Raw genomic sequence first — 49,290 nt, forward strand, 5'->3', positions numbered from 1 at the left:
CCCTCGACGATGAACAGCTCGCTGCGGTCGACGTCGTCACTGCGGCAGTCGACGAGCTTGGCCGGCAGCGCCGAGTTCTCCAGAGCACTCTTGCGGCGCTGGTTGTCACGATGCTCACGGGCCGCGATGCGCGCCTTCGCGGCGGTGACGATCTTCTCCAGTACGGCACGCAACTGCTGCTTGAAGCCGCGCGGCGGGTTGGCGAACAGCTCCTTCAGCTCGCGCGAGACGACGTGCGAGACGATGCGGGTGGCCGCCGAGGTGCCGAGCACCTCCTTGGTCTGCCCCTCGAACTGCGGCTCCGGCACGCGGACGGTCACGACGGCGGTCAGGCCCTCAAGGATGTCCTCCTTGCTGACCGGGTCGTCGCCGTTCTTGAGCAGGCGGGTCTCGCGCAACTGCTCGTTGAGGGTCTTGACCAGGCCGCGCTCGAACCCGGTCAGATGGGTGCCGCCCTTGGCGGTGGCGATCACGTTGACGAAGGAGCGCACGGCCGAGTCGTAGCCCTTGCCCCAGCGCACCGCCACGTCGACGGTCAGCTCGCGCTGCACCTCGGTGGGCGTCATGTGGCCCTGGTCGTCGAGGACGGGCACGGTCTCGTGGAAGTGGCCGACGCCCTGCAGCCGCAGCACCTCGCACACCGCCTCGTCGCGGGCGAGGAACTCGGTGAACTCGGAGATGCCGCCGTCGAAGTGGAACTCCTCCTCGGTGCGCTCCTCGCCCCTGCCGTCGATCACGGACAAGGTGAGGCCGGGCACGAGGAAGGCGGTCTGGCGCAGCCGGACGTGGATCTCGTCGAGGGAGACCTCGGCGTCCGGCAGGAAGATCTGCCGGTCGGCCCAGAACCTGACCCTGGTGCCGGTGACGCGCTGGTTCAGCTTGCCGCCGTCGCGCAGGCCGGACTTCTTCTTGAACTTGGCGGTGGGCCCGTCGCCGTCGAACACGCCGGGCACGCCGCGCCTGAAGCTGATCTCGTGGATCTTGCCATCGCGGTCGACCTCGACGTCGAGGCGCGCGGACAGGGCGTTGACCACGGAGGCGCCGACGCCGTGCAGGCCGCCCGAGGCGCCGTAGGAGCCGCCGCCGAACTTTCCGCCGGCGTGCAGCTTGGTGTAGACGAGCTCGACTCCGGCGAGGCCGCTCTTGGGCTCGACGTCGACCGGGATGCCGCGGCCGTTGTCGCGGACCTCGATCGAGCCGTCGGCGTACAGCTCGACGTCGATGCGGGTGCAGTGGCCCGCGAGCGCCTCGTCGACGCCGTTGTCCACGATCTCCCACAGGCAGTGCATGAGCCCGCGGCTGTCGGTGGATCCGATGTACATACCAGGGCGCTTGCGGACGGCCTCAAGGCCTTCAAGCACCGACAGGTGACGAGCCGTGTAACCCGCCTCCACTACCGTCACTCCCGCTCCCTGGGTCTATCGATCGAACACGTGTGCGCAGCCTACCGTTCTTCCCGCTGACGCGGGTACAAGCTTGCCAGCACGGCACGTTTGCCGTGACCAACGGCGTGTTCGGCGTTACCTCCGGACACATTCCGCTCTCGGCGTAGAGACCAGGTGATTGGGAACGTCCTCGTCCGGTTAGATGTTGTCCAAGTGACTGACGCCAGATCCTCGCTTCGGCGGGGGTGACCCGAAAGGCGATACGTGACTGGAGCTCTCGCCCCCGTTAAGCCGCTGACGGCCCTCGACCGCTGCGACCGTTGCGGCGCCCAGGCATACATTCGCGCGACCCTGCCGGTAGGCGGGGAGCTGCTGTTCTGCGCCCACCACGGGCGTCAGCACGTGGCCGCGTTGCGCGATAAGGGCGCCGACATCCTGGACGAGTCCGCCCGTCTCAGCGAAACTCCCTCATCCTCTAGATCAGAAGAACGCTAGATAATTCCATAGCACGACGAACGAACGCGGCGGCCGCCGTTCCCGGGGCCGTCGCGTTCGCTTTTCACTTGATTCTGTAGTGGTATCCACTGCTTTCGGTGAATCCTTCACCCCGGTAGAAGTCCACGGCGGCCGTGTTCTCCGCCATGACGACGAGGTACGCCGACCGGGCGCCCGCCCGCGCGCCCTGCCGTACCAGCGCGCGCAGCACACTGCGGGCCAGCCCGCGCCGCCGCACCCGCGGCAGCGTCGCCATGCAGTAGACACCCACGGTGTCCCCCTGGAGTACGGCCCGCCCGACCGCGACCGCCGTCCCGCCCTCCTCCACCGCGGCGTACCAGGCCGGTACCCCGCCGGCGATGCGCTCGGCCGTCTCGTATCCCTCGCCATAGCGCCCGTCGACCGACCACCACGACTCCAGCCAGCCCGCCCAGGTCCGCTCCTCGATCCGCACCTCGTGCGCGATCCCGGTGTCCGCGACCGGCCCGGTCATGCACAGCACCGGGTCGGCGAGCCGGTAGCCGCGCTCCTCCAGCACCCCGTCGAGCCCGGCCGGTGCCTGCCCGCCCAGCGTGAACAGTGTGGGCAGCCCGCGATCGGCGTAGTACTTCTCCGCCGCCTCGATCACCCCGTCCAGGTCCGCCGGCTCGCCGATCACCATGACGGAGTTGGCCCGCTTGGTCACACCTCCAGCGCTTCTGAACGTCCAGCCGTCCACGGTCTCCCGCTCCAGCGCGGGCCAGGCCTGATCAATCAACGCCTCAAAATCCATAGAAACGGACACGAACGGCACTCTAACCACAGAACTACCCCTGACGCCTGGCGAGGCGACTCCGCGCCTCACTCCACAAGATTCACCCCGCCCTTCGGGCGTGTCGGGCGTGTCGAAGAGAAGGTGTCCGCGGGCAGAGTGTGGCCGTACATGGGGGTATGGGCGGTTCGTGCCGCGGGTTCGGGTGGGACCGGGTCCCGGGGTGGAGGGTGAGACTAATAAGCTGCGGGATCGTGTTGATTCTGTTGCCGCCGTCGGAGGGCAAGGCGTCCCAGGGGAACGGTCCACCGCTGGGCGAGCTGTCCTTCCCCGCGCTCGCCAAGCCTCGCGAGCGGGTGCTCAAAACCCTCATGCGGGTGTCCAAGGGACGCGGCGCGCTGACCACGCTCGGGCTGACCGAGGGGCTCGCGCCTGAGCTGGCCAAGAATCTGGCCCTGCGCGAGGCGGCCACCCTCCCGGCGGCCGAGCTGTACACAGGGGTGCTGTACGACAACCTGGGGCTGGCGACCCTCTCCCCCGCCGCCCGGGCCAGGGCCGAGGAGTCCGTGCTGATCTTCTCCGGGCTGTGGGGCGTGCTCAGGATCAGCGATCGCGTGCCGCCGTACCGGCTGTCGATGGGGGTCGCGCTGCCGTCCGTCGGCGGGCTGGCCGCGTACTGGCGGCCGAAGCTGGCCAAGGAGCTCGATCGCCTGCCGGGGCTGGTCGTCGACATGCGTTCGGTCACGTACACCGCCGCCTGGCAGCCCGGCGGGCGGGCGGTGGCGGTGCGGGTCCTCAGGGACGGCAAGGTCGTCAGCCACATGGCCAAGGCCACCAGGGGCGAGATCGCCCGAGCCCTCCTGGAGTGCGGCGCGGCCCCGTCGACGCCGGACGAACTGGCCAAGATCCTCGACGACCTCGGCTACGCGGCCCGCCTGGGCGAAGCCCCCCGAGCCGGCAAACCGTGGACCCTCGACGTGGACGTCACCGACGAATCCACACCGAAGTGAACGCACAAAGGGGTACGGCTCGCGCGAGCCGTACCCCTTCGAGACGCGAGAACCTAGTCCAGGTAGTCGCGCAGAACCTGCGACCGGGACGGGTGACGCAGCTTGGACATCGTCTTCGACTCGATCTGGCGGATCCGCTCACGGGTCACGCCATAGACCTTGCCGATCTCGTCGAGTGTCTTGGGCTGGCCGTCGGTGAGACCGAACCGCATCGACACGACGCCCGCCTCGCGCTCCGACAGCGTGTCGAGAACGGAGTGCAGCTGCTCCTGCAGCAGCGTGAAGCTGACGGCGTCGGCCGGCACGATGGCCTCGGAGTCCTCGATGAGGTCTCCGAACTCGCTGTCACCCTCCTCACCGAGGGGGGTGTGCAGCGAGATGGGCTCGCGCCCGTACTTCTGGACCTCGACGACCTTCTCGGGCGTCATGTCCAGCTCGCGGGCGAGTTCCTCCGGCGTGGGCTCGCGGCCGAGGTCCTGCAGCATCTGCCGCTGCACCCTGGCCAGCTTGTTGATCACTTCGACCATGTGGACCGGGATGCGGATGGTCCGCGCCTGGTCGGCCATGGCCCTGGTGATCGCCTGCCGGATCCACCACGTGGCGTAGGTGGAGAACTTGTAACCCTTGGTGTAGTCGAACTTCTCCACGGCCCTGATCAGACCGAGGTTGCCCTCCTGGATCAGGTCGAGGAAGAGCATGCCACGCCCGGTGTAACGCTTGGCCAGCGAGACGACCAGGCGCAGGTTGGCCTCGAGCAGGTGGTTCTTGGCCCGGCGACCGTCTTCGGCGATCCATTCGAGTTCGGCTCGCACGTCGACGGGCAGCTTCTCGACCTCGCCGCCGAGCTGCTCCTCGGCGAACAGGCCCGCCTCGATGCGCTTGGCCAGCTCGACCTCCTGCTCGGCGTTGAGCAGGGGGACCTTGCCGATCTGCTTCAGGTAGTCCTTGACCGGGTCGGCGGTGGCTCCGGCGGCGGCGACCTGCGCCACGGGGGCGTCGTCGTCGTCGTCGGACAGGATGAGGACTTCTTCCTCGGCGACCTTGGCGACGGCCTCGGGCTTGGGCTCCTCGTCGGTGTCGTCGTCGGCCTCGGCCTCCACCTCGGAGTCCGATTCGGCGACGACCTCCTCCTCGACGTCGATGTCCTCGAGGTCTTCCAGCTCGACGTCGCCGTCGAGCTCGATGTCCTCGTCATCGTCGTCGGAGGACTTGGGCTTGGTATCGGCCGGGCCCGTTCCGTTCTCGGGCTTGGCCTTCTTGGCGGGAGCCGCCGCCTTCTTGGCCGCGGGAGCGGCCTTCTTGGCGGGTGCCGCCTTCTTGGCGGCGGGCTCGGCTTCGGCTGCGCCCACGACCGCGGTCACGGTCTCGGGCTGCTGCTCTTTGGCGGCCGCTGCGGCCTTCGTCTTGACGGGGGCAGCGGTGCGGCGCTTTGCTGGTCCACGAGACTTCTTCGGCGCCGCCGAGTCAGCGGCGGTGAGCCGGACGGTCACGCCCTCTTTGCTGAGGGTCCGCAGGACCCCCGCGGCTTGCGACATCGGGATGTCCGCCTCCTCGAAGGCCTGGCGGACATCCTCAGACTCGAGGAAACCCTGCGAGCGCCCACGCTCGAGCAGTCGCTGAATGACGGGCTCGTTCAGCTCAGATGGCTTCGAGCGAGTCGAACTTGCAGGCGACACGAACACCTCTCGAACGAACGCATGGCGACAATGGACCCAGATGCCCGCTGGGGGGCGATGCCTCTCTCGGAAGAGTTGGTGCGGCCGTGCGGATCGCGACGGACCTGCCCAGCATTCTGGCACGACCACGGACTCAACACGGCCACCTCCCGGCGGTTGACCTCCACCCTAGGCCGACCTGAACAGTAGTGCGTACCGGAAGCGGGCCACTGATACCCGAAAGCAACCCTTATGACTGTTTCATTCAGTCACTCTTCGTGGCAGCGGGAACGTGGATCGCGAGCGCGGTGACATCGTCATCCTGCTCATATCCGGACAGCATCCTGTCAACCAGGAAGTCCAGCAGCATATGCGGATTACTCACCACTTCAGGTGGCGCTTCGGTTACAACCGAGCAAAGCTCCGCGAGTCCCGTGTCCAGCCCTCGTTTGCGGTTCTCCACCATGCCGTCGGAGTACAGCACGGCGGTGTGGCCGGGCGGGACCACGAACCTGAACTGCCGACGCGAGGTGGGCCAGCCGAGCGGCGTGCCGGGCTGGGCGTCGCAGAGGACCGCGGTGCCCTGCGGGGAGACCAGCACGGGCGGCGGGTGACCGGCCAGCGCCAGCGTGCCCTCTCCGGTGCCGGGCTCGACGACCATGTACGCCAGGGTCGTGACCTGCTCTTCCTCCTCCGTCGCCTCGAAGACCCGGTCGAGACCCGTGAGCACCGCCGCGGGCGGCGGATTGGTCAGCGCCAGGGCGCGCATGGCGTTGCGGATGCGGCCCATGCCCGCCGCGGCCTTGACGCCCTTGCCCATGACGTCGCCCACCACCGCCGCGACCCGGCCGTCCTGCAGCACGAACGCGTCGTACCAGTCGCCGCCGACCTGCACATGGCGGCTGCCCGAGCGGAAGCGCTGGGCCAGCACGAGGCCCTTGACCACCGGCAGGCGGTCGGGCAGCAGGCTGCGCTGCAGCGTCTCGGCGGTGCGGTGCTCACGCTCGAACAGCGTGGCGCGCTCGACGGCCAGCGCGCACTGCCCGGCCAGCGCCTCCAGGAAGACGCCGTCCTCCTGGGAGATCTTCTGCGGCCTGGTGAAGGAGAAGCGCAGCGCCCCGAGGGCCCGGCCGGCCGCCAGCAGCGGCAGGCCCACCCAGGCCCGCTCGTCGCTCTGGGCCAGGTAGCCGGTCAGCACGTCCACCTCGCCGCCGGCGTCCAGGAGCTGCGCCTTCAGGCTCTCGGGCGACTCGGCGAAGACCGGCCTGCGGCTGTTGACCGCCATGGTCATCACGTTGGACTGGGAGAGCGGGATCTCCTCGCCCGACATGCCGGACACGTCGGAGCCGCCACCGCCGTTGATCACCTTGAGCGCGGCCCGGTCGGGGTCCAGCAGCGCGACCGCCGAGCGGTCCGCGGCCAGGGCCGTACGGCCGACGTCGATGATGACCTGGACGACCTGCTCCACGGTCAGCGCCTCGGCCAGTATGGCCGTGGCGCCCTGCAGCCTGGCGGTCCGCAGGGCAGCCGCGCCGAGCTGGTCGGTCAGCCTGCCGCGCATCTCCTCGGCCTCGCGCTGCGGGGTGACGTCGGTGTTGGCGCCGACCCACTCCACCACCCGGCCGTGCCTGATGATCGGCACGGCCCGCACCTCGAAGTAGCGGTAGCCGCTGGCCCTGGTGCGGACCCGGTAGTTCCACTCGAACATGGTCCGGCCGCGCAGGGCCTCGCGCCACACCTCCTCGGTGTGCTGGCGCTCGTCGGGGTGCACGGCCTCCAGCCAGCCGAGCGCGAGGTACTCCTCCAGGCCCTGGCCGGTGATGGCGCGCCACTGGGGCGCGTCCTCGATGACCGCGCCGGTGGGCGAGGTGATCCAGACGAGCTGGGACTGCGCTTCGACGAGCGAGCGGTAACGCTCCTCGCTCCGGCGCAGGTCCTCCTCGGTCTGGCGGCTCTCGGTCACGTCGGCCCCGACCAGCGCGACCGCGCGCAGCTCGCCCTGGTCGTCGTGCACAGGCGAGAACGACAGCGACCAGTGCCGCGTGTCGCCCTCGGCCGTCCGGACCCGCACACGGCCCTCGGTGACCGGGCCGTCACTCTCCAGGACACCCTGGACGGCGTGTGCGATGAGCTGGCTGAGATCGGCGGGCAGCGCCTCGGCCGGCAACTCGCCGGCCAGGCGGTCCACGGGCACGCCGACGATGTCGGTGAAGACGTCGTTGACCCGCTGGATGCGACCTTCGGGATCGAAGAAGGCGAAGGCGAACTCCGCCTCGGACATCAGGCCCCTGAACAGACCGGAGTCGGAGATGTCCACACCCGACTCCCGGGGACGGGGCACGGAGGTCTCGGCGCTCATGGTCGGCACCTCCATCGCGTGCCAGGGTCTCCCACGCGGCACATCTCCATAACTGTGTTTCGGCGTAGCGCATCTCCGGGCGACCGGATTCTGCTGTACATCATCGGCGATGGGCATGCGCGGACGGAAGCCCCGGGCGCCATACGGTCAACGCATCCTGTCAAAATCGCTCCACTGTGCGCAGCAAGATCAAGCTACTGGGCCTTGGCGGCCTTCTTCGCCTCCTGTTTGGCGGCGCGGACCCTGTCCAGACTCTCGGCGTCGACGACGTCGGCCACCGAGCGATGGGAGCCCTCCTCGCCGTAGGGTCCGGCGGCCTCGCGCCAGCCGGGCGGCCGGACGCCGAGCTGCTTGCCCAGCAGGGCCAGGAAGATCTGCGCCTTCTGCCTGCCGTACCCTGGAAGCTCCTGCAGCCTCCTGAGTAGTTCCCGGCCGTCCGTGACATCGGTCCAGATCCCCTCGGGAGCGCCGTCGTAGTGCTCGACGAGGTAGGCCGCGAGCGCCTGCACTCTGCCCGCCATCGAGGTCGGGTAACGATGAACGGCGGGTTTGCGCGCGAGCAGTGCCGCGAACGCCTCAGGATCATAGGACGCGATCTCCTCGGCCGTCAGGTCGTGCCCGAGCCGCTCGGAGATGGTGTAGGGGCCGGTGAAGGCCCACTCCATCGCCACCTGCTGGTCGAGCAACATGCCGACGAGCAGGGCGAGTGGACTGCGGCCGAGCAGTGCGTCGGCCTCAGTCCGCTGGGCGAGCTGGATGCGCATGGCAACAGCTTCGCACGAAAGGCTCGCCGAAGAAGCGAACACAGACCGCAGAGAGGGTTGACACTCGCCCGGGAACCTATGGAATGGGAACGCAAAGTCTCCCCTTGAGTCCGTTCCTAGGGGTTTGCCCTTGAGTGTCCCGAGGAATCTCACAGCTATGCTCGCTCTGGCCACACGCTTCATCAAGGAACCGGTGAGCCTCCGCCTGGCCTCCGAGTTCCTGACCGTGCCCGTGGACACGATCGACCGCTGCGTGGGTGACGTCCTCGCCTGCGCGGAGCACCTCGGGATCGAGGCGACGCCCGACATCGTCGAGCGCATCGCGAGGGAGCATCTGCTCGCGCTCGTCAACTCCGCACCTCCGCCGCGCCTCGCCCGATAACATCGGGGTCACCAGGCCGCGTTCTACGCACCGTTTGCGCCTGGAATGCGAGAGAGTGAGGGCGTGCGCCGACACCGACGAGACCCACGGGAGAGCACTCCGCCGGACGATGTCTTCGCCGAGATGGTTCAGGCGGCCCGCGAACTGCTCGCCGTACGCAGTCCTCTCGACGCGGAGCTGATGGTCTCCGACATGGTCGGCGCGTGGTGGGGCAGGCGGTTGCGCGGCGGCGACGTGGAGCAGGTCCTCGGTGAGGGGCTGGTCGACTACGCGGCCAAGGCCGGCACCCCGGCCTCGCTGACGCTGCTGATCTGCCTGGCCTACCTGGGTACGGCCCGCCAGGGCGCCAAGGCCGAGGGCGCGGCGCTGGCGATGATGGAGTCGGGCGTGGCCAGGCCCGGCTGGGCCGACCGGGTCGGCGCGGTCAAACCCACCGGCTGCTACGTCTCCCGCGACGCCTACGGCGACCAGGACACCGTGGTGTGCACCTTCGCCTACAGCGGCCAGGACAGGCACGCGCTGGTACTGGTCGTCGACTACAACATGTCGGGCATGGCGCGCGACGCCTGGGTCTCCTCGCAGGTCGACAAGCTCCTGGAGCAGGCCAGGGCGGAGGCCGAGGCCAACCCGATGCTGCTGTTCGAGGAGATCGAGCCGCAGCAGGCCAGGGCGCTGCTGGAGTCGGCGATGAAGGCGACGCGCGAGCCCAAGACCCCGCCCCCGGTCAGCGACAGCTACAGCGCCTACCACGCCTTCGCCCGCTCCCGCCTCAAGGCGCTGCCGCCCGGGCGCAAGCGGCCCGCGCCGCTGCACATCGAGGCGCCCTACAGCCGTGAGCGGCGGGCCATGCTGGCGGCCGAGTTCCTCGCCTCCGACGCCGCCGAGCACCTGTCGGACCCGTCGGCCGCCTCGCGCTGCGCCGACCACATCATCGACTACGGCTGCGAGCAGGACTTCAGCCGGCCGCTGCGGGTGAGCCCGACCAAGTGCGAGACGTTCCTGCTGGACTGGCTGCCGCGCAAGGTGATGCTCAGCCAGGCCGAGCAGGAGGCGATGCCGCACGTGCTGTCGGCGTGGGTGCGCTTCGCCGCCCGCCGTACCGGGCTGCCCGAGCAGGGGCTGAAGGCGACGCTGGACGCCGTCTGGGAGGCGACGGGCCGCTGGGGCGAGGTGTACAAGGACCCGACCTCCTTCGGGCTCGACCTGGCGCTGCTGGAGCGGCTGCTGCCGGACGGCGACCTGTCGGCGCTGGCCAGGCGGGTCTTCGCCTTCCCGTTCCTGCAGGGCGTGCACGGCGACGTCGACCTCGACCGGCTCAACCCGGCCGACGACGCCGACCGCAGGACCCTGCTGGAGATCGACCACGTCGTGGAGACCGGGCGGGACGACTACGAGGAGCATCTGGCCTGGCACGAGGAGATCGCCACCCGGCTCTGGGAGGGCGACCCGCCGCAGCTGTGGGAGGCCGCCCAGCGGCTGCTCGACCTCGGCCACGACCGCCACGACGTGCTGCACGTGCTGATCGAGATCGCCGAGCGGATGGGCGGCGACCCGGAGGAACTCGCCGCGGCGCTCGACGACATCGCCGACATCCCTGACGAGATATAGCGTGTTCATATGGTGATCGACCTCAACGCGGATCTCGGCGAGGGATTCGGCGTCTGGCGGCTCGGCGACGACCTCGCGCTGCTCGACATCGTCACGAGCGCCAATGTGGCCTGCGGTTTCCACGCGGGCGACCCCGTCACGATCAGGCGCACCTGCGCGGCGGCCGTCGACCGGGGGGTCTCCATCGGCGCCCAGGTGTCGTACCGCGACCTGGCCCACTTCGGCCGCAGGGAGATGGACGCCGAGCCCGAGGAGCTGTGCGCCGAGGTGCTCTACCAGCTCGCCGCCGTCGACGGCATCGCGCGGGCCATGGGCGGGCGGGTGTCGTACGTCAAGCCGCACGGCGCGCTCTACAACCGGATCGTGCGCGACCCCGTGCAGGCCGAGGCGGTCGTCTCGGCCGTGGCCGACTACGATCCGGCGCTGCCGGTGCTGACGCTGCCCGGCTCCGCGGTGCACGCCGTCGCGGCGGAGCTGGGCGTGCCGACGGTCACCGAGGCGTTCGCCGACCGCGCCTACACGCCCGAGGGGCGCCTGGTGTCCCGGCGGGAGCCGGGCGCGGTGCTCCACGATCCGGCCCAGGTCGCCGCCCGCGCGGTGCGGATGGCCGTGGAGGGGCTGGTGACCGCGGTCGACGGGTCGTCGGTGCGGGTGGACGCGCGTTCGATGTGCGTGCACGGCGACACCCCCGACGCGGTCCTGCTGGCGCGGGCCGTACGGGATGGCCTGCTGGGAGCAGGAGTGGTCGTTCAGGCGTTCGCGTGATCAGGACGGCCGGGGAGCACGGGCTGCTGGTGGAGACCGGTTCGCTGGCGCTGTCGCACGCCCTGGACGGTCTGCTGCGCGCCGAACCGCCCGCGGGGGTGGTGGAGATCGTGCCGGGCCCCGAGACCGTGCTGGTGGTGGCGCCGGGGGCCGATCCGGGTGCGACGCGGGCCAGGCTGGGCAGGCTGCTGGAGCGCGCGCGGGCGGCCGGTGGTGGCGGGGTGGGCGGTGGGGTCCGGGTGGTCACGGTTCCGGTGGTGTACGACGGGGCCGATCTGGAGGAGGTGGCGGCCGAGGCGGGCGTCGGGGTGGCCGAGGTGATCGCCAGGCACACCGGGGCGGAGCTGGTGGTGGGGTGGCTGGGGTTCGCGCCCGGGTTCGCCTATCTGACCGGGCTCGATCCCGTGCTGCACCTGCCGCGGCTGGCCACCCCGCGGACGTCGGTGCCGGCCGGGTCGGTGGCGATCGCCGGGCCGTACTCGGCGGTCTATCCCACGGCCTCGCCGGGCGGGTGGCGGCTGCTCGGGCGTACCGACCTGCGGGTGTGGGACGTCACGGCCGATCCGCCCGCGCTGTTCCGGCCTGGGACCCGCGTGCGGTTCGAGGCCACGTGATCGAGGTACTGGCGCCGGGGCCGTACGCCACGGTGCAGGATCTGGGCCGGCCCGGATACGCGCACCTGGGGGTGCCGCGGTCGGGGGCGGCGGACTCGGCCGCGCTGCGGCTGGCCAACCGGCTCGTCGGCAACGCCGAGGGGGCGGCGGGGATCGAGCTGACCTTCGGCGGGGCGCGGCTGCGCTTCCTGGAGGGCGCCTGGGTCGCGCTCACCGGCGCGCCCTGCCCGCTGGAGGCCTGGGCCGCGCACGGCATGGACGCGCCCTTCTGGCTGCCGCCGGGCGCCGAACTGCGGATCGGCGCGCCCTCCCGGGGCCTGCGCACCTACCTCGGGGTACGCGGCGGCATCGCGGTCGAGACCGTCCTCGGCAGCCGCGCCACCGACTCCCTGTCGGGTCTCGGCCCCGCGCCGCTGCGCAGGGGCACGACGCTGCCGATCGGGCCGGTGACCGGCCTGGACCCGATCGCGGTGGACGTCGCGCCGCCGCGCGCCGCCCCCTCCCCCGCGCTGCGGGTGCTGCGCGGCCCGCGCGACGACTGGTTCACCCACGAGTCACTCGCGGCTCTGTGCGCGCACCCCTACGCGGTCACCCAGGACAGCAACCGGGTCGGCGTACGGCTGCGCGGACGCGCCCTGGAACGGGCCAGGGAGGGCGAGCTGCCCAGCGAGGGCATGGTGGAGGGCGCGATCCAGGTGCCGCCGAGCGGCCAGCCGATCGTCTTCCTCGCCGACCACCCGCCGACCGGCGGCTACCCGGTGATCGGCGTGGTGGCCTCAGCCGACCTGCCGTCGGTCGCCCAGCTACGCCCCGGCGACGAGGTCCGCTTCACCTGGACGACACCGCGCGGATAGCCGCAGGTCAGGCGGCCAGCAGTGTCTCCATCCGCTGCACCGCGATAGCCAGCAGGTCCGCCGGGACCGGCTCGAACAGGTCGAGGGCGACAGTGCCTCCCTCGGGCTCCCAGACCCCCGCCACCCGCCCTTCGTGCACCACGACCGGCGAGATCCACCCCGCCGCCCGGCTGACCTTGGCCTTCACCCCGGCGGGGATGAGCGCCTCCAGGCCGCGCGGCGCGCCCAGGATGAACTGGTCGAAGCCCGGCAGCAGGTGCACCGCGTCGGAGGGCGGCTGCGCGGTGAGGTCGTCGAGGTGCTCGGTGAGCGCGAGCAGCGGCCGGCCCGCCACCTCAACCTCGGTGAGCTCGCCCGCCAGGTCGCGGAACCAGCCGCGCAGCACCGCCTTGCGGGCCACGCCGCCGAACAGCCAGGTGTCGAGCATCTCGGGCGTCGCGGGCCCGTGCGCGCCGAGGAAGGCCCGCGCCACCCGCACGCCCGCCTCCGCGGCGGTGGGCGGCATCCCGGGCCAGGAGGGCAGCCAGCCGCGCGGGGCGGTGAAGGTCACCCTGCCGTCGCGCGGCGGCCCGTAGCACAGCTCGCCGAGGCGGCTGAGCGGCTTGAGCAGGGCGCCCCAGCCGGAGGTGAGCGCCTGGCGCAGGTGGGCATCGCCGGTCACCTCGACGACGGCCTCGACCAGCTCCTCGCGGGTGAGGCAGGCGCCCTCCAGAACCTTGGGCACCGCCTCGATGATCGCCTCGATCTCGGCGGTGGTGACCCCGTGGCCGCGCTGCCAGGAGCCCTTCTCCCAGAAGCGCAGCGTGCCGAGCGCCGCGCAGTAGTCGGCCAGCTCCTCGGCGGGGAGCAGGTGCAGGGTGCCGCGCATGATCCATGTCTTGGTGAGGGTGCGGTCGTGCCACAGCGCCCGATCGACCGCGCCGGGGTCGGGGTCGGCGCTGCGCACCGCGACCGCGAGCCGGGCGGAGGAGGGGACCTGGGTCTGCACCCCGCACAGCCGCCGCGCGATCTCGACGACGCCGGGGCCGTCCGCTCCGGCGACGAACTGGCGGCGCAGGCGCCAGGCGAGGATCTGGGGCCAGGTGAGCGAAATCTTCACGGGTCCACTTTTATACCGTTCCACCGACAGAGTGACGACCCCCTGGAAGGGGGCCTCTTGACAGGCTTGTCAAGAGGCCCGCCCGCCAGGTCAGCCGGTGAACCCGATGTCCTGGTATCTGAGGTCGTAGAACCCGCGGGCCCCGATGTTGGCCAGGGTGTTCTTCACCGCGACGTTCTGCGGGTGCTGGTACAGCGGGATCACGTTGACCGCCTGCCAGATCAGCTTGTCGGCGGCGTTGGTCGCCGCGCGAGCGCTGACCGGGTCCAGCTCGGCGGTCGCCTTCTGCATCGCCTCGTCGATCTCCGGGGAGCCGATGCGGCCGAAGTTGGCGTTCCACTGCTTCTGGCCCTTGGAGTCGGTGGCGGCGTCGGCGTAGATGCCGTACCCGCTGGAGACCGGGAACGGGGTGCCGACATAGGAGAAGGCGGTGAAGTCGTAGTTGCCGGGGATGATGTACTTGGTGAAGAAGTCATCGCTCGGCACCGCCTGCAGGGTCACCTTGATCCCGAGCTGGCCGAGCATGTTCTGCAGCAGTTCGCCCTCGGACTTGGTGAGTTGCCGCCCCGACGGCATGACGAAGCGCAGCGCCAGCGGCTTGCCGTTCTTCATCCGGGTCTGGCCGTTGAGCTTCCAGCCGGCCGTGTCGAGGGCCAGCTTGGCCTTCTCCAGGTCGTAGACGCCGAGCGGGCCGGCGTTGTCCTGGTAGCCCTCCTGGGTGTTCATGAAGAAGTGGTTGTTCAGCGGCGTCACAGGCCAGTCGAGGCCCTGCAGGTCGGACTGGGTGATCGCGTCGCGGTTGATGCCCATCGCGAGGGCCTGGCGCACGCTGGTGTCGGAGAGCGCGGGGCTGGACCCGTTGACCGTGATATGCCGGAAGTCTGGCCCGGCCGCCTGCCGGACGATCGCGCCCTGGGCGCCCTTGGCCCTGGCGTAGTCGGGGGCGGAGGGACCGACGTCGAAGGTGTCGAGTTCGCCGTTGGTGAAGGCGCCGACCAGGGAGTCGCTCTCCATCGAGCGGAAGATGATCCGGTCGAGTTTGGCCCTGTCGCCCCACCATCGGTCGTCTCTGACGAGGGTGATGGTCTTGGCCGTCTGGTCGAAGTCCTTGAACGTGAAGGGTCCGGCGGTCACCGGGATCTTGTTCAGCCAGGTGGTGTTGAACGCCTCGGGCGTACCGTTGGTGGCCTTGGGGTAGAGCGGCGAGAACAGCGCCTGCCAGTCGCCGAAGTCGTTCTTGAAGGTGATGACGACCTCGTAGGCGTCCTTGCCTTTGGCGACGCGCTCGATGTCCTGGTAGCCGGTGGTGGAGGCGGTCCGGAAGTCGGCGTTCGCGCCGTTCATCGCCTTCCACTGGGCCTCGTAGTCGGCCCAGGTGATCGGCGTGCCGTTGGACCACTTGGCGCTGGGGTTGAGGTGCAGAGTGACGACCTGCTTGGGGTCGGTCCCGGTGACCTTCCCGTCGACGAGGTAGTCGGGGTTGACGAAGATCTCGGCCTTCTCGTTGGACTTGAACGGCATGGGCATGACCGCGTCGATCACCTTCTTCACCATCGCGGAGTTGCCGTCGACGTGGTTCATGTTCCACTGGGTGGGGAACTCGTTCAGCCCCCAGCGCAGCGTGCCGCCGTCCTTCACCGCGGCGCGCGGCCGGGGGTTCACATCGAAGGCCTTCATGGTCTGGGGCGGCCCGGCGGTCTCGCCGCCGCGCTCGTCGCCCGGGCCGCCGCCTCCGCAGCCCGCCAGAGCCAGCGAACCGGCCACGGCCAGAACCATGGCAAGCCGGGTAGATCTCAAAGTTCCTCCTAGACGACGTCGAGCTTCTCGGCGTAGTGGCATGCCGCGCCGTGATCGGGGCCGAGCCTGCGCACCTGCGGCTCGATCTCCACGCACACGGCGCGGTCGCTCTCGGTGAGGGTCCTGAACTTGGGGCAGCGGGTGCGGAACCGGCAGCCGGAGGGCGGGTTGGCCGGGCTGGGCAGGTCACCTTCGAGCAGGATGCGCCGCCGGGAGCGTTCGCGTACCGGGTCCGGCAGCGGGACGGCCGACAGCAACGCCTGCGTGTAGGGGTGCATGGGGGCGTCGTAGACCGCGTCGACCTGCCCGATCTCGGCGATCCTGCCGAGGTACATCACCGCGACCCGGTCGGCGATGTGCCTGACCACGGCCAGGTCGTGCCCGACGAACAGGTAGGACAGGCCCAGCCGCCGTTTCAGGTCCGCCAGCAGGTTGAGCACCCCGGCCTGGATCGACACGTCCAGCGCGGAGACCGGCTCGTCGAGCACCAGGAACCGGGGTTCGAGGGCCAGCGCCCTGGCGATGCCGACGCGCTGGCGCTGCCCGCCGGAGAAGTCCTGCGGGTAGCGGGCGGCGTGCGCGGTTTCGAGGCCGACCAGGGCGAGCAGTTCGCGCACGCGCGGCCCGACGTCGTTGCGGCCGTGGGTGCGCAGCGGCTCGGCGAGGATGTCGTAGACGGTCATCCTGGGGTCGAGCGAGGCCAGCGGGTCCTGGAAGACCACCTGCATGTCGCGCCGTACGGCCATGCGCTGCCGCCCGGTGAGCCGCCCGGCCTCCCGCCCGAGCACCTCGATCACGCCCGCCTGCGGCTTGGCCAGCTCCAGGATCTCCATCAGTGTGGTCGTCTTGCCGCACCCCGACTCCCCCACCAGCCCGAGCGTCTCGCCCTCGCGCACGTCGAAGTCGATCCCGTCGACGGCGAACACGGTGCCGACCCGGCGCCTGAACACCGCCCCCTTCATGAGCGGGTAGTGCTTGACCAGCCCGGTGACGGCCAGGATCCGCTCCCGCTCCTGCCGGGCCCGCCGCGCGACGGGCTCGGGCGCCGGGGGCGCGGCGGCGTGCCTGCCCTGGACCCCCTCCGTCACGTCGTACACCTCGGCGGGCGTCAGGTCCTCCCTGCTGATCTCCTCCGCGCGGATGCAGGCGGCCAGGTGCTCGACCCCGTCCACGGGGACCAGCGGCGGCTCGGCGTCAACGCACGCCTCGATCGCCATCGGGCACCGCGGCTCGAAGGGGCATCCGGGCGGCAGCGCCGCGGGCGACGGCGGCGTCCCCTCGATCGGCACCAACGACCGCCCACCCCCGGCGTCCAACCGGGGCACCGACCCGAGCAACCCCATCGTGTACGGCATGCGCGGGCGGTAGTAGATGTCGTCGACGTCCCCCACCTCGACCGGCCGCCCCGCGTACATCACCAGCACCCGGTCGACGAACCCGGCGACCACCCCCAGATCGTGGGTGATCATCACGATGGCCGCCCCGGTCTCCCGCTGCGCCTTCTTCAGCACGTCGAGGACCTGGGCCTGGATGGTGACGTCGAGCGCGGTCGTCGGCTCGTCGCAGATGATCACGTCGGGGTCGTTGGCGATGGCCATCGCGATCATCGCGCGCTGCCGCATGCCGCCGGAGAACTCGTGTGGAAAGGCCCTGGCGCGCTCGCCGGGATTGGGGATGCCCACCAGGTCGAGCAGTTCGACGGCCTTGATGTCGGCCCGCTCCTTGCTCAGCCTCTGGTGTACGCGGACCGCCTCGGCGATCTGGTCGCCGACCCGGTAGACGGGGGTCAGCGCGGACAGCGGGTCCTGGAACACCATCGAGATCGTCTTGCCGCGGACGGCGGTGAGCGTCCGCTCCGGCGCGCCGATCAGCTCGCGGCCGTGCAGGCGCACCGAGCCGGTGACGCGGGCGTGCGGGGGCAGCAGGCCCATCACGGCCTGGGCGGTGACCGACTTGCCGGAGCCGGACTCGCCCACGATGCCGAGCACCTCGCCCGCGGCCACCTCGTAGCCGACGCCGCGGACGGCGTGCACGTCTCCGAAGCGCACGTGGAGGTCGGTGACCCGCAGGACCGTCATGAGCTCCTCTTCGAGGCGGGGTCGAACGCGTCGCGCAGCGCGTCGCCGACCAGGTTGACCGCGAGCACGGTGACGATCAACAGCCCCGCACTGAACCAGAACGTCCAGGGCGCGTAGATCGCGGTCTTGGCGCCGTCGGCGATCAGGCTGCCGAGGGACACGTCGGGCGGCTGGATGCCGAACCCGAAGTAGGACAGCGAGGTCTCGGTGAGGATCGCGGCGCTGACGCTCAGCGTCGCGTCGACGACCAGCAGCGAGGACATGTTCGGGATGATGTGCCGAAAGATGATTTTCATGGGGGTGACCCCCATGAACCTGGCCGCGTGGACGAACTCCCGCTCCTTCAGCGAGATCGTCATGCTCCTGACCACCTTGGAGGTGACCATCCACAGGAACAGCGCGAGCATCAGCACGAACAGCAGCCACTGCCCCTCCGCGAACAGCGGCGACATGATCGCCAGGATGAGGAACGCCGGAAGCACCAGGAGCAGGTCGGTGACCCACATCAGGGTCCGGTCGGTCCAGCCGAGGAAGTAGCCGGCGAAGGCGCCGACGGTCGCGGCCAGCGTGGTGCCGATCAGCGCGGCCAGCAGGCCGACGATCAGCGACTTCTGCATGCCGCGCAGGGTGACGGCGTACACGTCGGCGCCGGTCTGCAGGGTGCCCCACCAGTGGGTGGCCGACGGCGGGCTCAGGAACGCGGTGAAGTCCTTGTCGGTGTAGGCCCAGGCGCCGAACAGCGGGCCGGCGAAGGCCAGCAGGAACATCAGCGCCAGCAGCGCGAAGCCGATCCGGCCCTGCGTGGAGCGGAAGAACCGTCCCGCGACGACCCGCATCCGGGAGGGCGCCTTGATCCTGCCGATGTCGTCGCGCTGCTCGGCGAACTCCTCCTCGGCGATGCTCACGCGGCCTCAGCCCATCCGGACGCGGGGGTCGAGCACGGCGTGCAGGACGTCGGAGGCGAGCGCGGCCAGCAGGACGGAGAAGGCGGCCAGGCAGCTGATCGCGGCGACCGTGTTCACGTCGTTGGTGAAGATGGAGTTCACCAGTTGCTCGCCCAGGCCGTGCCAGCCGAAGATCTTCTCGGTGAAGGTGGCCCCGGTGATCAGCGTGCCGAAGCTGAAGGCGAAGTAGGTGACGGCCGGGATGAGCGCGGTGCGCAACGCGTGCTTGACCAGCGCGGCCCGGCGGCTCAGCCCCTTGGCCATCGCGGTGCGGATGAAGTCGGCGCCGAGCACGTCGAGCATCATGTTGCGCTGGTAGCGGCTGTAGACGGCGATCAGCCCGAGCGACAGCGAGAGCGTGGGCAGCACGAGATGCTGGACCCGGTCGACGAACTGGGCGCCGAGGCCGCCCTGCAGGCCGTCGCTGTACTCCCCGCTGACCAGGAAGATCTTGGCGCCGACCAGGTCGTTGAACCAGACGGCGGCGATGATGAGCATGTTGGCCAGCACGACGGTCGGGATCGCCAGGACGACGAACGAGCCGATGGTCGACAGCCGGTCGAAGACTCCGTACTGCTTGACCGCGGCGTAGGCGCCGATCAGCACCCCGGTGACGCTGCCGAAGATCAGGCCGAGCGTGACCAGGCGCAGGCTCACCCCCGCCCGCCGCCTCAGGTCCTCGTTGACCGAGTCGCCGGTGACGGTCAGGCCGAAGTCGCCGTGCAGGACGCCGCGCGCCCAGGTCAGGTAGCGCTCGAACAGCGGCGTCTCGGTGTTGAGGTTGAGCTCGTCGAGCCGGGCGTCGATGACGGCGGGCGGCAGCGGCGGGTTGCGCCCCTCGTAGTTGGATCGGGGGTCGAGCGCGCTGGCGGCCAGCATGTAGGCCAGGCTGGTGGCGACGACGACGAGCACCAGGTAGTTGATCAGCCTGCGGACCAGGAACCCCGCCATCGTCCCCCTTTCCGGCGCCGCGCTGACTGTAGCCATATTGCTACACCATGTAACCGTCGTATCGCACGGAAGTGCCAAGAGGGGGGCGGAGTTGTCCCCGTTTTAGCGCCCGGAAAGCTCCTCGACGGCCGCCCTGACGTCGTCGCTGGTGATGGTGGTCAGCTCGGTGGAGCTGGCCGCGTTGCCCAGCGCGGCGAGCCGTACGTCGCGGCGCATGGCGGCGCGCTCGAACAGCGACCTGGCGAACCTGCCGTTGCCGAGGCCGTCGATCAGCCGCTCGGCGCAGACCCACTCGAAGACCTCGGCGAGGTCGCGGCGGGCGTCGTCGTCGAAGTGGTCGCCGGAGTTCTCGGCCAGCAGGACGGCGATCTCGGCCAGCTCGGCCGGGGAGTAGCTGGGGAACTTGACCCGCTGGTTGAACCGGCTGGCCAGCCCCGGGTTGGTGGCGAGGAACTGGTCCATCTCGCGCTCGTACCCGGCCAGTACGAGGACGAGCCGGTCGCGGTCGTCCTCGGCCCGCTTGAGCAGTGTCTGCACGGCCTCGGCGCCGAACGCGTCGCCGCCCTGGTATCCCGGGTTGGCCAGGCTGTAGGCCTCGTCGATGAACAGCACGCCGCCGAGCGCCCGGTCGACCAGCTCGTTGGTCTTGATCGCGGTCGCGCCCAGGTGCTGGCCGACCAGGTCGGCACGCTGGCCCTCGACCACGTCGGGCCTGGCCAGCAGGCCGAGCGCGGCGAAGATGCGGCCGAGGATCCTGGCCACGGTGGTCTTGCCCGTGCCCGGCGGCCCGGCGAAGACGAAGTGCCGCATCTGCGGCGGCGTCGGCAGCCCCCGCTCCTGGCGCATCCGGGCCACCTGGAGCTGCGCGGCGATCGCGTGCACCTGCCGTTTGACCGGTTCGAGCCCGGCCATGCGGTCCAGGTCGGCCAGCGCCTCCTCCAGCGTGGGCGTCGCCTGGTAGCCGCGGAAGCGGGCGGTCAGCTCGTTGAAGGCCTTGGTGACGTCCGCGGTCGTGGTGGTGACCAGGTCCTTGGTGGTGGGGGTGCCGCCCGCGCCGACCACGCGCACGTCGCGGGCCTGCGCGGCGGCCTCGACCAGGCTGCGCGCGAACCTGGCGTTGCCGAGCTCGTCGACCAGGGCGCGCCGCTGGACGTCCTCCAGCAGGCCGAGCAGCGCCGACCTGGTGTCGGCGGCCATCTGGTCGCCGCGGCGCTCCTGCAGCAGGTCGGTGATGTCGGCCAGTTCGGCGGGCGAGTAGCTGGGGAAGCGCACCCGGGTGGCGAACCTGCTGGACAGGCCGGGGTTCGAGGCGAGGAAGGAGGTCATCTCCTGCTCGTAGCCGGCCAGGATGATGATCAGCCGGTCGCGGTCGTCCTCGGCCCGCTTCAGCAGCGTCTGCACGGCCTCGGCGCCGAACCGGTCGGGCTGGCCGTCGCCGGAGTTGACCAGGCCGTAGGCCTCGTCGATGAACAGCACGCCGCCGAGCGCCCGGTCGACCAGCTCGTTGGTCTTGATCGCGGTCGCGCCGAGGAACTCCCCCACCAGGTCGGCGCGCTGCGCTTCGACGACGTAGGGGGTGTCAAGCAGCCCGAAGGCATAGAAGATCTTCGCGACGGTGCGCGCGACGCTGGTCTTGCCGGTGCCGGGCGGGCCGGTGAAGACGAAGTGCCTGGTGGGCCTGGCCGCGGTGTAGCCGGCCTCGGCGCGCAGCCGGGAGGCCTCGATGGAGGCGGCGATCGAGCGCACCTGCTCCTTGACCGGCGCCAGGCCGATCATGCTCTCCAGCTCGGCCAGCGCGTCCTCGACGGAGATCGGCGGCGGCGCGGTGGCCTTCTCGGGGGTGGCGGCGAGCGGGTGGCCCTCGCGCACCCTGACCCTGACCTGCTCCTCCTCCGACAGTCGGGCCCTGGCCCTGCGGGCCTGCACGAAGCGGTAGACGAGGACGGCGCCCGCGGTGCCGTACGCGGCCCAGACCGCGATGCCGCCGCCTACCGACGACAGGGCGGCCGCCAGGGCGCCGGCGGGGAGCAGGGCCATCAGGACCGTCAGCCACGGGGCGACCCAGCGGATCAGGTGCGCGGCGGCGGCGACGGGGAGGGCCAGCAGCATGAGCAGGGTGGGCGCGGTCGAGCCCGCCGGGAAGAGCCGGACGAAGGGGATCAGCGCCGCCGCCCACGCGGCCAGCACGAGCGCGGTCGCGGCGGCGCGTGGGAAGCGCAGGGCCAGCGCGGTGAAGCCGAGCAGGACGACGGTGATCAGGAACGTCTGGATCAGGTCCCAGCCGAGGGCCGCGCCCACGCCGACGGTGCCGACGAGGAGGACGACGTAGACCGCCTTGCGCACGGCGGGGTGCAGGTGGAAATAACGCAGTCGTACCTGTTCAAACAGATCCCGTGCCGCGGCCCGCCCCGCCGCCCGGGTCCTGTCGGAGTCCCGCATCACGCCTCCCCGGTTCGACCCCGGTTATACCGCACCGGGACGACGATTGGGCGTCCGTGACACGCCTACCGCCCCCGCGTGAATGCGGCGATGTGCCGGCCGAGTTCGTGGCCCGCGTCCTCCTGCAGGAAGTGGCCCGCGCCGCCGATCACCGGATGGGCCCGTCCGGCGGCGCCTTTCATGACCTTCATCAGCACCGGGGCCATGCCGCCGGTGATGGGGTCGCCGTCGGAGAAGGCGACGAGGAAGGGGCGGTCGAGCGTGGTCAGAACCTGCCAGGCCATGCGGTTGGCGGGCGCCGCCGGGTCCTCCGGGGTGGTCGGGACGAGGCCGGGCAGGGCACGCGGGCCCGCCTTGTGGTTCTCGCCGGGGAAGGGCGCGTCGTAGGCGGCCCGGACCGGCTCCGGCAGCGTGGTACGGCAGCCGGCCTGGACGAACCGGGCGATGTCCAGCTCGGGCGCCTTCTCGACGGATTCCCTGAACCGGTGCCACGGCTCGGGCAGGGGAATGTCACCCGTCGGCAATCCCGTGTTGGCGGCGACGATACGGGCGAACCGCTCGGGATGCTCGGCGGCGAGCCTGAGCCCGATGAGGCCGCCCCAGTCCTGGCCCACGACGGTGATCCGGTCCAGGCCGAGGGCGTCGAACGCCAGCGCGCGGGTCCACTCCACGTGCCGGGCGTAGGTGTGGTCGGCGACCAGTTCGGGCTTGTCGGAGCGCCCGAACCCGACCAGGTCCACGGCGATCGCCCGCAGCCCGGCGGCGGCGAGCTCCCTCATGACGTGGCGGTACAGGAAGGACCAGGTCGGCTCGCCGTGCAGCAGCAGCACGGGCTCCGCCGCCGGGTGCCCCGCCTCGACGTACGCCATGCGGAGCGTGCCGCCCTCGCCGTCCGGCACGTCGGCGTATCGCGGCTGGTAAGGGAAGTCGGGCAGGTCTGCGAAACGCTCTTCGGGAGTGCGGAGGGTGCGCATAGCACAGGAATCTACGTCGAGAACGCGCTCAGCGCCGCTGATGCCGGCCGGGGAACTCGCCGACCAGGATCTCCTTCGGGGTCACGCGCAGGACGTCGGAGTCCGGATCGGCCAGGGCGATACCGCGCACCTCCACCCAGAAGCGGCGTTGCAGCGGTTCGGTGGCGAAGACGGCGACTCTGGGCTCGCGTTCGGCGGCGTCCCACGCCTCGGCCTCGGCGATCAGCCGCAGTTCGCCCGCCGAGCTGACCGAGACCACCGCGCCGACCGCCATCGCCCTCGGCCCGAGCTCGTCGGCGCAGGACAGGACCACGCCGCGGGCGTAGGTGAAGGTCCGCCGCACCTCGCTGCTCAGCGTCACCGACTCGCGCGCGTCGCCGGGCAGGCGCCGGCCGCAGCCGTCGCACATGATCAGCGAGGCCCGCCAGGGTCCGGGCGCCCCCCGCCACCACGCCCGCCCGGCGCGCAGCAGGAACACCGGCACCACCCCCGCCAGCCCGCCGAACGCCACCCACCAGCCCCAGGCCGCCACCTCTCCCGCACCGGGAATCGCCCCCACCGCCCCCGCGCCCGCGGCGGCCACCCCCGCCGTCACGACCAGCACGAGCCCCGCCAGCAGCCACCGGTCCCCGCGCGCCGCCCCGCGCCCCCCGAGCCCGCCGCGCCGACGGGCGTGCATCAACAGGTACGGCACCGCCAGCGTCACCGCAGCCGTCCGCGGATCCACGACGATCACCACGACCACCAGTACGACCAGCGCCGACCACGCCCTGCCGAGAACCAGCCAGAGGGTGACCAGGATGTCCCGCCTGGCGGTCCGCTCGCCGTAGGCCCGGTTGAACTGCGCGAGCGCGGCCACCGGGCGCCCCCGCCAGGCGCCCGCGAGCGTCCGCACCACGATGAGCGCGGGCCCGTTGAGCAGCACGATCCCCGCGGGCCCCGCCCAGCGGGGATCGACCCCGTACGGCAGGCCGCCCGGCCCGGTCATCGGGATCGTCAGGCAGGCGGCGTAGGCGAGCACGGCGGTCGCCGCCGTGACCACCGAGACGCCGAACCACGGATCCCGCCTGAGCATGGCGGACGCGAGCCCCCAGTCCCCCACCCGCCGCCCCTGCGCGACCGTCAGCCCGGCGATCACCGCCAGCACCGCGCCGCCGCCCCACGGCAGCCACCCCGGCGCGCCTCCTCCGCTCCCGGCGATCAGCACGGCCAGGGCGGCGAGGACGGCCAGCGCCAGGACGATGCGGATCTGGCGGGACCAGACCTCCAGGGCGCGGCGGGCGCGGCCGGTCTCGCGGGGGTCCACCGGCCAGGCGGGGTCGTGGTGGGCGCGGGGGCGTTCCCAGCGCAGCAGGGTCAGGCCGAGGTTCACCCGGGCCGCCGGGTGGTCGTCCTCCCTGCGCAACGCGGTGCGGTAGGCGGTCTCGGCTCTGGCGTGCTCGCCGCGCAGCAGGGCGAGGTCGCCGGCCAGGACGTGCGGGTCGGCCTCCTCGGGGGCGTACCGTCCGGCGAGGGCGGCCTGGGCGGAGGCGTCGCGCCAGCGGCCGGGGACGCGTTTCAGGGCGCCGCCGAGGCGGAGGCGGGCGTGCCAGGAGCCGGGCGCCAGCCGTACCGCGGATTCGGCGGCGGTGACGGCGTCGGTGTCGCGGCCGAGGCGTTCGAGCGCCATGCTGAGCATGCGGTGCGCCCACTGGCTGGAGGGTTCCAGGTCGGCGGCGGCCTGGGCGGATTCGAGGGCGGCCTCGGGGTGGCCGCGGTTGAGCTGGGCGACGGCGAGGGCGCACCATTCCCGGTGGTCGCGGGGTTGTTCGCCCTCGTTGCCCACGCCTTCCTCCCCCGCCGGACAGCCGTGTTCTCCCTGCTCATGATCAGCGGATAGATGAAACTTGCATAGATCGGGACATAGGGCTGTATCTCTCTAGAGAGGTAGGGGGCGGATCGGGATCACCCGATACGGGTGTCCCACGTGCCGGACTTCGCCTAAGCTGCCACGCATGTTCGTGTGGGCTCGCGCCGGCGGTGTACGGCGAGGACACGGGAAGCGCGGCACGGCGCCGAAGTAGGAGGACCCGTGACCCTTCTCGACCTCGCGCCCGTGCTGCGGCGTGCCACGACGGAGCGCCGCGCCAGCCGGTGGTCCGTGCTCGTGCTGCTCTGCCTCAGCCTGCTGCTCATCACCGTCGACGCGACCGTCCTGCACGTCGCGGTGCCAGCGCTGACCGCGGCGCTGGAGCCGTCCGCCGTCGAGCTGCTCTGGATCATCGACGTCTACTCCCTGGTCGTGGCGCCGCTGCTGATCATGTTCGGCACGCTCGGCGACCGCTTCGGGCGTAAACGGCTGGTGCTGGCGGGGTTCGTCATCTTCGGGGTGGCCTCGGCCGGGGCCACCATGGCGCCGACGCCACTGACACTGATCATGGCCAGGGCGCTGCTCGGCGTCGGCGGCGCCATGATCATGCCGGCCACGCTCTCCATCCTCAGGCAGGTCTTCACCGACCGGCGCGAGCGGGCGATCGCCCTGGGCGTCTGGAGCGCCGTCGCGGCGGCCGGAGCCGCGGTGGGGCCGCTCGTCGGCGGGCTGCTCGTCGAGCACTTCTGGTGGGGCGCGGTCTTCCTGATCAACGTGCCGATCCTGATCGTGCTGCTGCCGCTCGCCGCGCGCCTGCTGCCCGAGTCGCGCGGGCTGCGGCGACCCTGGGACGCGCTGAGCGCGGCGCTGTCCGTGCTCGGCATCCTGGCGCTCGCCTTCGGCCTGAAGGAGGCCGGTTCGGGGCACATGCTCCCGCTGCCTGCGGCGGTGGGCGTGCTGCTGGCCGGGGCGGGGCTGCTGGTCTGGTTCGTGCGCAGGCAGCGGCGGCTGACCGCGCCGCTGCTCGACGTCGGGCTGTTCCGGAGCCGGGCGTTCTCCACCGGGGTGGCCGGGGTGCTGTTCGGCGTGTTCGCGCTGGTGGGCCTGCAGCTCATGCTCGCCCAGTATCTCCAGCTCGTGCTCGGCGACAGCCCGCTGCGCGCCGCGCTCCGGATGCTGCCGCTGGTGCTGTCGGCCATCGGCGGCGGGCTGGCGGCCGCGTACGTGCTCGGCAGGTTCGGCATGCGGGCGACGATGAGCGGCGGGCTCGCCCTGGTCGCGCTCTCGCTGACGCCGACGCTGGGCTGGGGCGTGGAGCGGCACCCCGTGATGCTGGCGGTCTGCTTCGTCGGCATCGGCTTCGGGCTCCAGGTGGCGCTGCTCGCCGCCTCCGACACGATCATGTCCTCGGTGCCCGAGTCGAGGGCGGGCGGCGCCGCCGCGATCGAGGAGACCGCCTACGAGCTGGGCGCCGGTCTCGGGGTCGCGGTCCTCGGCACGATCACCACCATCGTCTACGCCCCGTCGGTGGCCGCCGTGCCCGGCGTCCCCGCGGGGGCGATGGACCAGGCCAGGCAGTCGCTCGCGGCCGCCGCGCACGTCGCCGACCAGGTCGGCGGCCCGGCGGGCGCCACGCTGCTGCACACCGCCAGATGGGCCTTCGTGGACGCGCTGCACGTCACGATCATCGTGAGCGTGCTCCTGCTCGCCCTGACGGCCACGGCCGTCGCCCTCCTGCTTCGCCGGGACCGAGGTTTGGAATGCCCCGATCAGGTCAGAGAAATACCGTGAGACGGACCCTCCACGATCTCGCCGCGCTCGCCGCCCGGTTAGGGATCGGCGGCATCATCTTCGCCAACGGCTGGCACAAGCTCGAAGCCGGGCTGACCATCACCGGCGGCCAGTTCGCCCGGCAGGGCGCGCCCGCACCCGGCGCGTGGGCGGCCGTGACCATGCTGACCGAGCTGATCGGCGGCGCGCTCCTGGTGGCGGGGCTCGCGGTGCCCGCCATGGGGCTGATCCTGTTCGCCGAGACGCTGGCCGTGTTCCTGGTGGCCAGGCCGCTCAACCCGATCGACACCAACCTCGTCGTCGCGCTCGGCGCGGCCGCCGTGCTGCTCGCGGTGGTCGGCGCGGGCCGTATCTCGGTCGACCACCTGGTGGTCATCAGGCGCAGGGACGCCGAGGCGGCCGGCGAGTTCGCCGCCGACAACGAGGCCGACGCGGTCATCGCCTCGCTCCGCGAGCCCGACGACCAGCGCCTGGAGGTGGAGGCCCCGCCCGCGCCCGCCCCTGAGCAGGACGAGGACCGCGACCGTACGGCCCCGCACCCGATCCCCGTTCCCCCGGAGGGCGACCTGCTGGTGGCCGGCGAGAAGAAAGAGGTCAAGACTGGTCGAGGACGGGCTCGGAAGGCTCAGGAACCGGCCGACGACGCCCCATCCTGATCATCCCCTGGGTCAGCGCGATGGCGGCCAGGATCACGACCGCCCCCACCGGCTGGTTCCAGGTGAGCCGCTCGCCCAGCACGATCAGCCCGGACACGGTGGCGAACACCGGCAGCAGGTAGGTCACCGTGGAGGCCGTCGTCACCCCCGCGAGCACCTGCACCCGGTAGAGGAGCAGGTAGGCCGCGCCGGTGCCGAACCCGCCCAGCGCCAGCATCGCCCACCAGACCTCGGCGGGCGCCGCGAAGTTCACCAGCGGCACCCCGGCCAGCAGGGTGATCACGGCCAGTTGGCCGGTGCCGCTGAGCAACTGGGCGGTGGCGAGCACCGCCGGGGCCTCCTTGCGGCGGCCGGTGACGAACCGGCCCAGGTAGGCTCCGCCGACGCCGTAGCAGAGGGCGGCGGCGAAGCAGGCCATGCTGCCGCCGAGCCGGCCGCCGTCCAGGGGCTGCCAGACGCCGAGCACGACCATGACGCCCGCGAAGCCGAGGCCGAGGCCGGTCACCCGGCTCGCCGTGGGCTTCTCCGAGCGCAGCAGGAGGGTGAAGGCGAGGGTGCAGAGGGGGGTGGTGGCGTTCCAGATGGCGGCGACGACCGAGGAGACGTACTGCTCGCCGTACGCGAAGAGGGTGAAGGGGAGGGTGGTGAGCACCACGGAGGCGACCTGGAAGTGGCCCCACAGGCGGGGGTCGCGCGGCAGCGCGCGGCGGGTGGCCGCGAGGGCGAGCAGGAGGACGGCGGTGCCGATCAGCATCCGGCCGAAGGACACCTGGAGGGGGTGCAGCGCCTCCACCGCGACCTTGATGAAGAAGAAACTGTTGCCCCAGATCAGGGCCAGCAGGACGTAGGCGGGCAGCCATTGGCCCGCCTTGGTGCTCGTGGCGTTCACGAGGTCAGGAGCGTAGCCGCCAGTCGCTCGTGTCCCGTAGGGATATTTCCCTATTTTCCGCCATCGGCGATGGCGGCGGCCCTGGCGCAGGCGCCATGGGGGTCGTCGTGCCGGTGGCCGACGAGTTGCCGCAGCATCTCGCGGAAGCGTTCCCGGTCGGCTCCCTGCAGCGGGGCGAGCAGTCGCTCGTCCACCTGGGCGACCCGTTCTGTGGCGTCCAGCAGCCTCGCCCGGCCCTCCTCGGTGGCCACGATGAGCCTGTTGCGCCGGTCGGCGGGGTCGGGGACGCGCTCGACGAGGCCCGCCTTCACCAGTTCGTCGACCAGGTAGACCATCACCGTGCGGTCGAGGCCCAGGATCTTGGACATCTCCAGTTGGTTGCGGGCGCAGCCGGACACCGCGGCCTGCACGACCATGTAGCCCCGCTGCGAAGCGGGGAAATCCTCCAGGGCCCGCTGGGACTCCGTGACGTGCGCGTGGAACACCTGACCGATCAACCAGGAGAAGTTCGACTCGAAGCCCGCCGGCAGCCCATCCATGGCGTCACTCTACTGCGCTTGACAAGCAAGATGCTGAGCAGACAATCTGTATTACAGATTATCTGCCCAACAGATGGAAGGATTCCCTCATGCCCAGGCTTCTGCACATCGACGCGTCCGCCGTGCCCACGGGCTCCGTGTCCAGGGAGGTCGCCGCCACCTTCGTCGGCGCGTGGAGCGGGCCGGTCACCCACCGCGACCTCGGGGCGCGGCCCGTGCCGCACCTGACCGGGGCCGGGATCGCGGCCAGGTTCTCGCCCGGCCACGAGTGGACCGCCGAGCAGGCGACCGCGGCGTTCCTGCAGGACGCGCTGATCGGCGAGCTGCTGGCGGCGGAGGCGTACCTGTTCGCGGTGCCGATGTACAACTTCGGGGCGCCCTCGACGTTCAAGGCGTGGCTGGACCAGATCCTGGTCCCCGGGCGGGTCTCCGGGATGCGGCCGGAGGACAGCGCGGTGGCCGGGCGGCCGGCGACGCTGGTCAGCGTGCGCGGGGGCGGCTACGGTCCCGGTACGCCCAAGGAGGGGTGGGACTTCGCGGAGCCGTACCTGCGCAAGATCCTGACCGAGGTGCTGGGGCTGGAGCTGCAGGTGATCACGGCGGAGCTGACGCTGGCGGACACGACGCCGGGCATGGAGGGGTTGCGCGAGGCGGCGGCGGTCTCGCGGGCCGCGGCGCACGAGGCCGCCCGCGAGCGGGCTCAGCGCCTCACTCCGCAACCGGCGTGAGCCGCGCCCGCGCCTTCACATCGACCGGCCAGGCTAGGCCAGGAGGTCCGTCATGGCGCCGATGAGGATCTGCTCGACGCCCACGGTGGAGGTTCCCCGCGGGCGGCCGAGGAACTTGCCGACATGGCCGTACACCGTCATCGATCCCCCGGCGATGCCCGGCTGGTCGGGGGACCAGCCGCAGGCGTAGTGGCCGGCGCCGCCGCCGTTGACGAGCTCGTCGCTGGGGATGTACGCGGGCACCTCGTTCGCGTAGCCGTTGACCCAGACGCCGTTCGAGCCGCCGTGGCGGGCGCGGAAGTACACGGCGTAGCCCGAGGCCGGTTCGCCGCCGATGAAGGCGATCCGGAGCGCGGGGTCGCCGTCGAACCGCCAGACCTGGAGCGGAAGCGGGACGGTGGTGTCGAAGACGCGCTTGTCGAGCTGCTCGATCATCACCTCCGCGTGGCGGCGGTAGTAGCCGACCCCGTGGTTCCTCTGGCGCTCGATGTAGGCGGCCCGGGCGTCCGCCAGACCTTGGGGCGTGGTGGCGACGTCGAGAGGAAGCGTGACCTCGCGGTAGGCGCCGCGAAGCCGGCCGCTGACAGGGCGGCCGGGGGTCTCAACGGCGTTGGCCACGCTGACACCGAGTTCCCTGCCCACCATGTCGCGCAGAGGTCGGCCGCGGGTCCCGGTCGGGCCCTGGTCGCCGGCCGCGCCGAGCACGAACTGGGCGAACGCGCCGGTCGAGCCCTCGATCACGTCCACGGCCTCGCCCGGGTAGTCGGGGTCGAAGGTGGTCTGGGAGCCGGAGGCCACCGGGTGACAGCCGTACCCGAACAGGACGGCCAGCGGGGCGCCCTGGAGGCTTCTCGCCACCAGTACCGGGACGTCGTGCTCGATGTAGGACAGGCCCTCGCGGTTGTGCGAGAAGTCCGCGCGGGCCAGGTGGTGGTGGAGGGTGCACGGGGTGCGGGGGGCGTTCAGGGTGTCGTGGACCAGTTGGACGATCGCGGAGACCAGCCAGGAGCTGTAGGCGTACACCGGCTGCATCAGCTCGGGGGTGAGGTTGTAGGCGATGTAGGGGACGAGCGTGTCCACGAGGACGGGGCCGTTGTGGGTGTGCGTGGCGCACAGCGCGAAGGCCGCCCGGTCGACGCCGAAGGCTTCCACGTCCCGGCGGATGGCCTGGTTCATCGAGCGGGCGAACGCCAGCACATCGGCGGTGACCAGGACGTGAGGCTGACCGTTGTCCCAATAGATCGTGCAGCGCGCCCAGAGCGGTTTGTACGTGCCGGTCGCCACGCGGGGTGAATCGACCGCGTATCCGGCGAGATATGCGCCGACTTTCGGGGTGATGTCAATCTTTCCGAAGGACACGGCGAATTCGCCGGGGGCTTGGAGAGGTGATGACGGCAGAATCGGGGCCAGGACGGCAGACGCGGAAACAGCGGAACCGTGCAACAGCAGACGCCGCCGCGAAAGACCGAGCACCGGCAGACCCCCTCGACTAAAGAACAGGCCGCCACAGGGCGGGCGTCACGCGAGAACAGAGCCTTACAGCCTCGGCCGGGAACGGCTGCCGGTAAAGAAAAGAGTGGCGGGGACATTACCCACTCCGGACAGCGACGGGCCCATCGATGTGAAGCGCCCGCACCGGCGATCACGGCCGGCCGGCGGTCAGGAAGGTCAGCGCGTCAGGGGCGAAGCGCTTGTCGGTGAAGGTGCCGCTGTGGCCGCGGCCCGGGTAGACGACGAGCCGGGCGCCGGGGATGCCCTCAACCGTCTGCCCGGCCGACTCCAGCGGGTAGACGAGGTCCTTGCCGCCCTGGATCAGCAGCGTGGCCGCCTGGATGTCCCGCAGCCGGCCGCGCAGGTCGAAGCCGTCCTCGGCGTTGAGCACGGTGACCGCGTCGGTGTGATCCCCGCCACCGCTGTCCGACAGCCAGAGCAGGCCCGCGAGCAGTCGCCGGCCGATCGCCGACTCCGTCACCACCGTGGCCAGCGCGGGGCTCGGCCGCCTGCCCCGCCGCGCACGATCCATGTAGGCGCGCTGGGCCTGCCTGCCGACCGGGCCGAGAGTGCAGGCCGTACCGCCCAGGACGAGGCGGCCGACCAGGGCGGGGTGATCGGCGGCGAGTTGCTGGGCGATGGACCCGCCGGTGGAGACGCCCAGGATGTTCACCGGACCGTCGAACGTCGCCTTGATCGCCTGGGCGTAGACGGCGGCGAGTTCGGCCATCGTCGTGGTCGGCGGCAGTCCCGGCGGGCGGTTGACGACGTACACGGTGAAGCGCTCGGCGAACGGCCGGATCATCCGCATCGTGGACCAGCGCGCCACCCCCGTCGGGTTGGTCGCCCGCGGGGTGAAGAGCAGGACGATCAGCGGCGGCCCCTCACCCGCCTTGAGGTAAGGCAGGCCGTTCATCATGATGTGAGCCCTTCGGTGACCGCGTCGATCAGGCGGTCCATCACCGCCGGATAGATGTCGGCGCCCAGGTGTCCGGCGTGCAGGACGGGCAGCAGGACCGCGCGGAGCACGCCGAGCAGCACCTCGGGGTCGCCCTCCAGCCGGTCGCCGAGGAACCTGAGCAGGTCGGCCGTCGGGCCGCCCGCCGCCATGGCCATCCGCTCGGGGGTGAGCCTGGCGGCGACCGCCTCCATCTCCTCGGGGTGGGACATCAGCCGCCGGTAGAGCGGGTTGGTGTCGAGCTCGGCGACGGTGGCGCGCAGGAAGCGGCGCAGCGCGTCGCGGGTGTCGGTGCCCCGGTTGAGCCCTTCATCGATGACCCGCCGCCTGATCTCCGCGCTCTGCCGGAGGACGGCCTCGAAGTAGAGGTCCTCCTTGGAGGCGAAGAAGGCGTAGAGCGAGGTCTTGGCGATCCCCGCGGGCGCGGTCAGCTCTTCCAGGGATGTCTTGCGCAGGCCCTGGGTGGAGTAGAGGCGGGTCGCCGTGTCGAGCAACTGCTCGGTGATCCGCACCCGTTCCGCCTCGGAGAAGGCCGGTGGCATGCTGTCTCCATATGAACAAATCGGTTTTTTGTTCATAAACCATAGTCGGATTCTAGAGCTCGAAGCGGGCCACCCGGCGGAGTTTGTTCATGGCGTCGAGGGCGGCGACCTTGTAGGACTCCGCCAGGGTCGGGTAGTTGAAGACGGCGTCCACCAGGTAGTCGATGGTGCCGCCGCAGCCCATCACCGCCTGGCCGATGTGCAGGAGTTCGGTGGCGCCGGTGCCGAACACGTGCACGCCCAGCAGCGACCGGTCCTCGGGCGACACGAGCAGCTTCAGCATGCCGTACGTGTCGCCGATGATCTGCCCGCGCGCCAGCTCCCGGTACCGCGAGATCCCCACCTCGAACGGCACGTGCGACCGCGTCAGCGCGTCCTCCGTCTCGCCGATGAAGGAGATCTCCGGAATGGTGTAGATGCCGATCGGCTGCAGATGGTGCAGCCCCCGCAGCGGCTCGTCGCACGCGTGGTGAGCGGCGATTCGCCCCTGCTCCATGGAGGTGGCCGCCAGCGAGGGGAACCCGATGACGTCACCGACCGCGTAGATGTGCGGCACAGCGGTCCGGTACACCTCGTCGACGGAGATCCGGCCCCGGTCGTCCGCGGCCAGACCGGCGGTGTCGAGCCCGAGCCCGTCGGTCATCCCGTGCCGCCCGGCCGAGTACATCACCGTCTCGGCGGGGATCTTCTTCCCGCTCTCCAGCAGCGTGATCGCCCCGCGAGGCCGCCGCTCGACCGCCGCCACGCTCTCCCCGAACCGGAAGGTGACGGCCAGGTCCCGCAGGTGGTACTTCAACGCCTCCACGATCTCCAGATCGCAGAAGTCCAGCATGCGCTCCCGCCGCTCCACCACGGTCACCTTGGTGCCGAGCGCCGCGAACATGGAGGCGTACTCGATGCCGATCACCCCGGCGCCCACCACCACCATCGAGTCCGGCACGGCGGACATGTTGAGGATGCCGTCCGAGTCGATGATCGTCTGCTCGTCGAACTCCACGGACTCGGGCCGAGCGGGCCGGGTCCCCGTGGCGATGATGATCTTCGAGGCGCTGACCTTGACGTCCCGCCCCTGCTCGTCGACCACGGCCACGGTGTGCGGATCCACGAACCTGGCCGACCCGGTCAGCAGCGCCACATGATTGCGCGCGAGCTGACTGCGAATGACGTCGACCTCACGCCCGATCACATGCTGGGTACGAATCCCCAGATCCCCAACGGTGATCTCGTCCTTCACCCGGTAGCTCTGGCCGTACATCTCGCGCTGATTGAGCCCCGTCAGGTAGAGAACGGCCTCGCGCAGGGTCTTGGACGGGATGGTCCCGGTGTTGATGCAGACGCCGCCGATCATGTTCCGGCGCTCGACGACAGCCACCCGCCTCTCCAGCTTGGCCGCTGCAATGGCCGCCTTCTGCCCACCGGGTCCGGAACCTATGACTATCACGTCGAAGTCGGTCACACAGCTCAGTGTGAACGCCACCATCGGCGAGGAGAAGCTCCGGGGGGGCGTTCTTCGGCTACCGCCGGTCGTTATTCCATGTCCTGCCGAAGAGCGAGTTCCCAATCACGGATGCAACGGCGAAGCTCCGGCGTAGCCGCCGGCGAGCGCGAAGCCGAACCGTTCCGTCGCCGCGAGACCGATCCGCGCCACGAGTTCGTGCAAGGGGTCCACAAGCGTCAGGCCGCCCGTACAAGACCTGGGAAGCGCGTCTCCCACGCCTTCCTGACCGCAGCAGGCAGGTACAGGTACGGCCAGATCCGGATCAGGGTCTCCCGGTTGAGATACATGCGGAGGTCGTCCATCCGGGTCGCCTCGCGGATCACACGCTCATACATCAACCCGACATGGCTGCTGTCCGAAAGGTGATAGACGCCCTGTTCGGACCAGTCCAGCCGCATCGGTAGCCGCACGACACCATCGACGGGACCGGTCAACTCGCCGAGGTCGGCGGGCACGAGGTAGACCCGGTGGCTGGTGTAACGGGGCTTGGCATTCACGATTCCCAGTCTGCCCCGCCACGACCGATCTCGCACCCACAGCCGGCAAGCTTGCGACGCCAGGGCTCATCGACATGGCACCTCAAGCGAGGTTCAACCCGTACATCTCGCGCTGGAGCCCACGACGAGTACGTCAAAGTCGGCCACACGCCCAGATTACGGTTAACCGCCATGGGAGTCGACGGCTCGCCCCCATGGTCGCCGGGGCCGGGGCTGCCTAGCGTTTCCGGCATGATCAGCCTGACCGGATTGACCAAACGCTTCGGCGGGCGGCTCGCCGTCGACGACCTGACACTGGACCTGAAACCCGGCAAGGTCACCGGCTTCCTGGGCCCGAACGGGGCGGGAAAGTCAACGACCATGCGCATGATCCTCGGCCTGGACCGCCCGAGCGCGGGCACGGCGCTGGTCGGCGGCGTGCCGTACCACGAGCTCAGGAATCCGCTGCGGACGGTGGGCGCGTTGCTGGACGCGCGCGCGGTGCATCCGGGCCGTGGCGTCCGCGCCCATCTGCTGGCGCTGGCTCGCAGCAACGGGCTGCCCGCGAGCAGGGCGGCGGAGGTGCTGGAGGAGGTCGGCCTCGCGCAGGTGGCGCGCAGGCGGGCGGGCACGCTGTCGCTGGGTATGAGCCAGCGGCTGGGGATCGCGGCGGCGCTGCTGGGCGATCCCGAGGTGCTCATGTTCGACGAGCCGGTGAACGGCCTGGACCCGGACGGCGTGCGCTGGGTGCGCCACCTGATGCGCTCGCTGGCCGCCGAGGGCCGCACGGTGTTCGTCTCCAGCCATCTGATGAGCGAGATGCAGCTCACCGCCGACCACCTGGTGGTGATCGGCAAGGGCCGCCTGCTGGTGGACGCGCCGCTCTCGGAGGTGCTGGCGAGTGGTTCGGTGCTGGTCCGCAGCCCGCACGCGGGCGAGCTCGCGGTACGGCTGCTCGCCACCGGCGTCCGGGTGGAGCGCCGCGGCGAGAACGCCCTGCTCGCCACCGGCACCACGATCGAGCGGATCGGCGACCTGGCCCACGAGGCGGGCATCAGGCTGCACGAGCTCAGCCCGCACGAGGCCTCGCTGGAGCAGGCGTACCAGGAGCTGACCGACGGCAGCGTCGAATACCAGGCGGGGGTCTGAACGATGACGACGATGGCGGCGGAGTGGACGAAGCTCTGGTCGGTGCGCTCGACCTGGTGGTGCCTGCTGAGCGGGGCGGCGCTGCTGATCGTGGGCGCGGTGACGATCGGCGGCGGCACGGCCACGGAGTACCTCCGCGAGGGCGTGCCCGGGATGCGGGTCCCCGTCGGCGAGCAGGTGATCTCGGCGGTGTCGCTGGCCCAGTTCGCGCTGGTCGCGCTCGCGATGCTGACGGTCACCTCGGAGTACGCCTCGGGCGGCATCCGCCAGACGCTGCAGGCGACACCGATCAGGGGCCGCGTACTGGCCGCGAAGGCGCTGGTGGTCGCACCGGTCCTGCTGGTGTACGGCACGCTGTCCGGCACGGTCGCCGCACTGGCCACCTACCTGACGCTGGCCCACCCGCTGTTCGGCGGCCTGGCCCGGCTCTCCCCCGGCGAGCTCGCGCTCGACCTACTGCGCCTGGGCGTGGTGGTGGCGCTGGCGGGCGTCATGACGATCGGGATCGCCGCGGCGGTGCGCAGCGCGGCGGGCACGCTGACGATCGTGTTCATGCTGCTGATGGGCCTGCCGCTGGTCATGGTGATGACCGGTCTGCCGTTCCTGGTAGACCTGTCGATGCGCTTTCCGATGTTCGCGGGTCTGGCGTTCATGGACAGTTCGGTCAACATGACCGGTGGGCCCATGCCGTACGGGCCGCTGGAGGGGTTGACGTGGTTGGTGGGCTGGACGGGAGCGGCGCTGGGCGCGGGCTACGCGGTGTTGCGCGCGAGGGACGCGACGTAAAGCGTGTGCTCGCGGGCATGGCGCTCAGTGTGGCCGAGCTGGTCTTCCTGCTGCTCGCGCCGCTGCTGCGCCGGGGGCCTCGGCGGCGCCTGCGCGATCGGCTGGTCGCCGTGGAGAAGGCGAGGCTCGGCCACGAGGGCGCCGGGCCCGGCGGGTACGCCTTCCTCGCGGTGCGGTGCGCGCTCGGCCTGGTGGGCGGCTACGTGGCGGCCTCGGGCACTTTTGTGGCCGGCTTGTTCCTGGCCGGTGGGGCGGTGCAGGTGCTGGTCGGGGAGTCGGATCCGGTGCCGCTGGAGTTCCCCGGCGTGCAGCTCACGACCAGTAGCGAGGTGCTGGCCCTGACGTGCGCGCTGGTGCTGCTGTCCCTGGTCGCGCTGTGGTGCCTGGCGGTCGGCGCGGCCGAGCGGCTGGTGGCCGCCCGCTTCCTCGGGCCGGGCAGCCAGGAGGTGATGCGCCGGCGCATCGCCGAGCTGACCTCGACCCGTTCGGGCATCGTCAGGGCGGTCGACGACGAGCGGCGGCGGATCGAGCGGGACCTGCACGACGGCGTGCAGCAGCGCGGGGTGGCGCTGGCGATGCTGCTCGGCCGGGCCAGGCACAGCTCGGCGGACGCGCGGGAGCTGGTCGACCAGGCGTACGCGGAGTCGCGGAACCTGCTGGACGAGCTGCGGGACGTGGCGTGGCGGATCTACCCGACCGCGCTGGACGAGCTGGGGCTGCGGGCGGCGCTGGCGGGGGTGGCCGAGCGGTCCAGCGTGCCGGTGACCGTACACGACGGGCTGTCGGGGCGGCCGGTGTCGGAGGTGGAGACGGCGCTGTACTTCGTGGCGCGTGAGGCGATCACGAACGCGGTCAAGCACGCGGGCGCCCGTGACATCCTGGTCGTGCTGGGCCAGGACGAGCGGACGGTGAGCGTGGCGATCTCCGATGACGGCAGGGGCGGGGCGGACCCGGCGGGCGGCGGGCTGTCCGGGCTGGCCAGGCGGGTGCTCGCGCTGGACGGCCGGCTGGAGGTGGTCAGCCCGGCGGGCGGGCCGACGACGATCACCGCGACGCTGCCGTGCGGCTGATCCTCGCCGACGACTCGGTCCTGCTGCGGGAGGGCCTGAGCAGCCTGCTGACCGACGCCGGCCACGAGGTGGTCGCGGCGGTCGGGGACGCGGAGGCGCTGGTCGCGGCGGTGGCCGGGCAGCGGCCCGACGTGGCGGTGGTGGACGTGCGGATGCCGCCCGGCCACTCCGACGAGGGGCTGCGGGCGGCGCTGGAGATCCGCGAGCGGTGGCCGCGGGTGGGGGTGCTGGTGCTGTCGCAGTACGTGGAGAAGACGTACGCGGCCAAGCTGCTCGGCGGCGCCACCGAGGGCCTGGGCTACCTGCTCAAGGACCGGGTGTCGGAGGTGGCCGACTTCCTGGACGCGCTGGAGCGGGTACGGGCGGGCGGTACGGTCTTCGACCACGAGGTGGTCAGGCAGCTCCTCGCGCGCACGACGCACGCCGACCCGGTGAGCAGGCTCAGCACCCGCGAGTCGGAGGTGCTGCAGCACCTGGCGCAGGGCTTCGTCAACACGGCGATCGCCGAGCGGCTGCACGTGTCGCTGAGCACGGTGGAGAAGCACGTCAACGCCATCTTCGACAAGCTCGACCTGCGCCAGGACGGCGACTACAACCGCCGGGTGCTGGCGATCCTGCGCTACCTGGACGGCTGAGGGGGCACGCTGCCGGCCATCACCCGGTCCACGATCGCGGTCGCGCCCTCCTGGCGGGCGCAGTGGGCGCAGCAGTACCAGCGGCGGTCCGCCTCGACACCATGCCCGATGATCTTGGTGCCGCAGTGCTCGCAGATCGGCGCCATGCCCTGGATCGCGCACTGGAAGGAGTCGAAGACGTGCGTGATCCCCTGGGCGCGCACCTCGAAGCTCATGTCGTAGTCGTTGCCGCAGACCTCGCAGACGGCCATGTTCTCTCCCCGAGACGTCACCACATGTCCACCGGGACATACCCCACCCCTTCCCGCCTAGCGAGAACGGGTGGCCAAATATTGTCCAAGGAGCGGGATGGCGAGCAGGCCGAGCGCGGCCAGCGCCGTGGGCAGCGTGAGCCAGGCGCTCAGCGCGGCGACCAGCAGCGGGCTGATCACGAACCCGGTGTAGGAGATGGTGGAGATCGCCGAGACCAGCGTGCCGCTGGAGTCCCCGGCGGCGGCGTGGCTGAGCATCGCGGGCACCAGCGGCCCCAGCGCGAGGCCGGTGAGCGCGAACCCGGCCAGCGACAGCCAGACGGACGGCCCGAGCCCGGCCAGGGCGATGCCGCCGCCACCGCCGATCGCGCCCACGAGGTAGAGCGTGCGCAGGCCGACCCGGGGGAAGGCCTGGGCGAGCAGGCGCCCGACGGTGAGCGCGCCCATGTAGGCCGCCGGTGCCGCGCTGGCCAGCAGCGTGGACGCGGAGCGGTGCTCCTCCAGCAGCAGCACCGACCACTGCTCGACGGAGTTCTCGATGATCAGCACGCAGCCCGCGAGCGCGCCGAGCCCGATCGCCGCCCGCCAGTGGCCACCCGCGCCGCCCGTCCGCTCCTCGGCGGGCACTCCCCTGCCGATCGGCAGGCCGAGCGCGAGCAGTCCCGACGCCAGCACGAGCGCCGCGACGACGGCCAGCAGGGTGCCGGGGCCGACGCCGAGCTCGCGGGCCAGGCCGGTGGCCGGGGCGGCGACGATGACGGCCACCGGGAAGGCGGCGTGCACCGGCTGGAAGAGCCTGCGGCCGGTCTCGCGTTCGGCCCGGCCGGTGGCCAGGTTCAACGCCACGTCGAGGGCGCCGCTGGTGGCGCCCAGCAGGAGCAGGATCAGGCCGAGCGCGAGCGGCGAGCCGGCCAGCGCGATGGTCAGCACGCTCAGCGCGAACGCGCAGGTGGAGGCGGCCAGCGCGGCCCGCTCCCGCCCCCTGGCCAGCCGCCCGACCAGCGCCATCGCCGGGATCGCGCCCACGGGCACGCCGGTCAGCGCGAGACCGAGGTCGGCGGTGGTCGCGCCGAGCTGGTCCTTGATCGCGGGCAGCAGCGCGGACCAGGAGCCCCAGAAGATCCCCCACGTCGCGCAGACCATGATGAGTCTCGCCCCCGGCATCCGCACGGTCCGACCGTAGTGCCGCCTATACGACCGGGGGAACCCTTATCTCCCACACACCTCCCGGTACGGCAGGCCGCGCAGATGCTCACCCCATTCGGCGGCGGTGAGCGACCGCCCCGCCCGGGTGCACACCGCGTCGGCGACCAGCCCGGCGTCGAGCGCGTGGATGCGCAGCAGATGATCCTCGCCGAGGGTCAGCAGCCGCCCCTCCGCGTCGAACGCGACCGCCGTGAACGGCCCGGCGGCGGGCCGCGCGACCCTGCGTCCGGTGGCCACGTCGTACACCGACACCGCGCCCTCCCCGGCGGCGACGGCGGCCAGCGAGCCGTCCGCGGAGTAGGCGAGGTGCGCGATGCCCGAGGGCAGGTCCTGGAAGGCGCGGTCCTCGGGCCCCGCGGTGCCGGGCCGCCAGGTGGTGAGCCGGCCTGCGGTGTCCTGCCCGCCGTGGAAGACCCCTTCGGCGGAGAAGGCGGGGAGCGGACGCCGGACGGACCTGCCGGTGGCCGCGTCGATCTGCCGGTGGCGGTCGGCGGTGACCGTGGCGCCGTCGGGCGTGAACGCCAGCGCCTCCACGACCTCCTCGTGGTTCCACGTCCACAGGGTCCGCCCCGTCCGGAGGTCCCACAGCCGGACCGTGCTCCGGTTCTCGGCCGTCTGCCCGGCGGTGGCCAGGCGGGTGCCGTCGGGGCTGAAGGCCATGGCCTCCCCGCCGACGGCGAACGTGGCGGTCTTCGCGCCGGTCGCGGTGTCGAAGACCAGGACCGCGGGGGCGTCGTTGTGCACGGCGAGGAGCCCGCCGTCCGGGCTGAAGACCATCGACGGCAGGGAGGTGTCGGTGGGCCCGATCGGCAGGCTGACCGGCGCGGCCTTGCCGATGGCCCAGAGGTGCACGGTGCCGGGCGAGGCGTGCGCGGCGAGCAGGCGGCCGTCGGGGCTCAGCGCCGAGGCGTCGCTCCTGAGGCCGACGCCGGGGGAGGTTCGCAGGTCGAAGGCGACCACGGTGTCTCCCGCCAGGTAGCGCAGGGTGTGCCCGTCGGGGTCGAAGAGCGCCGGGCCGGTCCCGGGGATCACGTTCGTCTCGAAGTCCGGGCCGTTCTCCTCGCTGTCCAGCCGCCACACCTGCACGTCGTCGTCGGAGACCGAGGCGATCAACCGGCCGTCCGGGCTCCAGCCCAGCCGCCCGCCGTTCCACGGGCCCACCACCCGGTCCTCGCCTTTGCCGGTGAGCGCGTCGCGTACCTCGATCTGCCCGTCCTCCACGGTGGCCACGCGGGTGCCGTCGGGGCTGAGCTCCAGCCCCGCATAACACTGGGAGCAGCTCTTGCGCAAGGTGGTGCGCTCGCCGCGCGGCAGCGGCTGGCGGTAGACCGGTTTCATGAACGCGTAGACGGCGGCCCGGCCGTCCGGGGTCACGTCCGCGGGCCAGCCGAGCGTCGGCACGCTGGTGCGCGCCCCCGTCCTGACGTTCCACAGGGTCGTGCCCTGGCCGAGCGCGACGATGAGGACGTCCTCGGACCTGCCGTAGGAGAGGCCGAAGTCGAAGTCGCCGGCGTCGCGGTACAGGGGGTAGGCGGCCTTCAGGGGTGTGTTCGTGCGCAGGTCCCACAGTTTGATCCCGTCGGCGGTGGCCACCGCCAGCGTCCGCCCGGCCGGGCTGGCCGCCACGGCGAAGACCCGGGTGAGGCTCGGGTCGGTGAGGACCGCCGTACTGCGCCCGGTGCGCACGTCCCAGATCCGCACCTGCCCGCCGCCCGCGCTGTACAGGGTGCGCCCGTCCGCGCTCAGCCCCCTGACCGCCTGCGGCGAGGGATCCCGGAAGGCGGCGACCCCGGGATGGGTGAGCCCGGCGCTCATCGCGTCGCGGGCCTCGGGGGTGACCGCGACCCGCGTGGCGGCGACGGCGAGCAGCATGCCGAGCACGGGATCCCGGTCGCGTACCTCCCCGGCCAGCGCGGCCACCCGCCGCGACTCCGCCACGTCCCGCTGCTCGGCGATCGTCCTGCTCTGCTGGACGGCGAGCCCGCCCGCGATGAGCGCGACCGTCAGCGCCGCCCCCAGGGTGACGCTCAGCAGCCGGGTCCTGCGGGCCTTGCGGCGGGTGAGGGCCGCCCCCTGGTCGAGGAAGTCGCGCTCGGTCGGGGTCAGCGTGATGTGCCGCCGCTCGGCCGCCGCCCAGTGCAGCGCCTGGTCGAGCGCGGCCCCCTGGAACAGGTCGCCGTCGCTGCGCCCGCCCGCCGACCAGCGGCCGGCCGCCGTCCAGATCTGCCGGTGTACGGCCAGGCCGTCCCGGTTCGCCTGGATCCAGGCGCGCAGGCGGGGCCAGGCCATGGGCAGTGCCGGGCGGGTCAGCCGGATCGGGTCGCCGCCGGAGACCAGGTAGGCGAACGCGCCGAGGACCCGGTCGATCATGGCGGTCTCCTCGGCGGTGCGCCCGTCGAGGAGTTCGGCGCGGCCGGCCTGCCGTACCACGAGGTCGCCCTGGTCGGTGACGGTGATCAGTCTGAGCATGATCTCGGGGACCAGGGCGCGTTCGGCGGGGCCGAGGGCGGCGTAGGCGTCCTCGGCGATCGTGCCCAGCGCGGGGTCGCCGCCGTCGGTGGGTGACAGGGCGAGCGCGGCGGGGGGCGGGGCGGCGCCCGCCAGGGCCAGCAGCAGGTCGCGGGCGGCGGGGCGGTCACGCGGGTCCTTGGCCAGCGCGGCGGCGACCAGCGCGCGCAGCGGCTCGGGAAGCGCGTCGAGGAGCGGATCGTGGGCGAGCACGCGGTGCATCACCGCGCCCATCGACTCCGCCCGGAACGGATCCTCCCCGGTCGCCGCGAACACCATGATCGCCCCCCAGGCGAACACGTCGGCGGGCGCGCCCGCCCGATGCCCGGTGAACAGCTCGGGCGCCATGTACGACGGTGTGCCCGCGACCACGCCGGTCGAGGTGAGCGGCATGTCCAGGGTCCGCGCCACCCCGAAGTCGATCACTCGGGGCCCGTCGGGACCGAGCAGCACATTGTCCGGTTTGAGGTCCCGGTGCACCACGCCCGCCTCGTGGATGGCGGTCAGCGCGGTGGCCACGGCGGCGGCGAGCCGGTGCAGGTCGTCGCCGCCGAACACCCGCCCGGCCGCGCGCAGGCTCGGACCTTCGACGTACTCCGACACGATGTACGGCACCGGCCCGTCAAGGTCGGCGTCCAGGACCCGCGCGGTGCAGAACGACGCCACCCGCCGGGCCGCCGCCGCCTCCCGTTCCAGCCCGCCGCGCAGCGAGCCGTCACCGCGCAGCACCTTGATCGCGACGCGGCCGCCCTCTTCGTCGTAACCCTCGTAGACGACCCCCTGGCCGCCCTCGCCCAGCCGTCCGGCCAGCCAGTAGTCCCCGAGCCGGACCGGATCCCCGTCGGTCAGCGCCATCCCCATGGATGATTGGACGCGCGAAGTGCGGCCGGAGTTGGGACCTTCAGTCGCAGGGGTCGACCTGGCGGGGTTTGTGCTTGTCGATCAGGTCTGGCGGCACGTTCCGGAAGTGCTGGCGGAAGAACAGGTCCCAGGTGCTGGTATCGAGGAACTCCTGGAGCTTCTCCCGCAGGATCTCGCAGTCGGCCCGGTCGTTGTCGGGCAGGCCGATGCCGTACTGCTCGGCGAAGCCGAAGGTGAGGTCGGGGATGACGCGCAGGCGTTTGTCGGCCTCGGCGAAGCCGTACAGGACGAGTTGGTCGGTGGACATGGCGTCGACCTGGCCGGCGAGCAGGCGCTCGACGCACTGTTTCTGCGCCGACACGACGGTGAGCCTGAGCTTCGGCCCCCGATGCGGGAGGAGCGCGTCGTAGGAGGTGGTGCGCTCGACGACGCAGACGTGCCTGCCCCCGGCGACCAGGTCGTTCTCGGTCTTGATCCGGTCGTCCCCCGCCCTGACCATCGCGCCCTGGTAGGTGACCATGTACGGCCCGGCGAAGTCGATGCGTTTCTTGCGCAGGTCGGTCATGGAGAAGGTGGCGACCACCATCTGCACGCGCTTGCCGACCAGGGCGCTCTCCCGTTCGCCGAGCGAGAGGCCGGTGTACTCGTGGTGGATCTTCAGCCCGCTCTTCAGCCAGGTGATCAGCGCGATGTCGAACCCGTTGCGCTGCTCGGAGCCGACCTCCAGGGTCGACCAGCCGGGGTGGTCGGACACGACGCCGACATGCACGATGCCCTTGCCCTTCGGCGGCAGGAACGGGCTCGGCGCGCCCGCCGTCGGTGTGGGCCTCACCCCGCCCTGGCAGGCGGCCAGCAGCAGGCAGAAGACCAGGGCGACCGGCCAGAGATGTCGCTTCACGACGGCTCCTAGTTGTGGAGGACGGCCTCGGAGACGCGCAGGTCGAGCACGCAGGCGGGGTCGGGGACGGTGAGCAGCACCTGCGCCTCCACTCTGCGTTCCGCGCCGTAGAGCTGGAGTGGGAGTTCCTGTCCCGAGACCGCTTCGCGGGCCTTGAGCTCCCTGCCGTCGACCTTGGGGGTCACCGTCATCCGCGCGGGCGTGACGCAGTTGCCGCCGGGGTGCGGATTCTCCAGGGTCAGCGTCAGGGCGAGGTTCTCCCGTTCAGGTGGTTGGTCGTACACGAGGTCCGCTGTGCCACCGAAACGCATTCCGGTGTTGCCGGAGAGCTTCACCAGGTCGGTGATGTTCCGGTCGGGCTTGTGGATGAGCATCCACAGCGTCGCGCCGACGGCCAGGGCGACGACGATGCCGAGGGCCGCGATGAGCATTCCCGGCAGGCGCCACTCCGCCGCCGCCCGCTCGTCCTGCGGTTTGCGCATCATGCCGGCGACCGTGACGCCCAGGGTGATGAGCGCGACCACCAGCGAGGCGTTCTCGACGTTCTCCGCGCCCTTCGCCCCCTGCGCGGCGGCCCAGACTCCGAGGGCGCCCGCCGCCACCCACACCAAACCGATCCCGATTTTTCGGCGTAAATCCGCGTCTATCACCCACGGAGGTAGCACATCGCCCCGCCTTCGTCAGGAGCCGCCCGTATTCCGCATTAGAAGCCATCACCGGAGCGGACCGCAACAATCAGCGGGCGGATCGTCGGATAAATGAAACAAGACCCATGACTATAAGGATAAGCGCGATGTCGATCAGCGCGGCCGCTTCCATCGCGGGGCCGTAACCCCGGGAACTCGCCACGGCGAAGAAGACCGAGCCGACCACGGCCACCCCCGCCGCGCCCGCGAACTGCTGGGCCGTGGTCAGGATGCCCGACCCGATTCCCGCCCGCTCCGGCCTGACGTCCACCAGGGCGGCGTGGATGAGCTGCGGCAGGGTCAGGCCGTTGCCGAAACCGACCAGAGCCAGGGCGGGCAGCGGCCACGGCATGCCGCGCTCCCCCGTCGCCGCCAGCAGGAGCAGGCCGGTGATGGTGATGGCGCCGCCCACGAGCAGGACGCGCATGCCGTACCTGGCGACCAGCCGGGAGCTCAGCAGGGCCGTCGTCGAGAACAGCACGCCCATCGGCGCGAACGTCAGCCCGGCCTGCAGGGCGTTCAGTCCCAGGCCGCCCTGCAGCAGCAGGGTGAGGGTGAACATGAAGCTCGCGAAGTAGGCCATGAACGCCGTGATCGCGGCGAGGCCCGCCACATACGACGGCACTCTGAACAAGGTGAGGTCCAGCACCGGCTGCCCGCCGGTCGCGGCGAGGCGGCGCTGCCAGAGCAGGGTGAGCGCGCCCACCGGCAGCGCGGCGGCCAGGGAGACCCAGGTCCACGGGGGCCAGCCCTCGGTCCTGCCCAGCGCCATGGGCACCAGCAGCAGGGCCAGCGTCAGCGCGATGCCGGCCGCGCCGAGCGGGTCCAGGCCGGCCCGCCCGCGCGGCGGGGTGCGGGGCAGCAGCCTGAGCGCGAGTATGGCGGCGACGACGCCCACGGGGACGTTGACCAGGAAGATGATCCGCCAGCCGAGGCCGAGCACGTCAACATGGAGGAGGAGGCCGCCGAGCACCTGCCCGGCGATCGAGCCGAGGCCGCCGGCCGCGCCGTACCAACCGAGGGCGCGTGGTCTGGCCTCGGCGGGGATGGTGGCGGTGATCACGGCCAGCACCTGGGGCACCATCAGCGCGCCGGCCAGCCCCTGCAGCAGGCGGGCGGCGACGAGTTGGGCCGAGGTGGCCGCCAGGCCGCAGAGCAGGGAGGCGAGGGTGAAGGCGAGCATGCCGATGACGAACAGCCTGCGGGGGCCGTACTGGTCGCCCAGCCGGCCGCCGGTGATCATCCCGGCCGCGTAGGCGAAGGCGTAGCCGCCGACGATCAGCTCCAGGGCGGCCGGGCCGGCGTGCAGGTCGCGCTCGATGGCGGGGGCGGCCACGTTCACCACGAAGAAGTCGAACTGGGCCATGAACCACGCCGACAGCAGCACCGCGAGCATCAGCCCGTACCGCATCCGGTTCTCCTGTTCGATCGGGGCGATGGTAACGGTCTAATTGCGTTGAGCGAACGTGGGAGGCGGGCTAGGTTGGCGCGCATGGCGGACCGCAAGTGTTCGCCAAGCGCTTGTCAACTCCGCAGGCGCACAGTGAAGGCACGAGAAGGGGGGCAGACCATGCGACGCATCAGGATCGTCAAGTCCTCGCCCAGGCGGCGGCCGTCAACCCGGACGCCCGAACTGGACCTGCGGACCCCGTCGGGGCGGCGACTGCCGTACTGATGATCTTTACGGAGAACTTACGGGACAAACGGTAACTAATGTGATGTAACAACAACATCACACCCGGGGGGGCTCACATGAGAAGGCTGGTAGCGGTGCCATCGCATGTCGCACGGCACAAGGTTCGCGACATCCGGTCGGCGGGCCGCCGCAGGCCCTCCGCGCCGGACCCGAAGGTCGTCGACCTGCGCGCCTTCAGCGGGCGCAACGTGTTCCGGCTGCCGGAAGGCCCGACCCCGGCCGCCTAGTAGAGCCTGTTCGCGTACGAGGGGCCGTAGTAGTCCTCCAGTTCCTCCAGCGACTCCTCGAGTTTCATCATCTCCTTGACCAGGGCGGGATGCGAGGGCAGCGCCCCGGCGTTCCAGGTCTCCGGCTTCCACAGCGCGGAGCGCATGAGCGCCTTGGCGCAGTGGAAGAAGATCTGCTCGACCTCCACGACCAGCGCCAGCTTCGGCCGGTGCCCCTTGACGATCATCTCGTCGAAGAACCGCGCCTCACGGACCAGCCGGGCCCTGCCGTTGATCCGCAGCGTGTCGGTACGGCCCGGCAGCAGGTAGATCAGGCCGACGTGCGGGTTGGCCAGCACGTTGTGGAAGCCGTCCGCCCGGCGGTTGCCCGGCCGGTCGGGGATGGCGATCGTGGTGTCGTCGATCACATGGGTGAACCCCGCCGGGTCCCCCTTCGGGGACACGTCACAGGTGCCGTCCGCCCCCGAGGTGGCGATCAGGCAGAACGGCGAGGCCGCCAGCCACTCCCGGTCACGGGCGTGCAGGCGCGGACGGTCCTTGGCCGCCGCCCTCGGCACCACCTCGCCCAGCAGCTCCCGCAGCTCCGCCTCCGACTCAACCTCAACCCAGCTCACAACGCCTCCTGCTCAAGTACGGAATTCCCGACACTACTCCTGCACTCTCGCCTGTACGGCGCGGCCCCGAAGCCCTCGGCGAGTCTCAGCAGCCTGCTGCGCGACCTCAGCAACCGGGAACCCCTCAGCCAGTTTCCTCAGGTGGTTCGGCCGAGACCCATCACGCCAGGAGGGTGCGCCAGCGGTCGGCCGATTCCAAGATGTCCAGGCTGACCCGTTCCAGGAACGCCGCTGTCTTGGCCAGCCGCTGTCCCACGGGGCTGTCGAGCCCGTACGTCTCGGCCGCCGTCATCGTGGCCCGCACTGTCGCGAGCGTCTGCCGCTCGCTGATCACGATCGCGTGGTACCAGACGTCGTCGTCGACCACGTAGATGTCGCGACGCCGCTGCGGATCGCGCTCGCGCCGGACGAACCCCTGCTGGACCAGGTAGTTCACGGCCACGGAGACAGAGGCTGGGCTGACCTTCAGCCTGCGGGTCAGTTCGGCCGCGGTGCGCCTGCCGTCCTCGGACAGCATCAGGTCGTGGTGCACACGCGCGGTCATCCTCGGCATTCCCGCTCTGACCGCCATCTCGAGGATTTCCTCTTCCATCGTGCCGCCCGGCGGTGTGGCCGTGCGCGGGGGTGCCGGTGTGCCGCGCCGTGCCCGCTGGATCGTCGCCTGGTGCGCCTGCTGGGGCCGGTAGCCGGCGGGGCCGCCGTTGCGTGCGACCTCCCGGGTGATCGTCGTGGTCGGTCGGTCGAGCCGCCTGGCGATCTCGGCATACGAGAGTCCGCCGGCGAGTCCGGCCGCGATGCGCTGGCGGTCCTGCTGGGTCAATCGTCCTCCTGGCATGCCGTCAGTATTGCCTTCGCCGCCATTCATTGCAACGCGGTGTTGCTTTCGACTTCAGGGTCATTGCAGCAATTTATCGCTATCTACCTGGGCAAAAGCCTTTCTGTCGATTGACGCGATTCTGAATGCAACATAGCTTTCGAGTTGCACAAGACACGTACTATCGCGATACGAGGAACGATCATGAGTGAATCCGTCAAGAACAACAGGACCCGGACGCCGCGGGTCTCCCGGCGAGTGGCGGTCGCGGCGCTGGCGGCCGCGCTGCTGGCCGGGGCGGCCACACCCGCGACCGCCAGTGCGGACAGCAGGCCGGTGCCGAAGGTCGCCGCCGGGCAGGACCGCCCGGAGCTGCAGAAGGCCATCCAGGCGTTCGTCGATCTCGGTTTCGCCGGGATGCAGATGCGCGTGAACGATGAGCGGGGCGAGTGGATCGGCAGCGCCGGGGTGCGCAAGCTGGGCCAGAGCGCGAAGCCGCCGACGAACGGGCGGTTCCGGGCGGGCAGCGTCACCAAGGCCTTCGTCGCGACCGTGGTGCTGCAACTGGTGGCCGACGGTGAGATCGGGCTGGACGCCCCGGTGGCCGGCTACCTGCCCGAGTTCAAGCTGGACCGGCGGATCACCGTGCGGATGCTGCTGCAGCACACCAGCGGGTTGTACGCCTACACCGGCGAGTTCGGCCCTGACGGGACGGTCGTGCCGGGGATCCCCGCGGCGGGCAAGGAGTGGGTGGACAACCGGTTCCGCAGCTACCAGCCGGAGGAGCTGGTGCGGTTTGCGTTGTCCAAGCCGGCGCGGTTTGAGCCGGGGACGGGCTGGAGCTACTCCAACACCAACTACACGCTGGCCCTGCTGCTGATCGAGAAGGTCACCGGCCGCTCGATCGCCAAGGAGATGAAGCGGCGGATCCTGCGGCCGCTCGGGCTGCGAGGCACTGTGATGCCGGGCACCACGGACCTCCCCGGGCCGCACGCCCACGGCTACTACCGGTATGAGGACGCCGGCCAGTGGAAGGTAGTCGACGTCACCCGCCAAAACCCCTCCATGCTGGCCGGCGCCGGTGACATGATCTCGACCACCAAGGACCTCCACACGTTCTTCTCCGCGCTGAACAGTGGCAAGCTCCTGCCGGCCCGGCTGCTGGCCGAGATGCGCAAGCCGCACCCCAAGAGCGCCGGCCTCTTCGGCCGCTACGGCCTCGGGCTGTACGTGCAGGACCTGGGTCCGGGCTGCGGCACCGTCCTCAACCACAACGGCAGCGCCACGGCGGGCTACGTGACGGCGATGATCAGCACGCCCGACGGCAAGACGACCCTGACCGCCTCGCTGACCTACGGAGACGCCGCACCCGACCTGGCGGCGTTCCCGAAGACACTGGACAACCTCCTCAAGGAGGTGTTCTGCGGCGGGCAGCCCGGGGCCAAGCCGACTCAGTGAACGTTTTTCATCTCGATTCGCGGAGTTGGAGGACGAGGATCGCTTTGACGAGTTGCCCGGCGAGGTGAGGGCAGCAGCGGAGTTTGCGCA

At 71.2% G+C, this 49,290-nt stretch carries 44 protein-coding genes (1 of these 44 running past the window's edge); 16 read left to right on the forward strand and 28 right to left on the reverse strand.

Annotated features, from left to right (window positions below):
* On the reverse strand, positions 1–1,403 hold the 5' portion of the coding sequence (locus tag ABZ911_RS31800) for a DNA topoisomerase IV subunit B (RefSeq protein ID WP_358064219.1). Its footprint begins 664 nt before the window's first position; only the first 1,403 of its 2,067 coding nucleotides appear in the window; it begins with the start codon at positions 1,401–1,403; the stop codon falls past the left edge of the window.
* Positions 1,404–1,649: 246 nt separating this feature from the next.
* Between ABZ911_RS31800 and ABZ911_RS31805 the strand changes: the two genes are divergently transcribed.
* Complete coding sequence (locus tag ABZ911_RS31805) at positions 1,650–1,880, forward strand: hypothetical protein (protein ID WP_358064222.1); 231 nt, start codon at positions 1,650–1,652, stop codon at positions 1,878–1,880.
* A 64-nt stretch (positions 1,881–1,944) separates the two neighbouring features.
* Here ABZ911_RS31805 and ABZ911_RS31810 read toward each other — a convergent pair whose 3' ends face one another.
* Positions 1,945–2,637: a GNAT family N-acetyltransferase gene (locus ABZ911_RS31810; RefSeq protein WP_358064225.1), complete on the reverse strand. Its 693-nt coding sequence runs from the start codon at positions 2,635–2,637 to the stop codon at positions 1,945–1,947.
* 248 nt (positions 2,638–2,885) lie between these two features.
* Here ABZ911_RS31810 and ABZ911_RS31815 point away from each other — a divergent pair, with 248 nt between their 5' ends.
* A complete protein-coding gene (locus ABZ911_RS31815; protein WP_358064228.1) occupies positions 2,886–3,641 on the forward strand; it encodes a peroxide stress protein YaaA in 756 nt (251 codons plus the stop codon).
* A 53-nt stretch (positions 3,642–3,694) separates the two neighbouring features.
* Here ABZ911_RS31815 and ABZ911_RS31820 read toward each other — a convergent pair whose 3' ends face one another.
* The 3 genes from ABZ911_RS31820 to ABZ911_RS31830 form a co-directional block, all read right to left on the reverse strand.
* Positions 3,695–5,317: an RNA polymerase sigma factor gene (locus tag ABZ911_RS31820; protein WP_358064231.1), complete on the reverse strand. Its 1,623-nt coding sequence runs from the start codon at positions 5,315–5,317 to the stop codon at positions 3,695–3,697.
* A 244-nt stretch (positions 5,318–5,561) separates the two neighbouring features.
* Positions 5,562–7,655, reverse strand: a complete 2,094-nt coding sequence (locus ABZ911_RS31825) for a SpoIIE family protein phosphatase (protein ID WP_358064234.1) — start codon at positions 7,653–7,655, stop codon at positions 5,562–5,564.
* Positions 7,656–7,849: 194 nt separating this feature from the next.
* Positions 7,850–8,419, reverse strand: coding sequence for an HhH-GPD-type base excision DNA repair protein (locus ABZ911_RS31830; protein ID WP_358064237.1), 570 nt, complete (start codon positions 8,417–8,419; stop codon positions 7,850–7,852).
* Positions 8,420–8,576: 157 nt separating this feature from the next.
* Here ABZ911_RS31830 and ABZ911_RS31835 point away from each other — a divergent pair, with 157 nt between their 5' ends.
* From ABZ911_RS31835 to ABZ911_RS31855, 5 genes are all read left to right on the forward strand, one after another.
* A complete protein-coding gene (locus ABZ911_RS31835) occupies positions 8,577–8,801 on the forward strand; it encodes a hypothetical protein (protein ID WP_358064240.1) in 225 nt (74 codons plus the stop codon).
* A gap of 123 nt (positions 8,802–8,924) precedes the next feature.
* Positions 8,925–10,409, forward strand: a complete 1,485-nt coding sequence (locus tag ABZ911_RS31840; protein ID WP_358064347.1) for a hypothetical protein — start codon at positions 8,925–8,927, stop codon at positions 10,407–10,409.
* 9 nt (positions 10,410–10,418) lie between these two features.
* Positions 10,419–11,174: a 5-oxoprolinase subunit PxpA gene (locus ABZ911_RS31845; protein ID WP_358064243.1), complete on the forward strand. Its 756-nt coding sequence runs from the start codon at positions 10,419–10,421 to the stop codon at positions 11,172–11,174.
* Complete coding sequence (locus ABZ911_RS31850; RefSeq protein WP_358064246.1) at positions 11,171–11,788, forward strand: allophanate hydrolase subunit 1; 618 nt, start codon at positions 11,171–11,173, stop codon at positions 11,786–11,788. Before ABZ911_RS31845 ends, ABZ911_RS31850 begins: the two co-directional genes overlap by 4 nt.
* Positions 11,785–12,642, forward strand: coding sequence for a biotin-dependent carboxyltransferase family protein (locus ABZ911_RS31855; protein ID WP_358064249.1), 858 nt, complete (start codon positions 11,785–11,787; stop codon positions 12,640–12,642). The genes ABZ911_RS31850 and ABZ911_RS31855 overlap by 4 nt, the downstream gene beginning before the upstream one ends.
* Positions 12,643–12,649: 7 nt before the next feature.
* On the opposite strand, the gene ABZ911_RS31860 is transcribed toward ABZ911_RS31855, so the two are convergent.
* From ABZ911_RS31860 to ABZ911_RS31895, 8 genes are all read right to left on the reverse strand, one after another.
* On the reverse strand, positions 12,650–13,741 hold the full coding sequence (locus ABZ911_RS31860) for a winged helix DNA-binding domain-containing protein (protein ID WP_358064252.1): 1,092 nt from the start codon (positions 13,739–13,741) through the stop codon (positions 12,650–12,652).
* A 90-nt stretch (positions 13,742–13,831) separates the two neighbouring features.
* The gene (locus ABZ911_RS31865; protein ID WP_358064255.1) at positions 13,832–15,517 is read right to left on the reverse strand and encodes an ABC transporter family substrate-binding protein; all 1,686 of its coding nucleotides are present in this window, start codon (positions 15,515–15,517) and stop codon (positions 13,832–13,834) included.
* A gap of 29 nt (positions 15,518–15,546) precedes the next feature.
* Positions 15,547–17,616: an ABC transporter ATP-binding protein gene (locus tag ABZ911_RS31870; RefSeq protein WP_358064258.1), complete on the reverse strand. Its 2,070-nt coding sequence runs from the start codon at positions 17,614–17,616 to the stop codon at positions 15,547–15,549.
* The gene (locus tag ABZ911_RS31875) at positions 17,613–18,521 is read right to left on the reverse strand and encodes an ABC transporter permease (protein ID WP_358064260.1); all 909 of its coding nucleotides are present in this window, start codon (positions 18,519–18,521) and stop codon (positions 17,613–17,615) included. The genes ABZ911_RS31870 and ABZ911_RS31875 overlap by 4 nt, the downstream gene beginning before the upstream one ends.
* Positions 18,522–18,527: 6 nt before the next feature.
* On the reverse strand, positions 18,528–19,511 hold the full coding sequence (locus ABZ911_RS31880) for an ABC transporter permease (RefSeq protein WP_358064350.1): 984 nt from the start codon (positions 19,509–19,511) through the stop codon (positions 18,528–18,530).
* A 102-nt stretch (positions 19,512–19,613) separates the two neighbouring features.
* Positions 19,614–21,950 carry an AAA family ATPase gene (locus tag ABZ911_RS31885; protein ID WP_358064263.1) on the reverse strand — a complete coding sequence of 779 codons (2,337 nt, stop codon included), beginning with the start codon at positions 21,948–21,950 and terminating at the stop codon, positions 19,614–19,616.
* A 65-nt stretch (positions 21,951–22,015) separates the two neighbouring features.
* Positions 22,016–22,924 (reverse strand): haloalkane dehalogenase, encoded by a 909-nt coding sequence (locus ABZ911_RS31890; protein WP_358064266.1) that lies wholly within the window; start codon positions 22,922–22,924, stop codon positions 22,016–22,018.
* Between the two features lie 28 nt (positions 22,925–22,952).
* On the reverse strand, positions 22,953–24,749 hold the full coding sequence (locus tag ABZ911_RS31895) for a tetratricopeptide repeat protein (protein WP_358064268.1): 1,797 nt from the start codon (positions 24,747–24,749) through the stop codon (positions 22,953–22,955).
* A 246-nt stretch (positions 24,750–24,995) separates the two neighbouring features.
* Here ABZ911_RS31895 and ABZ911_RS31900 point away from each other — a divergent pair, with 246 nt between their 5' ends.
* A complete protein-coding gene (locus ABZ911_RS31900) occupies positions 24,996–26,564 on the forward strand; it encodes an MFS transporter (RefSeq protein ID WP_358064270.1) in 1,569 nt (522 codons plus the stop codon).
* Complete coding sequence (locus ABZ911_RS31905; protein WP_358064273.1) at positions 26,561–27,220, forward strand: DoxX family protein; 660 nt, start codon at positions 26,561–26,563, stop codon at positions 27,218–27,220. The genes ABZ911_RS31900 and ABZ911_RS31905 overlap by 4 nt, the downstream gene beginning before the upstream one ends.
* Here ABZ911_RS31905 and ABZ911_RS31910 read toward each other — a convergent pair.
* The gene (locus ABZ911_RS31910; protein WP_358064276.1) at positions 27,159–28,109 is read right to left on the reverse strand and encodes a DMT family transporter; all 951 of its coding nucleotides are present in this window, start codon (positions 28,107–28,109) and stop codon (positions 27,159–27,161) included. The two genes, ABZ911_RS31905 and ABZ911_RS31910, sit on opposite strands and share 62 nt — an antisense overlap.
* Positions 28,110–28,159: 50 nt before the next feature.
* On the reverse strand, positions 28,160–28,648 hold the full coding sequence (locus tag ABZ911_RS31915; RefSeq protein WP_358064279.1) for a MarR family transcriptional regulator: 489 nt from the start codon (positions 28,646–28,648) through the stop codon (positions 28,160–28,162).
* Positions 28,649–28,737: 89 nt separating this feature from the next.
* Here ABZ911_RS31915 and ABZ911_RS31920 point away from each other — a divergent pair, with 89 nt between their 5' ends.
* On the forward strand, positions 28,738–29,376 hold the full coding sequence (locus ABZ911_RS31920) for an NAD(P)H-dependent oxidoreductase (RefSeq protein ID WP_358064282.1): 639 nt from the start codon (positions 28,738–28,740) through the stop codon (positions 29,374–29,376).
* A 33-nt stretch (positions 29,377–29,409) separates the two neighbouring features.
* On the opposite strand, the gene ABZ911_RS31925 is transcribed toward ABZ911_RS31920, so the two are convergent.
* From ABZ911_RS31925 to ABZ911_RS31945, 5 genes are all read right to left on the reverse strand, one after another.
* A complete protein-coding gene (locus ABZ911_RS31925) occupies positions 29,410–30,660 on the reverse strand; it encodes a hypothetical protein (RefSeq protein WP_358064285.1) in 1,251 nt (416 codons plus the stop codon).
* Between the two features lie 358 nt (positions 30,661–31,018).
* Positions 31,019–31,786: an alpha/beta hydrolase gene (locus ABZ911_RS31930; protein WP_358064288.1), complete on the reverse strand. Its 768-nt coding sequence runs from the start codon at positions 31,784–31,786 to the stop codon at positions 31,019–31,021.
* On the reverse strand, positions 31,783–32,367 hold the full coding sequence (locus tag ABZ911_RS31935; protein WP_358064291.1) for a TetR/AcrR family transcriptional regulator: 585 nt from the start codon (positions 32,365–32,367) through the stop codon (positions 31,783–31,785). The genes ABZ911_RS31930 and ABZ911_RS31935 overlap by 4 nt, the downstream gene beginning before the upstream one ends.
* A 52-nt stretch (positions 32,368–32,419) precedes the next feature.
* Positions 32,420–33,823 (reverse strand): Si-specific NAD(P)(+) transhydrogenase, encoded by a 1,404-nt coding sequence (gene sthA / locus ABZ911_RS31940; protein WP_358064294.1) that lies wholly within the window; start codon positions 33,821–33,823, stop codon positions 32,420–32,422.
* 218 nt (positions 33,824–34,041) lie between these two features.
* Entirely contained in the window at positions 34,042–34,362 is a 321-nt protein-coding gene (locus tag ABZ911_RS31945) for a hypothetical protein (RefSeq protein WP_358064297.1), read from the reverse strand.
* 231 nt (positions 34,363–34,593) lie between these two features.
* Between ABZ911_RS31945 and ABZ911_RS31950 the strand changes: the two genes are divergently transcribed.
* From ABZ911_RS31950 to ABZ911_RS31965, 4 genes are read left to right on the forward strand one after another with little or no spacing between them, the layout of a single operon-like run.
* Positions 34,594–35,490, forward strand: a complete 897-nt coding sequence (locus ABZ911_RS31950) for an ATP-binding cassette domain-containing protein (protein WP_358064300.1) — start codon at positions 34,594–34,596, stop codon at positions 35,488–35,490.
* A 3-nt stretch (positions 35,491–35,493) separates the two neighbouring features.
* Positions 35,494–36,276, forward strand: a complete 783-nt coding sequence (locus ABZ911_RS31955) for an ABC transporter permease (RefSeq protein WP_358064303.1) — start codon at positions 35,494–35,496, stop codon at positions 36,274–36,276.
* Between the two features lie 17 nt (positions 36,277–36,293).
* The gene (locus ABZ911_RS31960; protein ID WP_358064305.1) at positions 36,294–37,346 is read left to right on the forward strand and encodes a histidine kinase; all 1,053 of its coding nucleotides are present in this window, start codon (positions 36,294–36,296) and stop codon (positions 37,344–37,346) included.
* On the forward strand, positions 37,337–37,981 hold the full coding sequence (locus ABZ911_RS31965; RefSeq protein ID WP_358064308.1) for a response regulator transcription factor: 645 nt from the start codon (positions 37,337–37,339) through the stop codon (positions 37,979–37,981). The genes ABZ911_RS31960 and ABZ911_RS31965 overlap by 10 nt, the downstream gene beginning before the upstream one ends.
* Here the strand turns inward: ABZ911_RS31965 and ABZ911_RS31970 are convergent.
* The 6 genes from ABZ911_RS31970 to ABZ911_RS31995 form a co-directional block, all read right to left on the reverse strand.
* Entirely contained in the window at positions 37,966–38,232 is a 267-nt protein-coding gene (locus ABZ911_RS31970) for a hypothetical protein (RefSeq protein ID WP_358064311.1), read from the reverse strand. The genes ABZ911_RS31965 and ABZ911_RS31970 overlap by 16 nt on opposite strands.
* A 57-nt stretch (positions 38,233–38,289) precedes the next feature.
* A complete protein-coding gene (locus ABZ911_RS31975; RefSeq protein ID WP_358064314.1) occupies positions 38,290–39,402 on the reverse strand; it encodes a hypothetical protein in 1,113 nt (370 codons plus the stop codon).
* 39 nt (positions 39,403–39,441) lie between these two features.
* Positions 39,442–42,801, reverse strand: a complete 3,360-nt coding sequence (locus ABZ911_RS31980) for a protein kinase (protein ID WP_358064317.1) — start codon at positions 42,799–42,801, stop codon at positions 39,442–39,444.
* Between the two features lie 46 nt (positions 42,802–42,847).
* Positions 42,848–43,705 (reverse strand): transporter substrate-binding domain-containing protein, encoded by an 858-nt coding sequence (locus ABZ911_RS31985; protein WP_358064320.1) that lies wholly within the window; start codon positions 43,703–43,705, stop codon positions 42,848–42,850.
* Positions 43,706–43,713: 8 nt separating this feature from the next.
* Positions 43,714–44,313 carry a hypothetical protein gene (locus ABZ911_RS31990; protein ID WP_358064323.1) on the reverse strand — a complete coding sequence of 200 codons (600 nt, stop codon included), beginning with the start codon at positions 44,311–44,313 and terminating at the stop codon, positions 43,714–43,716.
* A 127-nt stretch (positions 44,314–44,440) separates the two neighbouring features.
* Positions 44,441–45,802 (reverse strand): MFS transporter, encoded by a 1,362-nt coding sequence (locus ABZ911_RS31995; protein ID WP_358064326.1) that lies wholly within the window; start codon positions 45,800–45,802, stop codon positions 44,441–44,443.
* A gap of 341 nt (positions 45,803–46,143) precedes the next feature.
* On the opposite strand from ABZ911_RS31995, the gene ABZ911_RS32000 reads away from it, so the two are divergent.
* A complete protein-coding gene (locus tag ABZ911_RS32000; protein WP_358064329.1) occupies positions 46,144–46,314 on the forward strand; it encodes a hypothetical protein in 171 nt (56 codons plus the stop codon).
* Here the strand turns inward: ABZ911_RS32000 and ABZ911_RS32005 are convergent.
* Positions 46,311–46,928 (reverse strand): pyridoxamine 5'-phosphate oxidase family protein, encoded by a 618-nt coding sequence (locus ABZ911_RS32005; RefSeq protein ID WP_358064332.1) that lies wholly within the window; start codon positions 46,926–46,928, stop codon positions 46,311–46,313. The genes ABZ911_RS32000 and ABZ911_RS32005 overlap by 4 nt on opposite strands.
* A gap of 160 nt (positions 46,929–47,088) precedes the next feature.
* Positions 47,089–47,748, reverse strand: coding sequence for a MarR family transcriptional regulator (locus ABZ911_RS32010; RefSeq protein WP_358064335.1), 660 nt, complete (start codon positions 47,746–47,748; stop codon positions 47,089–47,091).
* A gap of 198 nt (positions 47,749–47,946) precedes the next feature.
* On the opposite strand from ABZ911_RS32010, the gene ABZ911_RS32015 reads away from it, so the two are divergent.
* Positions 47,947–49,200 (forward strand): serine hydrolase domain-containing protein, encoded by a 1,254-nt coding sequence (locus tag ABZ911_RS32015; RefSeq protein ID WP_358064338.1) that lies wholly within the window; start codon positions 47,947–47,949, stop codon positions 49,198–49,200.
* The last annotated feature ends 90 nt before the right edge of the window (positions 49,201–49,290 follow it).

Origin of the sequence: Nonomuraea sp. NPDC046570 (assembly GCF_040645915.1) — a bacterium.
Classification (GTDB): Bacteria; Actinomycetota; Actinomycetes; order Streptosporangiales; family Streptosporangiaceae; genus Nonomuraea.

Coding starts and splice junctions, on each gene's coding strand:
- ABZ911_RS31825 (WP_358064234.1), bottom strand. CDS start 7,655: ATGAGCGCCGAGACCTCCGTGCCCCGTCCCCGGGAGTCGGGTGTGGAC.
- ABZ911_RS31830 (WP_358064237.1), bottom strand. CDS start 8,419: ATGCGCATCCAGCTCGCCCAGCGGACTGAGGCCGACGCACTGCTCGGC.
- ABZ911_RS31835 (WP_358064240.1), top strand. CDS start 8,577: ATGCTCGCTCTGGCCACACGCTTCATCAAGGAACCGGTGAGCCTCCGC.
- ABZ911_RS31840 (WP_358064347.1), top strand. CDS start 8,925: ATGGTTCAGGCGGCCCGCGAACTGCTCGCCGTACGCAGTCCTCTCGAC.
- ABZ911_RS31845 (WP_358064243.1), top strand. CDS start 10,419: ATGGTGATCGACCTCAACGCGGATCTCGGCGAGGGATTCGGCGTCTGG.
- ABZ911_RS31865 (WP_358064255.1), bottom strand. CDS start 15,517: ATGGTTCTGGCCGTGGCCGGTTCGCTGGCTCTGGCGGGCTGCGGAGGC.
- ABZ911_RS31870 (WP_358064258.1), bottom strand. CDS start 17,616: ATGACGGTCCTGCGGGTCACCGACCTCCACGTGCGCTTCGGAGACGTG.
- ABZ911_RS31880 (WP_358064350.1), bottom strand. CDS start 19,511: ATGGCGGGGTTCCTGGTCCGCAGGCTGATCAACTACCTGGTGCTCGTC.
- ABZ911_RS31885 (WP_358064263.1), bottom strand. CDS start 21,950: ATGCGGGACTCCGACAGGACCCGGGCGGCGGGGCGGGCCGCGGCACGG.
- ABZ911_RS31890 (WP_358064266.1), bottom strand. CDS start 22,924: ATGCGCACCCTCCGCACTCCCGAAGAGCGTTTCGCAGACCTGCCCGAC.
- ABZ911_RS31915 (WP_358064279.1), bottom strand. CDS start 28,648: ATGGATGGGCTGCCGGCGGGCTTCGAGTCGAACTTCTCCTGGTTGATC.
- ABZ911_RS31920 (WP_358064282.1), top strand. CDS start 28,738: ATGCCCAGGCTTCTGCACATCGACGCGTCCGCCGTGCCCACGGGCTCC.
- ABZ911_RS31930 (WP_358064288.1), bottom strand. CDS start 31,786: ATGATGAACGGCCTGCCTTACCTCAAGGCGGGTGAGGGGCCGCCGCTG.
- ABZ911_RS31935 (WP_358064291.1), bottom strand. CDS start 32,367: ATGCCACCGGCCTTCTCCGAGGCGGAACGGGTGCGGATCACCGAGCAG.
- ABZ911_RS31950 (WP_358064300.1), top strand. CDS start 34,594: ATGATCAGCCTGACCGGATTGACCAAACGCTTCGGCGGGCGGCTCGCC.
- ABZ911_RS31955 (WP_358064303.1), top strand. CDS start 35,494: ATGACGACGATGGCGGCGGAGTGGACGAAGCTCTGGTCGGTGCGCTCG.
- ABZ911_RS31960 (WP_358064305.1), top strand. CDS start 36,294: ATGGCGCTCAGTGTGGCCGAGCTGGTCTTCCTGCTGCTCGCGCCGCTG.
- ABZ911_RS31970 (WP_358064311.1), bottom strand. CDS start 38,232: ATGGCCGTCTGCGAGGTCTGCGGCAACGACTACGACATGAGCTTCGAG.
- ABZ911_RS31980 (WP_358064317.1), bottom strand. CDS start 42,801: ATGGCGCTGACCGACGGGGATCCGGTCCGGCTCGGGGACTACTGGCTG.
- ABZ911_RS31995 (WP_358064326.1), bottom strand. CDS start 45,802: ATGCGGTACGGGCTGATGCTCGCGGTGCTGCTGTCGGCGTGGTTCATG.
- ABZ911_RS32000 (WP_358064329.1), top strand. CDS start 46,144: ATGAGAAGGCTGGTAGCGGTGCCATCGCATGTCGCACGGCACAAGGTT.
- ABZ911_RS32015 (WP_358064338.1), top strand. CDS start 47,947: ATGAGTGAATCCGTCAAGAACAACAGGACCCGGACGCCGCGGGTCTCC.